Origin of the sequence: Vallitalea longa, from assembly GCF_027923465.1 — a bacterium.
GTDB classification, from domain to species: Bacteria; Bacillota; Clostridia; order Lachnospirales; family Vallitaleaceae; genus Vallitalea; species Vallitalea longa.
In genome coordinates, this window is the sequence record NZ_BRLB01000018.1 from 1 (window position 1) to 57671 (window position 57671).

Genomic DNA, 57671 nt, shown 5'->3' on the forward strand with positions numbered 1-57671 from the left:
ATTTGATTCATTTGAATGATTTTCTCCTATAGTTGTTTTTGTGGTGATTACACTATAACAGAAATCTTCAAATGAATCATTTCTTTTTTATTTTGTTTATTCGGACATTTCATTATACAACTTTGCAAAAAATAGTGATATTATTAAAGAAACTTTCCTAATGGACAAATACGCTATGGGGAACGAGGTGTAGACTCTTTTGTTCTATAAAAAGAAAAATTGAGGCAATAACAAATAATACTGTATACAATATGAACACCAAAAAATAATAAAAAATAAATATTAAATATATATGTATGGTAATTGAATGACAATATTAATTGGAATTTTTGTTTGAAATCATGAAATTTAGGAATAATATTACCAAAAATTATACAAAATATAAAATCATAAGTTTAACGTTTAACTTAAAATTAACTTAAAATTAGTATTTTGCTAGTTTTTATAAGGAAAATTTTTGAATCATTATGTACTTTTTTACATTAAAAAGTCATTTGACATAATAATACATTATTCGACATATTTCTACTTTTTAGCCCACTTGAAATTATTTTAAAATGGTATAGAATATTACATGAATCATTTGAAAACTATAAATATAAAGAAAGGATGAATGATTATGAAAAAAGTAACTAGCATTATGTTTTTGTCAGTCATATTATTACTATCGGGAAGTTTGTCAGCTAATACCTTCGCAAAAAGTCCTGATGAGAAAGTAACTTGTAAGATTGTATATGAAAGTTGGTATGAACCAAGTCTTTATACTGAAGCGGTTATACTCCATTACGGTGTAGACGGATGGGATGATGTGAAAGATGTGACAATGGCATGTAAATATGGATTTGATGAAAACCATAATTATAAAGTATGGTATGAAGCAGATGTTGAAGCAAATGAAAATGATACTATCGATTACTGTTTCCATATTAAATATAATAGAGGAGGAGGAGATTACTGGGATAACAACGAAGGAAAAGATTATCATATTGTGGCACAAAATAACTAGACTTAATATCCCAAACTCTTTTGGGGTTTTTTAGGAGGCATATAAAATGAAAAAATCTAAAATAATATCAAAAGCTATAGCTGTCCCTCTTGCTGTTAGCCTTATGGCTGGTACAGGATTAGCAGCTCCTAGAACTGATGAAAATGCTGCTTGGAATGTAAACTATAGTGAAGATGGAACTAATCCAGCAGGTTATTATGGTCAATGGGAAGGACATGATTATTTCCCTTCACCAGATGATTGGAGAAAGATTCCCATGTATCAGTTCATAACAGATAGATTCGCAGATGGAGATCCATCAAACAATGAAGATGAATATGGAGGATATGACCTATATAGAGTAGATGCCAGACATGGTGGCGATTTTAAAGGGATTGAAGATAAATTAGATTATATAAAATCTCTTGGATATAATGCTATATGGATATCACCAGTTTTCCAGAATAGAAACAATTCTTATCATGGATATGGAGAAATTGATTTCACATTAGTTGATGATAGATTTGGAACAATAGACGATTTTAGAGATATGGTAGATGCGGCGCATTCAAAAGGAATGTATGTAATTGTTGATATGATTGTTAACCATATGTCGGATTTGTATTATTTTGAAGGACATGAAAATGAAGGTGCGCCATTCCGTCTTCATGATGGCGAATACAAATTAATACCTAGAAGTCCTGATGAAACATACCAAGATTTTCCTGTAAATAATACATTTATTAATGAGGGACAATACTGTGATGTATATGATTCTCAAGGTAATAAAAAAGTAGATTCAGGTATGGGAACAGGTTCATTCTGGAATAGTGATTTTCATCATAATGGTGATCTTACAGATTATAATGATGCTTGGTGCAATCATCTAGGAAAGATATATGGTTCATTAGATGACCTAAGAACAACTCATCCAAGAGTTCAAGATAAGATTATCGCTATGACAAAATCATTGATTGGTTCAACAGATATAGATGGTATCCGTATGGATACTCCTATGCAAGTACCACTTTATTTCTTCAAGAGATGGGCGCCAGCAGTAAAAGATTATGCTGCAAGCCTTGGTAAAGATAACTTCTTTATTTTTGGAGAGTTCTACTGTGACCGTGGACGTGGAGCAACTATGGTAGGAAGAGGAAAAGAACCACATCAAGTGGGAGAACCTTATTCATTCATAGATGATACATATACAATGGATGGTGGTATTAATTATCAGATGTATTTTAATTTCTTTATGCCTGCTGTCAAAGACCAAGTTTATGGTAAGTTGAATGAGTGTAAAATTCAATATGACAAAGATAAAGAAGCTTATGATTTCTGGGATCCTAAGAAAAATGAATCAAGATATACAATGCTTAATTTCTTTGATAATCATGACCAATGGAGGTTAACTAGTGCAAACGATGGTTTCAAAAAAGCTAAGCTAGCAAGTTCAATAATCGCATTATGGCCTGGTGTACCTTTATTCTATTATGGAGATGAGCAAGGATTTTCTTCAAATGGTACTGCTTTAGATGGTATATCACGTGAAGACTTCATGAGCAGTGTTGCCTGGTATGACGTCGATTGTAAAACAGGTGATAATCCAGCTGTAAAAGATAACTTTGATATGTGTAATCCTTCATATCAATATATTCAAAAAATCATGAACATAAGAAGACAATATCCAGCACTTCAAAGTACAGATGAATTGTATGAGAGATGGTGTCAACCTGATGCAGGTAACGGTGTTTATGTATATAGCCGTGTATGGGGAGATAAGAAAGATTGGGCTATGGTTGCTTTCAATACATGGTCAGACAATATAGAAGCAAAGAATTTCCATACAGGTTGGAATGAAGGGGATGAAATTGTTAATGCAATGAATCCTGATGAGAGATATCGTCTTGGTAAAGATGGTATGATGAGTTCACTATGGGTAGGACCTTACGAAACAAAAGTATTCGTTAGGGCAGATAATGTACAAAGCCTTGATCCTGTTGTTACATCGGTAACACCTGAACATGATACTAGAGTAGAAAGTGATTCAGAAACTATTACTTTGAAATTCAGTAAAGAAATGGATGAAAACAGTGTTAAAGATGCATTCAGATATAATGGAAACTCAGTTGCAACAGCTGATTTGAATTATGATGATGAGAATAATACACTTACATATGAAACTAATATAGATGAAGGAATCAATATTGTAGAGATTCTTGAAAGTGCTAAAAGTGAAGATGGAAAATATCTATACGGAAAATTCGAATCCAGATTCAGAAAAGGAACAGATATTAATCCAATAGCTAATCCTTCTAAAATTTGGACTTTTGATGAAAACTTGATTCAAGATGTAGATAGTAACGATATAGTTTTACATCATTCAGCTGTAGGTTCTAAATACCTAAGAGTATCTAATGATGATGGAAAAACATGGAGTGAATGGGTTCCATATTCAGAAGAAACACAATGGACAATTAATGATGATACTGAAAAAGTTGCTGTACAGTATTGGGCTGATAATAGCGCAGCTTATTTTGTGCAAGATGAAGTCAAGTAAGATAGTATTTAATAATATACCAGTCTAATATAATACTCACGAAAAGTAATACTCCTCTTTGACAAAGTGTAGAATTTGTCAAAGAGGAGTATTCTTACTTTATGGAGAAGTGTTATTTTTCAAGCATATGAATAATCAGTAGAACTATGATAACTATAAAGTTTTTAAGTCGTTTTTGTAATAATGTAATCATTTATCTGTTTATATATGGATTTTAATTATATAAAATTAACCTTATGATGATGAGATTTTAGATGAATTGCATAGAATTATACCAAAAAAATTTATTTTAATGATAATTTATGGTACAATTATAAATGCGTTATTTATTCATATTGACTAAAATTAACATCAGGAGGATGACGATGAGAAGTAGAAAAGGCATGAAAAAAAAATCGTTGTATAGGTTAATAAGTACAAATATCATAATAGTAATGGTAGTACTGATACTAATGATTCCTATATATTTAGAGGCATATGATATATTGAAAAAAAATGTTGCCGATAGTTCAAAAAATACCCTAAAAATAGGATTGGAACGGTTAGTCAATGATTTGGATAACATAAATCATGTTGCATTTAATTTGCAAAGTGAAGAATTACTTAAATATATGGCAGATATTCAGGGGGATATTAGAAATACAGATTATATAGATATGATTGATTTGCAAAAAACAATCAATGATATGACATCACATATAAATATAGTATATGATAGTTTTGTGATGTTCAGAAATAATAACATCGTTGTAGGCGTAGATAAAGTGTATGATAGTGCAAATAGATTCTATCCTAATTTTTTTACTTATAATGATATGTCCTATATTGATTATAAAGAACATATGATGGATCTAGATAACAATAGCTATTTAATCAACAAATCAAATAATACTATTATGTATATAAATACAATGCCCTATAAGTATAAAAAATATGAGTCAGTACTGGTTTCATTAATACGTATAGAAGATGTAATAGATATGTTAGCGGATAGCAATATCATTAAAGATGGATTTCTTTCTATTTATAATAAAAATGGTGACTTGATACTATCGACTGAAGATGATAAATCTTATGATATAAAATATAATGATTTTGATACTAGCAAAGAAATGAAAATAATGAATAAGAAATATACACTTATAAAGGCACAAGAATTGAATTCAGGGTTAACGGTTGTCATGGGTATATCTAATTTAGTTTTTATTAAGGAAATACGTCCTATACTAATTATAATCAATACATATATCGTTATTACAATAATAGTTGGGTTGATTATATCATTGATATTCGCGTATAGAGAATATAGACCAATTAAAGGATTAATGCAAGTGGCAAGTCAATTTTCCAATGAGCAAGATAATACGAGTGGAGAGCTTCAATATCTCAAACAGGTCTTTTTAACTACATCAAAACAAACGAGAGAACTGTCTGATAGGTTGAATGTTATGAAAAAACAAGTAGAGGTTAGTGTATTTGAAAAGATATTAAACGGAAGTTTATTGGATTTAAGTGTTGATACTGAGATAAATAAGTATATGCCATGGTTAGCTAATGGGTTCATCATTATAACGATGAAAACTAAAGAGTATTCCTCAGAATTGACTGCAACAATGATAGAGAAATATTTTACGGAGTGTTCAGAGAAATATGAATATTATCTTCACCCGTCATTACATAATTATACAGTCATGGTATTTGCGTGTGACACTGAACAACAATTTCAAAGTATAATCAAACAATTTGAAAAAATAGTGTATAGCAACATAAACAATAGTAAAATGGTGTGTGGTATATCTAAACAACATAATGTGTATAAGGATATAAAGGTAGCTTATGAACAAGCAATGTATGCTATCAAATATTGTAATAGAAGTAAGAATAAATTAATCAATTCCTTTGAGAGTAAAAATACAGGTGAAATAATTTTTAATATAAGAGACAGTAGAATCCTTAATGAAAGATTATTAAATGGTGATGTGAAAGCTATTGATGATTATTTTGGAGAACTATATACAACTATAATGGATAGTGGAAATATATCAGAGGAACATCTTAAACAATTCTTCTATCAAGTAAAAGGTATAATAGTTTCTACATGTAAAGATCTATCTAGGATGGATTTGCTTGTGGAGAAAAAAGAGTATCTGGATTTTACAACGATCAAAGAAATGATAAACTATCTAACAGATAAGTGTAATGAAATCTGCAACATAATAAATGATAATAAAAAAAGTAAAAATAATCTTTTAAAAGATAAAATATATAATTATATAGAAACAAACTTCAATGATCCAAATTTATATGGAAAAGCACTGGCTGAAAAATTCAATATTTCTCAAAAATATTTATTTAATTTCATAAAAGAGCAAACTGGAAGAAGTTTAGGAGAAATTATAGAATCTAAGAGATTGAATTATGCTGTTGAGTTAATAAAAACAACTGATTTGACTTTCAGTAAAATTGCTTTGCAATGTGGATTTAATTCATCTAATACATTTTACAAAGCATTTAAACGTGTATATGGGGTAACACCTGGTAGTATGAGAAAAAGATAAAGGATATGTATGATTTTATTAAAGTTATATTGGGTAATAAAAAAAGTCAAAACCTTTAATAGTAAAGGTTTTGACTTTTTTCTATCTTAAAGTTCTTCTTTTTAAATATATGAAATAGGAGCGTTTTCATATGCGTCAAGGAAACTTTCCTAACGGACAAAAGCATTAAAAAAACTGATTGATTTATAATTTAATAGTGCAATATTACTTTGGTCAACTAAAAATACAAATATAAACAAGCAATTATTACTATAGTAATACAAAAAAAAGAAAATACAATTTACTAAAATGCATATAATAAGCTACAATAACAATCGGAAAAAACAAATGTGAAAATGGAGGGTTGGTTATGAAGAAAGAATTGATTAAAGTATTGTCGTGTTTATTGTTATTAGTTTTGCTAGTAACAGCATGTGCAACGAAAAAAGATAATGTAAGTAGTAAAGAGGGTATTACAGATAACAGCAATTCTAGTAACGATTTAACACCAGTGGGGGAATTCCCAATTACAAAAGAACCATTAACGTTATCAGTAGGTGTTTTACAAGATCCAAATGTAGAAGATTTTGATACTAATGCCTATACTAAATGGATTGAAGAAAATACAGGGATTGATATTCAGTTTGAATATTTTCCTAATAAAAATGCAACAGAAAAATTATCTATAATGCTTAATTCAAATGAGAAGTTACCTGAAGTCCTTATTGGATTCAGACTAAATACTATTGATGTAGCTAGATATGGAAAACAAGGATATTTTCTTCCGTTAAATGATTATTATGAAAATTACTCAGTAAATATTAATGAATTTTATAGTAAACATCCTGAGCTAGTTAAATATTTCAAATCACCAGATGGGAATATCTATACTGTGCCACAATATACAGAATCAACACCAAATATGTTTGCTTTAAGAGGATGGATCAATCAAGTATGGTTAGATGAATTAGGATTGGATATGCCATCTACAACAGATGAATTACAGAATGTTTTGCAACAATTCAAGGATAAAGATCCTAATGGAAATGGATTACCAGATGAATTACCTATGGTAGGTTCAGCAACAACTTGGTATGGTCAAGCAGATAGTTGGATCATGAATTCATTTATATATGATGATACAAAAAATAAGTTTATAGTAAATGATAATAAAGTTGATGTTATCTACAATAAAGAAGAATACAAACAAGGCTTAACATATATGAATGAACTATGTAATAGTGGATTGTTAAGTCCTTTGACTTTTACTCAGGATAAAGCCCAATATAAACAAATGATGGTTTCGGGTGGAAAGGATAATGTGGTTGGAGTATGGGTTGCTGGAGGTGTAATGTTCCCTGCTGGAGATGAAAAAATGAAAGAATATAATCCTCTACCCCCATTATCAGGACCAAATGGATTACAAATAACAACATATAATCCATCAATACCATTTCCAATGGCTTATATCACTAAGGATTGTAAAAATGTTGAAGCAGCATTTAGAATGCTGGATTTCATGTATAACGATGAAGCTACGATGAGAGCAAGATATGGTGTGCCAGGAATAGACTGGATAGAAAAAGAAGATGGAGAAATTGGTATGTTTGAGGAAGTATTGGGAATAGAAGGAAAATTTAAAAGCATTCAATTCCCATGGAGTGAACCAGTTCAGAACTCTCATTGGAAAAATACAGGATTACAATTTAGAACAAGTGATATTACAGATGCGATAATACCTAGTGGAGATCCATTAGAAAGCCAATATCTTGTTTCTAAAGGTACATTTGCTAATTATGACTATAAACCTGATGATAGTATGATTGTTCCGTTAGTTCTCTATAATAGTGAAGAACTAGATGAATTAGGAGATATTCAAACTACTCTTGTGGATTATGTGAAAGAATCAGCCGCAAGGTTTATAACAGGAGATATGGATATAGATAAACAATGGGATGACTATGTCAATAATTTAACTAAAATCGGACTTGAAAAATATTTACAGATAACTCAACAGGCTTGGGACAGAATGAATTTACAATAATCATAGAAATCTAATCAATAGTCTTATTGGAATATTAGGTATGGGTAAAAAGTAACAAAATAAATTAGCGTATTCACTGAAAAAAAGAAAATATTACTCTCGTCAACAAAAAAACACTATTTTAACATGCAAATATTACTATAGTAATATGAAAAAATCAATATCCAATTTACTAAAATGACTTTAGAAGTTATAGTTTTATCATAAGCAGAAAAATAAAAATACAAAATGGAGGGCATAAAATGAACAAAAAAAAGATTAAAGCATTATCGTTTGTATTAATATTGGTTCTACTATTAGCAGCATGCGGTACTAAAAAAGATAATACCAGTAATAATGGAGGCAGTGATTTAAGTAGCAATTTAACACCTACAGGCGAATTTCCAATTACAAATGAACCATTAACATTATCAGTAGGTGTTCTTCAAGATCCAAATGTAGAAGATTTTGATACTAATGCTTATACTAAATGGATTGAAGAAAGTACAGGAATCGATATTGAATTTGAATTTTTTCCTAATAAAAATGCACCAGAAAAATTATCTATAATGCTTAATTCAAATGAGAAATTACCAGATGTTTTAATTGGATTCAGATTAAATACTATTGATGTAGCTAGATATGGAAAACAAGGCTATTTTCTTCCATTGAATGATTCCATTGATAACAATTCAGTTTATATTAAAAAATTCTATGATGAACATTCGGATTTAGTAAAATATTTTGAATCTGCAGATGGTAATATATATACTATACCACAATGCACAGAACAATTAGGTAATATGTTTCCTTTAAGAACATGGATCAATCAAACATGGTTGGATAATCTAGGATTAGATATGCCATCAACTACAGAAGAGTTGCAAGATGTGCTACAAAAATTTAAAGATGAAGATCCAAATGGAAATGGAGCAGCTGATGAAATACCTATGGTAGGTTCCAGTTCTCAACAGATGTGGTATGGGGATGTACAAAGTTGGATTATGAATGCATTCATATACGATGATACAAAGGATAAATTTATAATAGATGATGGGAAAGTTGATGTTATTTATAACAAAGACGAGTATAAAAAAGGTTTAATATATATGAATAAATTATGTGAAGATGGATTATTGAGTCCATTGACATTTACACAAGATAAAGCTCAATACAAACAAATGCTTGTTTCAGGTGGAGATGATAATGTGGTAGGTGTATGGACTGCCGGAGGTATTCTATTCCCTATGAATGATGAAAAAATCTCAGAATATAAACCATTACCTCCATTATTAGGACCAGATGGATTACAATTAGCAACATATAGTCCAGCAATACCATTACCTAGAGCTTATATCACTAAGGATTGTAAAAATGTTGAAGCAGCATTTAGAATGCTAGATTTCATGTACTGTGAAGAAGCTACAATGAGATCAAGATATGGTATACCTGGAGAGGATTGGGTAGAAAAAGAAGATGGAGAAATAGGAATGTTTGAGGAGTCTATGGGAATAGAAGGAAAATTCAAGTCTATCAAGTTCCCTTGGAGTGAACCAGTTCAGAATGCACATTGGAAAAATACTGGTTTGCAATGTCGTACTAGTGATATTTCAGATGGTGGAATTCCTAATGGTAATCCATTAGACTCAGAGTACTTAATTTCAACTCATGTACCTGTAAACTATGCTTGTAAGCCAGATGAAAGTACTGTAGTTCCAGTAATTCTATATAATGAAGAAGAATTAGATGAATTAGGTGATCTTCATACCACTCTTAATGATTATGTAAAAGAATCAACTGCTAGGTTTATAGTTGGAGATTTGAATATAGAAAAACAATGGGACGAGTATGTGAATGAATTAAATAAAATCGGTCTTGAAAAATATATAGAATTATCACAACAAGCTTGGGAGCGTATGAACTTACAATAGTCATAAAAACAGTCAGTTTTTACGACTGACTGTTTTAATTAGACAAATTGATGTAGAAAGGATTGAATGTAGATGACTCATGGTAAGGTGTCAATGAAGAACCGTTTTCTGAAATATTGGCAATTATATGTTTTCTTGATTATACCTGTTTTATACATTATCATATTTGCGTATATTCCAATGGGAGGATTACAAATTGCATTTAAAGATTTTACTGGTCTAAAAGGAATTTGGGGAAGTGATTGGGTAGGATTGAAACATTTCAAAACATTTTTGAATTCCTATCAATTCAAAAGAGTTTTCATGAATACGATTGGTCTTTCATTCTATCAATTGATCGCTGGATTTCCAATACCTATTATATTAGCTTTGGGGTTAAATTCTGTGCGTTCTGAGAAATATAAGAAGTTGGTGCAGACAGTAACCTATATGCCACACTTTATTTCTGTCATTGTATTAGTAGGTATCATAAATACATTGTTCAATCCAATCACTGGGTTATATGGTACTATTAGCGAATTACTTTTTGGTGTACAACCAGCAGATATATTCGGCAATCCTGGTGCTTTCAAACATCTGTATGTATGGTCAGGTATATGGCAAAATTGTGGTTGGAGTTCAATCATCTATATTGCCGCATTATCTTCAGTAGATAAAGAGTTACATGAGGCAGCTAAAGTAGATGGTGCAAATCGTTTTCAGCGTGTAATACATATTGATTTTCAAGCTATCATTCCTACGGCTATTATTCTTTTAATTATGAATACAGGTAAAATTATGACCATAGGTTTTGAAAAAGTATTTTTAATGCAAAATAGTTTGAATCTAAGTTCTAGTGAAATCATATCTACCTATGTTTACAAAGTAGGACTTGTAACAGGTGGAGGAGATTTTTCTTATGCGACGGCAATAGGATTATTTAATTCGGTTATTAATCTGATTTTAATTATCTTAGTAAATAAAATATCTAAAAAAGTAAGCAATACAAGTCTATGGTAAAGGGGATAAAAATGAAGAGATTAAATAAACATCCTAAAACTACAATGTCTTTTGATGATAAGATTTATTTTGGAGGAGTGAATATAGTTTTATTCATAATATTCATATTGGTTCTATATCCTGTTGTTTATATTGTATCCTCATCATTTTCATCAGCAACAGCCGTTATGACAGGAAAGGTTGTTTTATGGCCGGTGGATTTCAGCTTAGAAGGATATAAAGCAGTAATGAGGTATGATAAGGTATTTATAGGTTTTAGAAATACAGTATTTTATACTGTCGTAGGGACAAGTTTTAATATTATGTTAACTATGATAGGTGCATATCCATTAGCTAGAAAAGGATTACCAGGTAAAGGTATATTAATGTTCATATTTTCCTTTACAATGATTTTTACTGGTGGAATGATTCCTACGTATATGTTAGTACGCAGTTTGGGCATCATGAATACACCACTAGCCATGATATTACCTGGAGCATTATCTGTATATAACCTAATTATAGCTCGTACATTTATACAAAATAGTATTCCCAATGAATTATTAGAAGCAGCACAATTAGATGGGTGTAACGATTTTAAATATTTCTTTAAAATAGTCTTACCACTTTCTAAAGCAATTATAGCAGTATTAGTATTATTCTATGCTGTAGGACACTGGAATCAATATTTTAAAGCTTTCTTATATTTAAGGGATCCAGATATACAACCACTACAAATTGTATTGAGAGATATACTTATTGCAAATACTACAGATCCAAGTATGTTAGGTGGTTCTGATGCTGATGCAGAAGCTTTAGAAGGACTTTCCAACTTACTCAGATACTCATTGATTGTTATTTCTAGTGCACCAATCATATGTGTATATCCGTTTATTCAAAAATATTTTGATAAGGGAATTATGATTGGATCACTTAAAGGATAAATTTGAAATATTAAGTATTAAGGTAGGGGGAATTACATGAATAAACCAGACATATTAATTTTTTGCAGTGACCAACATGCTCCAATGCATTCTGGCTTTGGAGGCAGTAGTATCGTAGAGACACCTAATTTAGATGAGTTAGCTTCAGAGGGTACTACTTTTGATGCAGCATATACATCATGTCCTTTATGTGTTCCTGCAAGAGCATCATTATTAACTAGTCAATTACCATCTAGAACAGGGATATTTACTAATATGTGTGCGATTCCTGAAGATAAGGTAACGTTTTTACATTCGATAGCTTTAGAAGGATATGAAACGGTTCTTTGTGGAAGAATGCATTTTATGGGCAAAGATCAAAGACATGGATTTACTAAACGTATAATGACAGATATAACCTGTGATTATTGGGGTGCAAAAAATCAAATGCAAAGTGAACTGAAAGATTATAATAAGACACTTTCCATGTATGGATGTCTAGGTATCATTGGAGGAGGAACGTCACCTGTTTTAGAATATGATAAAGCGGTTATAGAAGCTGCACTTAAATATTTAGATGAAGAACATGATAAGCCTCAATGTATTGTAATAGGTACGTATGCACCTCATTTTTCGTATGTTGCTCCTTCTGATGTGTATACCTATTATAAAGATAAAGTACAATTACCTGTAACATTGCAAAATAAACCTAATTATTCTCATCCAGGAGTAGAACATAAAAGACAAATCACTGATAAGCAAAATATCAAGAATTTAAGAGCAGCTTATTTCGGTATGATTACAAATATGGATAAGCAGATTGGAGATATACGTAAATCATGGAAAAAATATCTGGATAAAAGTAATAGAGACGGTATATTTGTTTATATGTCAGACCATGGAGATCAAATCGGAGAGAGAAATCTATATGGTAAACAAACATTTTATGAAAGTTCAGCACGAATCCCTTTAATTATTGAAGGGAATGGCATTAAGAGAAATCATAGAGTTAAAGGAGCAATAAGCATAATGGATATAGGACCTACATTATGTGATATCGTAGGTGCAATGGCTCCGCCTAATATAAATGGAATAAGTTTACATAACCAACTTAGAGGTCTTGAAGATAATACCGAAAGAAGTGTCTTAAGTGAATTTGTGGAAACTATTAATAATAAGCCAGTACCTTGTCGTATGTTGAGAAAAGGAAAATATAAATTGATTACTTACTCTTCTTATGATGAGTTCGATTTGCTTTTTGATCTGGAAGATGACCCTCATGAATTAGAAGATATTTCAAAGGATCATCAGGATATAGTTAAAGAAATGAAGAATATAATTTGTTCCAATTGGAATATAGAAGAAGTTAAAAATATGTATAGTGAAAAGAAACGAAATCATGCAATTCTCAATAAGTGGGGAGAAAAAACGGGAGCTATTGATAGTGAAAGATGGAATATCCCGAAAGAAGCAGTGTTATTACCTGACGAAATGTAAAATAAGTAAAGGAGATATAAAAGATGATACAAGCTATTGATGATAATCTTCAATCAAAAATTGATACTTTGTTTGATAATATGAGTTTAGAAGAAAAAGTTAGTCAAGTGCAATGTGTTAATGTAGGACATCTTTCAGACGACAAAATAATTGATTTAATTAGAAATGAAAAAATAGGTTCTATGTTTGTTGGAAATATAACTCTAGAAAGATCTAAAAGAATATTAGACCTAACTATACAATATAATACAGGTATTCCTGTTATCATCAATGCTGATTTAGTTAATGGTGCAGGTTCAAGATTACATGGAGGTGTAACATTTCCACATCAAATGGGATGTGCAGCCACAGATTCTGAAGATCTAATGGAAAGTATGGGAGAAATAACAGCAAGAGAAGGTCGTGCTAATGGTGTACATTGGACATTTGCACCAGTTATGGACCCATGTATCAATCTTAATAATCCAATGATGCATATAAGAACATCTGGAGATAAACCGGAGCATATCATGAAGATGAATAGTGCTTTCATAAAAGGAGTACAAAAATCAGGTATGATGGCAGCGACTGCAAAACATTTTCCTGGAGATGGTCTTGATGGAAGAGATACACATATAACAACTTTGATCAATGATTTGAGTAGAGAAGAATGGGAAAAGACTTATGGTAAAATATGGAGAAATATTATTGATTCAGGTGTTTTAACAGTTATGTGTGGACATATTGCGTTACCGTTTATTGATCCTGAATATGAAGATGAATCAAAACGTTACAAGGGACCAAGACCAGCAACATTAAGTAAGAAGATACAGTTGGATTTCTTACGTGGGGAGTTAGGATTTGATGGAGCTATTGTTTCAGATGCCATCAATATGATAGGATTCGGTGCACATATTCCAAGAGAAGAATATGGATGGAGATTGATTGATGAAGGTTCGGATATGTTATTATGGACTATACCAGATTTCGATAGTCCTAGAATTATAGAAGCCATTAATGATGGAAGGTTATCAAAAGAACGTCTAGATGATGCTGTGAGACGTATTCTTGAGCTTAAGGCTAGAGTCGGATTATTAAATGAAAAACAAGAATATCCAATAATAACAGAAAAAGATAGAGAAGAATATGAGAAAGTCTCTCAAAAGATGGCTGATCATAGTATTACCATTGTAAGAGATACATATGAATCCATACCAATGAAAAATTTGAAAGATGGTGCTAAAGTCTTAACTATAACTGCTCATTATATTGAAGGGCAAAGGAAAAAATCAGATAAAGATGATTTAGAATATATAGATCAAGAACTTGAAAAAAGAGGATTTAAGGTAGATCATTTAATCAATCCTAATGGAATAGCTGAAATACAAAAAATAGTAGATGATTACGATGCTATATTTGTCAATATTAAGTATCCACCACGATATGGTAGTATAAGATTATACGGAAATTCTATTGAACTTTTCAAAGGTTCATGGTGGGTGGATAATAAAAAAGTTGTTTTTACATCCTTTGGAGATCCATATAAATTATATGATCTGCCATCTCTACATAACTACATAAATGTTTACAGTAATTATGAAGTATCACAAAGAGCAGCTGTAAAAGTATGGTTAGGAGAGATAGAGGCAGTCGGAAAATCACCGATAGAACTTGAAGGACTTATAAAAAGGGAGGTATAGAGATGAATTTTGTATTTTTCTTTCCAGATGAAATGAGAGCTGAAAGTCTCTCATGTTATGGGAATCAATCTATAAAGACACCAAATTATGATAGGTTCGCAAAAGAAGGTGTGAAATTCGATAATTGTTTTGTTCAGAATCCTGTATGTTCACCTTCTAGATGTTGTCTTATGACAGGACGATATGTACATAATAATGGACATCGTTCCTTATGGCATCTATTAAGACCGCACGAACCAAGTTTATTCAGGTATTTGCATAATGAAGGGTATAAAATTGGCTGGTTCGGTAAAAATGATTTATATTCAGAAGATTATATAAGAGAATTCAACTTTACTAGTAGTCCGGAATGTAAGGGTGGAACAGGTAAACCTGTAAAAAATATATATGAACCTTCAAATGAAAAGTATCATAGTTTTGTATATGAAGCTTGTGATGAAGGCGATGGTTTGGCAGGGAAGTCCAAATTACAAGTAGAAAAAGCTATTGAATTTCTAGAAAATCATAAAGATAGCGATGAACCATTTTTCTTATATATTCCAATTGGTCTTCCTCATCCACCATATTATGCGCCTGAAAAATATTATGATATGTATAATGTCGATGATATATCTCAGTTGAAGATGGATGTTGATAAAGACAGACCTTTATATTATGATCTTATAAGAAAATACAGAAATTTGGATAAATTATCAGAAGATGAGTTGAAAAAAATTCAAGCTATTTATTATGGGATGATCAGTTATACTGATATGTTATTCGGAAAGTTATTAGATGCAATTGATGCATGTGGTATGAATGAAACTACTACAGTTATAGCATCTAGTGATCATGGAGATTTCGCTGGAGATTACGGACTTGTAGAAAAATGGCCAAATGCTTTTACAGATAATATCACTAGAGTACCATTAATAATCAGTACACCAGATAATAAAAAAGGACATAAGGTTAATGAACAAGTTGAACTATTTGATATCATGTCGACAGTGCTTGAATTAGCCGATATAAAAGCTGAACATACTAATTTCTCCCAATCCTTAGTACCTCAATTAGCGGGTTCATGTGGAGATAAAGATAGGATTGTATATTGTGAAGGAGGGTATGATAAGCAAGAACCCCATGCTTTTGAGTCATTTGTTAGTCCTTGTAGAAATAAAAATTTAACAAATGAAAATCATCCATACTATCCGAAAATTATGCAACAAGCAAATGAACCAAAAAGTGTATGCAGAAGTGTCATGATGAGAACACTAGATTATAAACTCATAAGACGTACTGAAGATATCAATGAGTTATATGATCTTAACAAAGATCCTAATGAGATATATAATGTATATGAGGACGATAGATATAGGAGTATCAGAAGTGACATGGAAAATAAACTCATTGATTGGTATTTGAAAACTAGTGATACTATTCCATTCAATGATGATATAAGAGGATTTGCTATAGATTAATTAAACACACAGGAGGTAACATAATGGGATTCAAAAAAGATTTTGTCTGGGGCATAGCTACAGCAGCATATCAAGTAGAAGGTGGATATAATCAAGATGGGAGAGGATTATCAGTTTGGGATAATTTTTCGCATACACCTGAAATAGTTGTTGATATGCATAATGGTGATACAGCATGTGATTCTTATAATAGGTATAAAGAAGATGTGGCACTTATGAAAAAAATTGGTGTAAAAGCTTATAGGTTTTCAATAAGTTGGTCTAGAGTACTACCTTGTGGGACTGGAAAAGTTAACGAAAAAGGTTTAGAGTATTATGATAAATTAGTTGATGAGCTTATAGCTAATGGTATTGAACCATATATAACTTTATTTCATTGGGATTTTCCTTATGCTCTTTATAAGCAAGGTGGTTGGTTGAATGATAAGAGTCCAGAGTGGTTTGCTGAGTATACTAAAGTAGTGATAGAACGTTTATCTGACAGAGTCAAATTTTGGATAACTCAAAATGAACCTCAATGTTATATTGATTTAGGACATAGTAAAGGGCAGCATGCACCAGGACTTCAATTACCATGGAATGAAGTTCTATTGGCTGGTCGTAATTCTATGTTGGCACATGGTCGAGCTGTTATGACAATCAGAAAATATGCGAAACAATCTCCGATTATAGGGTATGCACCATGTGGTAGTGTAGCGATACCTAATACGAATTCAGATGAAGATATTGAAGCGGCTGTAATAGATATGTTTCGACCAAGTCAAAAATCCTTATTTACAATATCTATGTTAGTTGATCCAGTTATATTAGGCAGATATCCTGAGGGAGCAGAAGAAATCTATGGAGAAGATTTACCAATATTGACTGATAAGCAAAAAGAAATAATGTGTCAACCATTAGACTTCTTAGGATTCAATAATTATTCTGGACATAAAGTATATATGAACAGCGAAGGAGAAGTATGTAGAGTAAAAAAACAAGTCGGAAGAGCTCAAACAGCTATGGAGTGGGATGTAATGCCTGAGGGTATATATTGGGGTCCTAGGCTTATGAGCGAAAGATATAATCTTCCTTTTTATATTACTGAAAATGGAATGGCTAATCTTGATTGGAAAGCACAAGATGGTAAAATATATGATTATCAAAGAATAGATTTTACTTCTAGATATTTGGCCAATTACAGAAAATTAGCTAGTGAAGGTGTTGATTTAAGAGGATATTTTCATTGGTCGTTATTAGATAATTTTGAGTGGAAACTTGGTTATTCAAGAAGATTCGGAATGGTATATGTTGATTTTGAAACAGGTGAAAGAACATTAAAAGAATCAGCATATTGGTATAATAAAGTAATTTCATCTAACGGCGAAGATTTATCGTTATAACAAATCATTGAAGGGGTGATAGATTATGAAAACGATATTAATATTAATTGATAGTTTGAACAGACATTTTTTGAAAACATACAATGAAGATAGTTGGATAAAAACTCCTAACATAGACAGATTAGCAAAAAAATCTGTTGTGTTTGATAATCATTGGATGGGATCAGCACCATGTATGCCAGCAAGAAGAGATATATTCACAGGTAGATTGAATTTTCTAGAAAGGAATTGGGGACCCATTGAACCTTTTGATATCACATTACCCGAGAAATTAAGAGAAAATGATATTTTTACACATATGGTCACAGATCATTATCATTATTTTGAAATAGGGGGAGAAAATTATTGTCAATTATTCAATACTTGGGATCTGATAAGAGGACAAGAGTCAGATCCATGGGTATCAAAGATTGAACAACCTAGTATGTGTGAAGAACATATTGGAAGAATACGTTTACAATATGAATTGAATCGTATGAAATTTAAAAAAGAAGAAGATTACCCTAGTCCAAAAACCTTCGCTTCTGCGTGTAGCTGGTTGGAAGAAAACAAGAATGCTAAGGATTTCTTCCTAATGGTAGAAGCTTTCGACCCACATGAACCTTTTGATTGTCCGAAAGAGTATTTAGATATGTATGATGATGATTATGAGGGACCAAGGTATGACTGGCCTGATTATAAACCGGTAGAAGAATCACCAGAAGCTCTTAAGCATATTAGAAATAGGTATGCGGGAACTATGACAATGATGGATAAATGGTTAGGAAAATTATTCAATAAAATGGATGAAGACAATATGTGGGAAGATACTATGGTCATATTGACAGCAGATCATGGTCATATGTTAGGGGAACATGGATATATGGCCAAGAATTATATGCAAGTATATAATGAATTGGCACATCTCCCTTTTATAGTTCATCTACCAGGTGATTCAAAAGCTGGTACAAGGATAAATGAGCTTACACAAAATATTGATATAATGCCTACTGTTTTGGATTATCATAAAATTGATATACCAGAGTCGGTTAAAGGATGTTCATTAACTAATCTATTAAGTGGTGAAGACCAAACATTACGTGATGTAGTATTATATGGTTATCATGGTAAGGCAGTCAATATGACCGATGGTAGATATACCTATTTTAGAGCTCCTATAAAAGAGGATAATTATCCCTTATATATCTATACAGCAATGCCAACGGGATTTCGTAAATATATTGGGAAAGAGAGAGCTGATGAGATTGATATGGGCAGATTCTTGAAGTATACTGATTATCCTGTGTATAAAATCCCAATAAATTATGAGAATCAGAAAGATGGAAGTATTAAGTACATAAAAGAATCTTTGATATTTGATATAGAAGAAGATTACCAACAGAAGAAGCCAATCAATAATAAAGCAATTGAAAAAGAATTGATAGATAAAATTATAAAAGCCATGAAAGATTCACAAGCACCTGGGGAACAATATGAGCGACTTGGGTTATTATAAGAAATAAAAATAATGATCTGATAAGAAAGTTATACTTTGTTATCAGATCATTATTTTATTTAGAGCTATTTTATTGACTAATTAATAAAATATTGTCTCTTTATTTTTTTATACTTTTATATATTTTATATTTAATCATATAAGTGCATTCTATGTGTGTATTTAAAATCAATATTCATTTTTAATAAAAAGATACGATTTAACTATTGAAATTTTTACAAATAAATGATATAATATTTTTTGCATTAACATATGAACAATTATAAATATATTAATATGTAAAGGAGCGTATAAAAATGCGTACAGAAGAAGAGAAAAATAAGTGTTGTAAGGACGATAATTTTATATCAGATGTCAAAACATTCATAGCCGATGAAGAGACAATGTATCAATTAGCAGATTTCTTTAAGAATTTTGGTGATAGTACCAGAGTGAGAATCATGGGAGCATTGTTTAATGGAGAAATGTGTGTAAGTACAATAGCCAATGTATTAAATATGACCCAGTCAGCAGTTTCACACCAATTGAGAGTATTGAAAGGTAGTCGTCTAGTGAAATCAAGAAAAGAAGGAAAATTGGTTTACTATTCGCTTAATGACACACATATAGAGATGATATATAAAATGGGAATGGAACATATATTGGAATAATCAAAATATAGATTGTATGTTTCCAAATTAGAGGCAGAAAGGGTGGTATTGATGGCAGAAAGATTAACAGATAATATTAGTACATGTGGCTGTGGTTGTAAAACTTGTTCAAGCAATAACCATAATAGTGAACATAATCATAATGATGGAAACAATCATGAACATACCCATGAACGTTTTTCCAGAAGAGATGTTATAGAATTTATAGTTGCTTTTATTTTATTTCTAGCAGCGATAATTATTAATACTAATAGTTCATTGAAAACAGGATTATTTATAGCTGCATACATAATAGTAGGAAGAGAAATTGTTATTAGTGCAGTAAAAGGTTTGTTTACAGGTAAATTCTTAGATGAAAACTTTTTGATGACAATTGCATCTATAACTGCATTTGCGATAGGGGAACATCCAGAAGCTGTAGCGGTTATGCTGTTTTATAGGGTTGGAGAATTGTTCGAAGGTCTAGCAGTAAATAAATCAAAAAATTCAATAGAGCAACTATTAAACATAAAACCTGATGTAGCCAATTTGAAAATAGGGGAGACTTATAAGATTGTGGATCCAGAAAAAGTTAAGATAAATGATATTATAAGAGTCAAACCTGGTGAAAAAATACCACTTGATGGAATTGTAATAGATGGAATATCAACTGCAGATACTTCAGTCATTACAGGTGAATCACTGCCTAGAGAAATTGAAAAGGATTCAGAAGTGTATAGTGGATCTATAAACATATCAGGAGTAGTCTTAATAAAAGTAACAAAAGAATTTAGCGAATCTACAGTTGCCAAGATTTTAAAATTAGTTAAAGAAGCTAATGAACAAAAAGCAGATACAGAAAAATTTATTACGAAGTTTGCAAGATATTATACGCCTATAGTTGTTGGAGTAGCTGTTTTATTAGCTTTTATACCACCTTTGTTTTTTGGAGAAGACTTAGGTTCTTGGGTTTATAGAGCAGCAATATTTTTAGTAGTATCTTGTCCTTGTGCATTAGTAATCTCTATACCACTTGGCTATTTCGGAGGAATAGGAGCTGCTTCAAGTAAAGGGATTTTGGTTAAAGGTGGCAACTATCTTGAGGAACTAAGAAATCTAAGAAGTGTTGTCCTTGATAAAACAGGAACGCTGACAAAAGGTGTATTTAAAGTTACACAGATTATTAATGTAGATGAAGCCAATAGTACAGAGAAAGTTCTAGAAACAGCTGCATATATTGAAAACTTCTCTAATCATCCAATAGCTATATCTATTATTAACGAATATGGTAAAGAGATAGATGAAAATCGCGTGAAAGATATAACTGAAATAGCTGGAAAAGGATTAAAAGCAAAATTAGATGGCAATGAAGTATCTGTAGGAAATGCCAAACTCATGAAACAAGAAAATATTCCTATAGCAATTCAAGATAATAGTATAGGTACTAAAGTTTATGTAGCTGTCAATAATGAGCTTATAGGAATTATCAATATAGCAGATGAACTCAAAAAAGATACTATTGATGCTATAGAAAACATAAAAAAATATGGTGTGAAAGATATAGTTATGTTAACCGGAGATCATAAGGATGTAGCAGAAGATATTGCCAAGAAAGTCGGTATAACTAAATATTATAGTGATTTACTTCCTCATGAAAAAGTTAATAAACTTGAAGAGATAATGAATAATGTTGATAAAAACGAAAAGGTAGCTTTTGTTGGGGATGGTATCAATGATGCTCCTGTTCTTGCAAGAGCTAATGTAGGAATAGCGATGGGTGGAGTAGGTTCAGATGCTGCCATTGAAGCTGCTGATGTTGTACTGATGTCAGATGAATTATCAAGTATTCCCACTGCAATAAAGATTTCGAAGCATACTAATAAGATAGTATGGCAAAATATAATATTTTCACTAGGCATAAAAATACTAATAATGATATTGGCGGCATTCAATTTAGCAAACATGTGGATGGCTATATTTGCAGATGTAGGTGTGGCAGTTATTGCTATATTGAATTCTGTAAGAGCTCTAAGAGTCAAATAGAAGAGGAAATAATATATAAAGTAGATCCTATTATAAAAATAGGGTCTATTTTTTCTTTCACGTTATGTAAAATTCTTATATGCATTTGGTAATAATCTTAGAAATTAATATAAATAACTAAAAAAAACGGGAATATACTATAAAATTTATAAGAAATGCATAATCTTTATCCATTGTTATAAATATAACATTTTACTATAATGTATGTGTAATTATAAAAATATAACTTATAAGAAAGGATTTGTAATTATGAGAAAAAAAGTAGCATTATTTATTGCGTTGGTAATGATTATGACAACTTTTGTAGGGTGTGGTTCTAAGACAGATAAAAAAGAGGACAATCAAAAAGTTGAAGCTGAAACATCTAAGGAGAAAGAGACTTCATCTGACGATGAGCAAGCAAAAGTAGAAAACAAAACACTTAAAGTTGCTGTATTCCAAGGAGGATTTGGACGTGAATATTGGGACGAAGTAGCAGCAGCATTCGAAAAAGCTAATGAAGGGGTAAAAGTAGAAGTAATAGCTGACCCTAATATTGGTGATAGAATAAGAAATGATATATTAGGAAATGAATCACCTGATTTCGTTTATCTTTCATCAAGAGATAAATCAGGTGCAACTCAAGCACTTATCAAAGATAAAGCAATAGCTGATATAACTGATGTAATGGAAAAAGTTCAAGATAAGCTAATTGATGGAACTTTGGATAACTTTTTACTTAGACCTTATGAAGATAAGAAAGTCTATCTTGCACCTTTCAACTTCTCTTCATTAGGTTTATGGTATAACAAAAATTATTTTGATACAAATAGTATTAAAGCACCTGTAACATGGGATGATTTTTTTGCATTACAAGATAAGATAACAGACAGATCACTTATTACATATGCAGGTATTTATCCAGGATATCTAGAAGGACTAGTATTCCCAGCACTTGCTTCAGGAGCAGGAGCAGAAACATTTGATAAATTTATTCAATATGATGTTGAAGTACTGAAATCAGAAGAATTAAAAAGTATTATCAAGCAATTTGAGAATATAGCATCATCAAAAGCTATTATGAATGGAACAGCAGGAATCGATCATACAACTTCACAAGCAGATTTCCTTATGGGAAAAGCTGCAATGATTCCAAATGGTTCATGGATCGCTAATGAAATGAAAGATGCACCTCGTGAAGAAGGTTTTACATGGGGATTCGGTGCAGCTCCTGTATTAAGTGAAGATGATGAAAAATACTTAGTGGCTTCTATTGATGAAATGTACATTCCAAAGGCTGCCAAAAATCAAGAATTAGCTAAAAAATTCTTAGAATTCTTATATTCAGATGAAGCAGTTCAGTTACAAGCAGAAAAAGCACAATCAGTACCACCACTAAAAGGTGTTGCAGACATAATCAAACCTTATGTTGATGAAGCGACAGCACAATCATATACACTATTTGATAAAGGATATAAACCTCTTATCAATAACTTTGCATCTGTTAATAATATGACTCTTATACCAAGAGATGAGTTCTACAATGTAATGGGTCAGGTAATAACAGGTTCAAAAACAACTGAAGAAGCAATCGAGTATCTAGTACCAATGTTTGAAGAAGCAGCAGCAAATATAGTTAAATAGAGTAGAATTAAAAAGGTTGTCTTATAATACAGTTTTATGACTGAAGTAGATACACAATAAAATCAGGTATTATAGGACAGCCTATTATTCAATAATAGGAGGTAACCATGATTAAAACAAAAAGTATAGCAAAAAAAAGCAAAATAACTTCTACTAAAGGTTTCTTTCTTACAGTTTGTGTTGCTCCTGCATTCATTTTATATTTAATATTAGGTGTATATCCTGCAATCAATGTTTTCTTCAATTCATTTTTCAAATGGAGTGGATTATCACCAGTAAAAACATTCATTGGTATTGATAATTTCCGTACATTATTTCATGATAAAAAATTCGGTATGGCCTTTCAGAATACAATATTCATAATGGTGGTCACTACTGTTTTTACGATGGTACTTGCTTTGTTTTTTGCTTCTGTATTATCAAGAAGCAGATTAAAAGAAAAGAATGTATATAGAGTAATATTTTTCTTCCCTAATGTATTATCAATTGTTGTAATAGGTGTTTTATTTACATACATTTATGAACCAAACAGAGGGATATTAAATGCTGCACTTAAGTTAATAGGGCTTAACGGTCCAACATGGCTTGGAGATTCTCAAACAGTACTATGGGCAATTGCCGGTGCAATGATCTGGCAGGCTGTGGGTTATTATATGGTAATGTACATGGCTGGAATGGATTCCATATCACCATCATTATATGAAGTAGCGGATTTAGAAGGTGCAACTAAGTTACAACAATTCTTTAAGATTACAGTACCTATGTTATGGGAAATAATTAGAGTAACTATGGTGTTTTTCATTATTTCCTCTCTTAATATGAGTTTCCTTTTTGTTACTGTTATGACAAATGGAGGACCTAGTGGTTCGTCAGAAGTATTGCTGTCATATATGTATAGACAGGCTTTTACTAATTCTAATTTTGGATATGCAATGGCAGTTGCAGTAGTAGTATTTTTATTTGCTTTTACTTTAGCAATAATCAGCAATAAACTTACTGAAAAAGAAAATGATAATTATTGATAGGGGGCAGTAATATGAAAAACAAAAAAAGAAAATTAACGACCAGTGATATTATTATAAGAATTATACTTATCATTTCATCTGTGCTTGTAGTATATCCGATATTTTGGGCTTTTGCTACATCATTTAAGACTAATAAAGAATTTTTGACAAGTCCATGGACTTTACCTTCAGGCTTGAATCTGCAGAATTATGTTAATGCAATAATAAAAGGACATATGGGTTCTTATTTCATTAATTCCATATTGATTACAGCTGTGTCAATAGTATTACTATTTGCACTTACTGTACCAGCATCATATGCACTTTCAAGACATAAATTTCGTTTTAATAGAATAATAACTTTAGTATTTATGGGGGGATTATTTGTTTCTGGGTCTTACACAGTTGTTCCTTTATTTCTTATGATGAATAAAGCACACTTATTAAATAATAGATTGATAGTTGCCTTATTATACTCAGTAACAACGTTGCCTTTTAATATCTATCTTTTAAGCGGTTATTTCAAAGGACTATCATATGAATATGAAGCGGCAGCGGCAATCGATGGTTGCGGTTACTTCAGGACTTTATATAGTGTAATGGCTCCCTTAGCTAAACCTGGAATGGTTACAGTTTTGATGTTTGCTTTTATGAGTTATTGGAACGAATATATCTTAGCATTTACAATGATTAGAGATGATACCAAAAAGACTCTATCAGTAGGACTCAAAAATCTTATGGAAGTGCAGAAGTATGCTACTGATTGGGGTGCTATGTTTGCAGGATTGGTATTAGTAATGTTACCCACAATGATATTTTATATAATTTTACAGAAGAAACTAACACAAGGACTATCATTAGGTGGATTAAAAGGTTAATATAGGTAGTGTTTATTATTGATAATTTAATGAAAACAAGGTAGTATATTATAATAGATCCTTAGGATGTGATGAAATGGGGAAAAAAATACTACCAAGTCTTAAAGTACAATTTACGGTAATTGTTTTTGTAATAATGATTGTGTTTATTATACTCAATATTATAACAGGAAATTTAATAAGTAACTTAGTATCAAAAAAGAATATTCAATATAGTACAGCGATATCACAGAAATTGGTACGTGAGTTAAAATATACTTATAGACAAATAGATGCAGCATCTAACATTTTACAATTCGAAAGCAGATTACAGAAATATTTTCAAGAAGATATGGATATAGAGACCATAGAAAATGTAGAAAAACAGATATCTGATATAAAACTATTCTATAATAATATTTTTGATATTGCTTTGGTTGGAGAAAAATATGTCAATAGTATCTGTCTTCAAAAGGATACTCTTAATGAAATAATTACACAGGGAAAAGATGAGGCGCAGTTCAAATGTGCTGGACTATATGTACATAACTATTTAGATAAAGATGTTACTACACTAGCGTTTAACAGTAAAGTTTTTGAGATGAACATAGGGGAAAACTATGGTGAAAAGCTGGGAGATATAGTGATATCTGTTAATGTAGATACTTTATTCGATAATTTTAAAGAACAATCAGAAGGTATTAGTTTTGTAATTTTTGATGAACAAGGTAAATACTATCCCATAAATTGTTCAGAGAACCAGGGAAAAGATATTATCGATACTATAGGTGAAGTTAATGATACAGAATATAAAATAGAAGATAATAAAAATATTATAGTTATAGAACCTATCACTAATATGAATTTATATGTAGTCAGCAGTATCGATAAGAGTTTTTCACGAAAAGATATTACATATATACTATCGATACTAATTATTATCTACAGTTTGTTTATAATTCTATTATGTATAGTGTTTACTATAATATATAAAAATACAATTAAACCAATAAGAGTTATTGGCGATTATTTGAGAACTATAAAAAGCGGGAATTATAAAAAACTTAAAGAAAGAGTAGTAGTAGGAGGAAATAAAGAAGTAGTTGAACTGGCTGACGATCTTAACAATATGACTGAGGAGATTAATCAATTAACACATAAATTAATAAATACGACTGAACATTTATATGAAGCAGAGATTGAGAAGAAAAGAGCTGAGATTTCTTATTTGCGTAGTCAAATTAATCCACACTTCTTATATAATGCATTGGAAGCGATTAAGGGTATTGCAATGTCGAATGATCTACCTCAAATATCTAGTATGGCTCAATGTCTAGGTAATATTTTTCGATATTGTATAAAAGGCTCTAGTGAAGTTATATTAGCAGAAGAATTAAAAATGATAAAAGCTTATATTGAGATACAGAAGATTAAATTCTGTAACAAAGTCAATATTTTCTATAATATAAATGATGATACTCTTAATGCATTGATACCTAAAATGATTCTACAACCAATTGTGGAAAATGCGTTTATTCATGCAATTGAAAAGAATACTAATTGTACTATTCTATATATTGGTACTAAAGTAGAAGCTGAAGTATTGACAATAACAATTCAAGATGATGGTATTGGTATTGACAGAGATACATTAGATAAAATTATAGAGAGCCTTGATAGTGATAACAATTTTAATTCCAATCACGTAGGTATAGCTAATGTACACAAGAGAATAAAAATGATATATGGTAAAGAATATGGAGTGAAGATAGACAGTACCAATGGTGAAGGTACCAAAATAGATTTGATACTTCCATATAAAATATTATCTAAAAATAAATGAGAGGTTTTTTTATGTTGAATGTAATGATAATTGATGATGAACCAATGATAATTCAGTCAATTAAATCAGGTATTGACTGGGGAAAACTTAACTTACAAGTAGTATTTACTGCTACTGATAGTCGTTCAGCACTTAGTTATGCAAAGGATAATTCTGTAGATATTGTTATATCTGATATAAGTATGCCCCCATTCAATGGGCTTACATTATGTAATGAAATACTTAAAATAAATAAGAAAATTCAACTTATAATAATCAGCGGCTATGCGGATTTTTCATATGCACAAAAAGCTATTCAAATAGGAGTTGTAGGATACTGCCTTAAACCAATTGATTATAATGAATTGACATCCATATTAAAAACATCAATAAGCAGAATATCCCCTAGTAAGGATTTTGCTGACTATGACTTCATAGAATACGTATATGAAAATAATATATATGAGATTAGAAGCTATCTGAATGAAAATAATATAAGAGATAAATTTTATTTGGCTATTTCTATAGGGAAGAAGAATCTTTCAGACTATATTAAGTCTCATCATTTAGTATTTAATCTAGGAATCAATAAGTTCCTATATATACTTAATGATGATCCCAGGTATCTGCTAAACAATAAATTTATTAATGAGGATAATTTGATTGAAGGTATAGGATTAGCCAATGACAAAATAAGTTATACTGATATGTTAACGGAGATAGATGAGATCAGGGTTAAGAGTTATAATTTCTTTTTTAATCATGATAATAAAATTTTTGATGATAGTTACAATGTAACAGATGAGTATTATCTAGATATATGTGATAATATTGATAATCTCCATGAATTAAAAGATAAACTGCAAAGTCTATCTTGTGATTCCATTGAAAAAATTAATATCAAACAAGCTATGAAAATCCATAACATGATTTTAAATAAATATAAAAGATATGATAATGGAGAAGATTTGAATATCTATAGTTTCGATGAATTAATTAGGAATTATGATAGTTTTGAAAAAATGATAGAGAGCTTATTGAATACAATAGAGAATAACTTTGATAATAACAATCTGGAGTATGAAAGCAATAATAAGAATTTCTTGAAGATAATTAAATACATAAATGCTAATTTTACTAATAATATTTCAATAAAAGATATGGCGGATGAACTTTTTCTTAATGCCAATTATATAAGCCAATTGTTCAAAAAAGAAACAGGAACCACATATGTAAAATATCTAACTAAGCTTAGAGTAGACAAAGCTAAGAATTTACTAAAAGAAACAGACATGTCTATTAATGATGTGTGTATAAACAGCGGTTTTAATGATTACTTTTATTTTATGAAAATATTTAAGAAACACACGACTATGGCACCATCTTATTATAGAAAAAAGTGTGTTAATTAAAATAAAAGGAGTTCAATATTATGAAAAAATTATTAGAAGAAATTGTATTAATTATTTTAATTATCGCATTGGTAGGTTGCAGTACTAATGATAAAGAAATCTCTCATGATAAAAGAGAAGAACCAATTAAGATATCAATTGCTTTTTGGAATATTGATAATGCTCTTAGTGGTGGGGATAACGATAAGATGCTTAAACAGATCAAAGAAGACCTTAATATTGAAATCGTTCCCTATGAAATGACTTTTGATGATTATAAAAGGAAAATTCAATTGTGGGCGAGTTCATCAAGATATCCGGATATTATGGCTATTGATGCTATAGGTACGCCTCTATATTATACATGGATCAATAAGAAAATAATTAAGCCGTTACCAGAAGATCTGTCTTTATGGCCTAATCTTAATAGTTATATGAATTCTTCTGGAATGGAAACCTTCAAAAATTGTGATGGAAAATTCTATTTGATTCCAAGAAAAACTTATGATAGTACTCATAGTGTTAAATTAAGCGGAATGGACCGTAAGATATATTATCGATACGATTTGGCAGAAAAAGCAGGAATTATTAAAGAACCAGAGAATTATGATGAATTTCGAAATATGATTAAAGCTATTATGAAAGCTAATTTTGAAAATAAGAATATTGAAGGTATGACCGTAAAAGTCCCATATATTCTTGACAGCTTCTTCATGTGTTATAGTGTGCCTCTAGGAATGAGTGATGGAAGCGGTAATGATTACAAGTGGGTAAAAAAAGACGGAAAGTATATACCTGCCTATTTCGCAGGAGATATTAAGGCTGCATTGCAATTGGCAAGAGATATGTTTGAAGAAAAAACTTTAGCAAGAGATGTAACTTTGGCAAAAGAGCAACAATCAATAGGAAGATTTGTAAACGGTTCATGTGCAGCTTTCTTAGCAAACATGCCAACAGTGGAGCTAGCAGAAAAATGGAATGAATATTATGATGACAAGAAATTTGAAGACTGCGTGAAGATATTGTCACCATTAGAATCTATTGATGGTAATGTGTACGGTAACGTATACAAAAAATTCTGGTCAGAATCTTATATAACAACTAGTGACCCTGTTAAGTATAAAGCGATACTTGACTTGTATGAGTATTTTTTAAAGAATGAAAATATGTTAAGAATGGGCTATGAAGGTGAAGATTATATTGCTAAAAATGGTGTCCAATTTTTGAAACCTAATGAAAAGATTAATGAAAAATATCCTATTACATTATTAGCTAATCTTGTACAATGGAATAATATCAGCAGATATCTCACTTTAACAGGTGACCCAGAAAAAGATAAATATTTTAAAATGGATGTAGAGTATAGTTATAAATTATTAAATACCGAATTACCTGAATATAAAGAAATAAATATTTCAGAAGAAGCCCAGTCCATGTGTGATTTTTCCATTAAGCCTGCGGATGATATGATTAAAGTTATGGTAGGAAAAGAAAGTGTTGATAAGATGTATGATGACTTGATGAAGTATTATGAGAATCAAGGACTATCAAAAGTAATTGAAGAGTTTAATACATGGGTTGATGAAGAAGATAAGGAGAAATAGAATGGATAAAGGAAGAGTAACATTACCAACTGATTTAGATATAATTCCACAAACTTTAGAAGTAATGGAAAGATTAGGGGTAGATGCCCTTCGTGATTGTGATGGAACAGAATTTCCAGAAGAACTATTGAACAAAGGAGCAAAAGTATATGCTACATATTTTACTACTAGAAAAGATAATAAGTGGGCAGAAGAAAACCCAGATGAAGTTCAACAGATGTATTTAGTGACTAACCCAGAAACAGCCATAGAGGATATATTGGAAATTGAGTTGATGAAAGATTTCTATAAACCTCAATTCAAGGTAAATACAATGCATGACATTACAAAATGGTGGGAAGTCATAGACAGGACTACAGGAGGCATAGTACCTGTTAGTGAATGGAATTACAATGAAAATACTGGAAAAGTTATAATAAATGCTAAAAAGTTTCATGAATATACTGTAAGTTTTTTGGCTTTTATTATGTGGGACCCTGTTCATATGTATAATTATTTAACTAATGATTGGAAAGATGTGGAACATCAATTGACTTATGATGTGAGGCAGCCTAAAACCAAAAAATACGTAAAAGAAAAACTTGCAAAATGGTGTGAAGACAATCCTAATGTTGATGTAGTAAGATTTACTACATTTTTCCATCAGTTTACACTTAATTTTAATGATGAAGGTAAAGAAAAGTTTGTGGATTGGTTTGGATATTCTGCTAGTGTCAGTCCATATGTATTAGAACAATTTGAAGAAGAAGTGGGATATAAATTCCGTCCGGAATATATAATAGATGAAGGTTATCAGAATAACACCTTCCGTATACCAAAAAAAGAATATAAGGATTTTATGGATTTCCAACAGCGTGAAGTTGCGAAACTTGCAAAAGAATTAGTTGATATAGTACATAGTCATAAAAAAGAAGCCATGATGTTTCTAGGAGATCATTGGATCGGTACAGAACCATTTGGAAAATACTTCAACGATATAGGATTAGATAGCGTTGTAGGTTCTGTGGGCAATGGAACAACTCTAAGACTTATTTCTGATATAGAAGGAGTAAAATATACGGAAGGAAGATTCTTACCATACTTCTTTCCAGACACATTCTATGAAGGGGGAGACCCTAAGAAAGAGGCAGTTGAAAACTGGATAACTGCAAGACGTGCGATTCTAAGAAGTCCTGTAGACCGTATCGGTTATGGAGGTTATCTGAAACTTGCCCTTAACTTCCCAGATTTTATGAGTTACATTGAAGATGTATGTAATGAATTTCGAACTCTCTACAGTAATATCGGTGATGGTAAACCATATGCAGCTCCTTTTAAAGTTGCAGTACTTAACTCATGGGGTAAAATACGTTCATGGGGAACATATATGGTAGCTCATGCATTGTGGAATAAAAAGTGCTACTCTTACGGAGGTATACTAGAAGCTCTATCAGGCATGCCATTTGATGTTAAGTTCATAAGTTTTGATGATATCAGAGAAGATAAATCAATATTAGATGATGTAGGTGTAATCATTAATGCAGGTAGTGCTTATACTGCTAACAGTGGTGGAGAGAATTGGTTGGACGTTGATATATTAACTGCTATCAAGGAATTTGTTGCAGAAGGTGGAGGATTTATAGGGGTAGGAGAACCTACTGCTTATGAGAAAAATGGGCGTTATTTTCAATTAGCTTCTGTACTTGGTGTAGATAAAGAACTTGGATTCAGCTTGTCTACTGATAGATATAATTGGAAGGAGAGACCTCATTTCATAACAGAAGAATGTAATGGTGAAATAGACTTCGGTGAGGGTATGAAAGATATATATGCGTTGAAAAATGCGAATGTCATAGTGAATAGAAATGAGAATATTCAACTTGCAACTAATGATTATTATAAAGGGCGTGGAGTATATATAAGCGGTATTCCATACAGTTTCCAAAATTCACGTTTACTGTATAGAGCAATATTTTTTGCAGCAGGTAAAGAAAACGAAATGAAAAAATGGTATAGTGATAATATTAATGTAGAGGTTCATGCATATCCTAATACCAATAAATACTGTGTTGTCAATAATACATACGAGCCTCAGAAAACAGTTGTATATAAAGGCGATAATACTAAATACAATCTTGATTTAGAGGCTAATGAGATCATGTGGTTTGATATTTAGAGTATATTAGTATATTTTATTTGACTCCTTTTCCAGAATCATTAACATCCAATAGAGCTTTGGGAAAGGGGTCAAAAAAACTTTGATTATTGAGATATTCTATATTAAACCTGATAACGTAACCTTTAATAACATTAAGAGGTACACTAAAAGGTACTTTATGATTCTTATATTCATTGATGAGTTCTAATATGAAATTGAATTCATCATCATTTATATTTTTTTTGAAATAGTCTACACATCTAAGTAGAACTGTTATATTTGATGTGTATCTAGGTGATATACGAAATATCAGACCTAACATTTTTTCATAGGAATCCAGTAATTGATCAATGGGTATAGAATCAACTTGATTCATGAGTTTATTAAGTTCTTTCAACTTGGATTGATTATATGCTATCATTAAAAGAGTATTTGATTTATGAAAATTGATTAAAGTATCTAAGGATTTAGTTCTTTTAATTTTTCTTAATGTAGACATTACGTATAATTTGGTTAGAAAGTGTTCTCTTATTTTAAAGTTCCTAAGCCGTCCATCATCTTCTATGGGTAAGTGGCTGTACATTTCTGTGATTCTACCGCCCACCATTCCTTTGCCTTTTCTGCTGTTAGCACCTTTTTTATCACTATCATATATTTTGACTTCTTTAATTCCACATGATGGAGATCTTGTTTTCATTATAAATCCGTCCACGTTCTGTAATCTAGTCATCAGCATATTAGTATAATCAAGCATTTTATCAGTTAAATCTATTTTCGTAAATGGCTGGATAAGATGTATCATGTTGTTTATTTCCACTAGACGAATAGGTTTTCTTGGTGTTTCCATACCGATTTCTACTTCTGGACAGAAAGGTACAAAAGTCACATAATCTTTCAACGTATTTATGAATTCATTGTTATCACCATCACCATTATAACGGCATTTATCAAAATTGATACATCTGCTTATAGCTATAGTTGGAGTTATATCTATGTTATTCATCACTTATCCCTCTTTGACTTAAGTTATTGTTATAGTTGTTATTGTGTGTGAAGGGTAATGATTATATACTAATTATTTTTTAGAGATTTACTATATATTATTGGACTTATTTCATATTTCTTCTTGAACTGCTTAGAGAAATAATGTATAGAATTGAAACCTAGTATTTCAGCAATCTGTGTCAAGCTGAGTTCTGTGGATTTTATATATTCCTTACTTTTTTCTAAACGGTAGTTATTGATATACTCGATAATAGTTACTCCCACGACATATTTGAAAATTCTGGATAGATATGATGGGCTTATGGATATTTTATGGGCTATTTCATTTATTGTTATTTTTTTGTTGAAGTTCTGATATATATAATCTAGAGCGGAGTTTACATATATGTTATTAGTATTGATCTGCATTGAGGTATGGAGTTTTTTTAAATTGTTTTGGTTAGAGAATTCTCTTAACAATTCTATGATGAATTCTTTTAAATAGCATATGATTAAATCAGGGCTGTACAAACCGTTGTAATCTTTTTCGGATAATATTTTTTCAAGAATGGTTTTCAAGGTATGACTGCAATGGAATATTTTATTTATGAACAAGTCTTCTTGTTCAAAGTCCATCTCAAAACTTATCGTAAGAAAAGAAATAGGCTCTTTTGCGTTATTTTTTTGAGTATGGTATTGGTTAGGAGCATAAAAAATAAAGTTTCCCTGTGTCAATATGAATTCTTTGTCAGCTATACGAGTTAATAACTCACCTTGATCCACATAAGTTATTTCCCAAAAATCATGTTTTTCTCCTTTGAAAGCAAAATACTCATCAAATTCCTGATAGAAAAGGGTATATATTTTATCTATTTTCAGTAGTCCCTTAATATCTGGTGAGAAATCAAGACTAAGATTATTCATCTGTAAAATTGTAGTTTCTGTATTGAACTTTACTTTAATTACGCATTCATTATATAGAGGAATTATCTTATAAAATACATCAGGGTGTAAGATAACACACTTATCTAAAAAAAATGTATTTGATTCTGTACCTGAAGTATAGACATATAAAAGTGCAGTTCCTTCTTCTATATCTATTATAGTATGATTAGTCTCATCGACAAAAAATGAATTGAGGTTGAAGGTAGTAATCAAATTAGTAGATTGAGTATCTATATCTTTGATATGTATATTATCAAACAAGTCTTTAGCTATTGTTCCATAAGATGCGAAGGATATTTTAGTTATATTTTTAATCATTTTTTCCCCTCCATATTATTATAATGATGAATGATAGATTACTACTTACTATTTTACCCTAAAAAGTAGAATATGACAAATTTAGTTCAGTATTGTAAAAATACTTTTTAATCATTATGTAATACAATATTATTATAAACAGTATATGGTAGTCTACTACTTTTTAAAGTGTTTAATTGCTAGCAGAAATAAGAAAAATTTTAAAGGAGAATATGTTAATGAAAATATCTGTATCAACGCCAAGTAGAATATGCTTATTTGGAGAACATCAGGATTACTTGAATCTAGAGGTAATATCATCTGCAATCAATCTAAGATTCAAAGCGGAAGGAAGTAGAAGAGATGATCGTATAATCCATGTACGTCTTAGCGGTGAAAATATAAACAGAGAAGAGATTATTGATCTAGATGAAAGAATAGTGTACGAAAACAACAGGGATTACATTAAAAGTGCCATTAATGTGCTTATGAGAAATGGATATAAATTGGAAACAGGATTTGACATATTTATGGATTCTGATATTCCAATCGGAAAAGGAATGTGTTCATCAACAACTATGGTAGTAGTATTCATTAAAGTTTTACTAGAGCTGATTGATCATGAAGATAAAGATAATCCAGAAAAAATCGCATTGTTAGGATTCGAAGCTGAAGTTACTGAGTTCAATGAGCCAGGTGGACTTATGGATCACTACTCATCTGCTTATGGTGGTTTGTTACATTTAATATTCAATAAAGAAAAAACAGTCGTTGAGCCATTGAAGACAGAAATACCTGGTTGCTTCATATTATTTGACTCACTTGAAGATAAACAAACTACTAAAGTATTGGCTAGTGCTAAATATCCTGTTCTTGAGGCACTTGAGGAATTGAAAGAATACGGAATAAATAGTATAAGAGATTTTATTGATAATGAAGATAATCTTATATGCCTTGAAAAGTTATCACAAGATAAGTTGGTTAAGGTGAAAGCAAATATTGATAATTATAAAATTCTAAAAGAAGCAGAAAAAATGTTTAATACGGAAGTAGACTCGGTTAAATTAGGTGAACTTCTTAGGAGACATCATAGAAATCTAAGAGACGGTCTTGAAATATCTACACCTAAGATAGAAGAGATTCTCATGACAGCTTATGAAAACGGAGCTCTAGGAGGTAAAATCAATGGTTCTGGAGGCGGAGGATGTTGTTATGTATATGCATATGAAAAAGATAGCAAAAAAATATTAGATAAAGTATGTGCAAAAGGTTATTGGGGAGTGATTCTCAAGCAGGATTCAGGAGTAAGAGTTGATAAGTAACCTATCATAGATATTGACATGATTAAGACGAAAGGATGATGATTATGAAAGCAATCGTACTTGGAGCAGGAAAAGGAACAAGATTATTATCAGAAAAATACAACATGCCAAAAGTTCTCAGAAAAGCAAATGGCAAGCCATTGATTGGATATGTTCTTGATGCGCTATCTTTTTTAGAACAAGAGGATATAACAGTTGTTGTAGGGTATAAAAAAGAAATGGTGTATGAAAATATTAAAGGAAATTATAAGTTAATAAGTCAAGATGAGCAGCTGGGAACAGGTCATGCTGTAATGGTGACAGAAGAAGAGTTCAAAGAATATGATGGACCTATTTTAGTGGCTTACGGAGATATGCCTCTCTACAAAAGAAGCACTTATGAAAAGATGTTCGAAAAACATGAAAAGGAAAATGCAACATGTACGGTTCTTACTGCTGTCATTGATGATCCACCAGCTTATGGAAGAATCATAAGAAATGATGATAATGAGATGATAGGTGTAGTTGAAGCAAAAGATTGTACAGCCGAGCAATTAGCAGTTAAAGAACTTAATGTAGGTGTATATGTGTTTGACAGTAAATTTCTATTTGATAATCTAAAATTGTTAAAGAATAATAATGTTCAGAAAGAATACTATTTGACTGATATACCAAAGCTAGTTATGGAGAAAAACAAGAAATTGATAACTCATACTATTTATAATTCTAATGAAGTCTATGGTGTTAATACACTAGAGGAATTAGAATTCTGTGAGAAAATTTTGAGTGAGGAAACTAAATAATGTATTAATAAATGTATAGCTTGAAAAAGCTATCATATTGGTAATACGGTATAGATTAAATATTTGACAAAATGAAAGGAATGAGCAGATGATTAAATTCGGTACAGGTGGTTGGAGAGCAATTATAGGTGAAGATTTTACTAAGAGTAATTTACAACTTTTGGCACAAGGATTAGCAAACAAAATGATAAAAGAAGATGCTAATGAATTTGTTCTTGGCTATGATAGAAGATTTCTTTCTGAAAAAAGTGCTAAATGGATTGCTGAAGTTATGGCTGGAAATGGAATAAAAGTATATTTTATCAATAGAATTGCGCCTACTCCAATGATTATGTTCAGTGTTAAAGAAATGAACTTACTATATGGAGCTGCTATTACTGCAAGTCATAACCCCGCTGATTACAATGGAGTTAAAGTATTTACTGAAGGTGGACGTGATGCTTCAGCAGAAATTACTGATGAAATTGAAGCAGAAGTCAATAAGATCAGTCTAGAAGATGTAAAAGAAATGAATTTTGATAAAGCAATTAAAGAAGAGAAAGTTGTAATATATAATCCTTTTAATGATTATATAGATACAATTATCAATCTTGTGGATTTGGAGGCTATCAAGAATAAACAACTACGAATATTATTAGATCCTATGTATGGTGTATCCAAGACTTCTCTTCAAACAATTCTAATGACTGCAAGATGTGAAGTGGAATTGATACATGATAGACATGATACTCTATTCGGAGGTAGACTACCATCTCCAAGTGCAGAAACTTTAGGAAGACTTAAAAATGATGTAGTGGAAAAAGGATTTGACCTTGGTATTGGAACAGATGGGGATGCAGACCGTCTAGGGATTATTGATGAAACAGGTAACTTTATTCATCCTAATGAGATCATGGCACTTCTATATTACTATTTAATGAAATATAAAGGTTGGTCAGGTCCAGTCGTGAGAAATCTAGCTACTACGCATTTGCTTGATAAAATAGCAGAAGGATTCGGTCAAGAATGTTATGAAGTTCCAGTAGGATTCAAGCATATTAGTTCTAAGATGGAAGAGACTGATGCATTAATCGGTGGAGAAAGCAGCGGAGGATTAACTATAAGAGGTCATATAAAAGGTAAGGATGGAGTATTTGCTGCATCACTACTAGTAGAGATGATAAGTGTCACTAATAAACATCTCTCCAAATTATTAGAAGAGATTCATGAACAGTTTGGTATGTTTGAAATGGCTGAACATGGTTTCGGTTTTGATGCTAATGAAAAAGAAAGATTATTGAAGATTCTATATACAGATAAGAAAATTCCAGAATTCAGTTTTGAAGTAGATAGAGTAAGTTATATGGATGGTGTAAAAGTATTTTTCAAGAATGGTGGATGGATAATTGCCAGGTTCTCTGGTACAGAGCCTTTACTCCGTGTTTTTGCAGAAATGGATTGTATTGAAAAGGCAGAAAAAGTATGTACTGAGATGAAGGATTTTTTGAATATATAAGTATGTAGTGTATTTGATGAATATATACGAGAACAGCTGATGTTGAATATTTATAGAATAATTGTTACAATTAATATTAATGTTCATAATTGTAGTAAGATAACCTATCAGCCAAGGAACAAAAGAAATAGTATTACATAGGCAAACTAGGATATGTAAATAATATTTGACAAATGGAGGGAAACAATGAATATATTAGTAACTGGAGGAGCAGGATATATTGGTAGTCATACTGTTGTTCAGCTTCTAGAAAATGGATATGAAGTAATTATTGTAGATAATTTTTCAAATAGTAAGCCTGAATCTCTAAAAAGAGTTAAAGAAATTACAGGTAAAGAGTTCAAATTCTATGAAGTGGATTTACTTGATAGAGAAGCTCTTGATAAAGTTTTTGATGAAAACAAAATAGATTCAGTAATTCATTTCGCAGGTTTAAAAGCCGTTGGTGAATCTGTTTCCATACCACTCAATTATTATCATAATAATATTACAGGTACACTCATATTATGTGAGCTTATGAAGAAGCATAATGTCAAAAATATGGTATTCAGTTCATCAGCAACTGTATATGGTATGAATAATATTTCACCTTTGACAGAGGATTTGCCTCTTAGTACGACTAATCCATATGGAAGTACAAAGCTTATGATTGAGCAGATTCTAAGTGACTTATATGTCTCAGATAACGAATGGAGTATAGCGCTTCTTAGATATTTTAATCCTATAGGAGCACATATCAGTGGAAGGATCGGGGAAGACCCTAATGGTATTCCTAATAATCTAATGCCTTACATTACCCAAGTGGCAATTGGTAAACGTAAAGAATTAAGTGTATTCGGAGATGATTATGATACACATGACGGTACTGGAGTAAGGGATTATATTCACGTAGTTGATTTAGCTAATGGACATCTTAAGGCTGTTGAAAAAGTTATGAGTATGAAAGGTGTTGAAGCTTATAACTTGGGAACAGGTTCAGGCTACAGCGTACTTGATGTAATCAGTAATTTCGAAAAAGCAACTGAAGCAAAAGTACCTTATAAGATTGTTGATAGAAGACCTGGTGATATAGCTACATGTTATGCTGATGCTTCCAAGGCTTATAAGGAGCTAGGTTGGAAAGCGAAGAAGAGTCTTGAGGATATGTGTAGAGATTCTTGGCGTTGGCAGAGCAATAATCCCAACGGGTATGAAGAGTAGTAACGAAATTCTAGAGAAATATTATTATTTGAAATGCACATTGAATGTATAAGAAAGTTTAGCATATGTCATAGGACATCATGCTAAACTTTCCTTTTATTTATGACATTGTGTATGAAGATAATGAGGCATAGAAACTAACTTACATATCCTTTTATCAAACCTAAAGGAAGAGGTTTGGGTTGATTACAAGTTGTGGTCAATTCAACATATTGTAATGTATCAAAGCTTTGTTGAAAAGCATGCATGATTTCTAGAACATGATTAGCAAGTTCACCAGATGCTCTAGGAGTATCTTCTGTATATATGCAGTTTGCCATATCTGAAACTCCTATACCTCTGCTATTTTCAGCATAAATATGTGTTAATGGAATTTCTTTGAATTCATCTCCATTGGCTGTCCTTAACAGTACAGGACCTCCAAAGGTATTTGGATCTGGTACGATAAGTGTACCAAGAGAACCATATATTTCTATTCTTGGTAATGTACTGCTCCATATGTCAAAACTTGTTATCATGGTAGCAATTACATCATTCTGAAATAAAATATTACCTGCAACATGTGTTGGAACTTCAACATCTATGGTTTTACCAAATTTCTTGGAACTTGTTATTGTTCTTTGAGGAAAGGATATTTTGGTCATACCACATACTGTTTTTGCTCCACCTAAAAGGAAAACTAGAGCAGTAAGATAGTAAGGTCCCATATCAAACATTGGTCCTCCACCTAGTTCATAATAGAATTCTGGGTCTGGATGCCAATTTTCATGTCCATGGCAGGTCATAAAAGCAGTGGCAGCTATTGGTGTTCCAATAAATCCATCGTCAATCAATTTTCTACATGTTTGTATGCCACCACCAAGAAAGGTATCAGGAGCACAACCTATCATTAGATTTTTATCTTTTGCAAGAGTCAAAAGTTCTTTACCTTGTTCTACTGTTAATGACAAAGGTTTTTCCACATATACATGTTTATCAGCTAGAAGAGCCTTTTTACATATTTCATAATGGGTTTTTGGTGTAGTGAGATTCAAGACAATCTGGATATCTTTGCATTCAAGCAATTCTTCTGTTGATAAGATATTATTGATACCATATTTCTCAGCAGCTGATTTCGCTTTTTCTTCATCTAGATCTGAACATGCATAGACTTCAACATTAGTAAATAAATTGGTCAGATTTTCAAGATAGATTCCGCTTATGTTGCCGCACCCGACAATACCTACTTTAACTTTATTCATATATAATCCGCCTTCCTTATACAACATATTGTTTTGTATTCAACTACTTAGCAGCCCATAAGAAACCTCTTCTCATTAGTTCTTTCGCTTCACGGATATTAAATATATCAGCATGATGTCCTAATGAATTATAGAAGACTTTTCCTTTTCCCCAATATTTAGTATAGACAACTGGAACAGAAACTCTACCGTTCGTGCTGTGAGGTCCTTCAGCTATAGGGAAAGTTGTAGTTGCAAGTACATTTATTGAAGGATCGATATGTAGGTAGTATTGTTCACTGTTTACCATGAAATCTGAAATACCTTCTACAATTGGACTTGAAGAAGATTTTACTATATTGACTTCATAATCGGTATTATCATTACCAGGATGTGCTACCCATTGGGAACCAGTCATAAATTGCCACTCAACTGAATTCCTAAAAGCATCACACATACCACCGTGACAACCTGCAAGACCAACACCTGAATCTACAGCTTCAACTACTGAGTTCAATTGTTCTTGGGTGATTTCACCCATAGTCCATACTGGTATGATAAGATTTAGCTCTTTAAGTTTTTCTGAATCCATGAAGCTATCTAAGGTATCTGAAACCTCAACTCCAAAACCTTCTTCGATTAAGATATTTTTGAAGACATCTGATATCTGTTTTGGTTCATGTCCTGCCCATCCACCTTGAACGATTAATGCTTTTTTATTCATTTGAATCACTCCCAAATACTATTTTTTTAATTAACTTATAAATATATAGTATAAAAAAATATATTAATTATCTAGCGATATCTTAATATAATATAGACAAATATTGCTATAAATGTTAGATTCTTTATAGGGCACTATAATTGAAATGAGGTATAATCCATGTATCCTTTCTATGAAATAAGAGAATCAGATAATAATTATTTCTATACTATAGGAAGTAGTGTTAATATTACTTTTCCTGCACATTTGCACTCATATATTGAGTTGATTTATATTGTAGAGGGTAGTATTAAGGTTAATATTAATGAGAGCATCAAAGATTTAGATGAGGGAGACATCGCAATAAGTTTCCAAAATGATATTCATAGTTACTATACTAAGGATTTTTCCAAAAGCATAATATTGCTTTTTTCACCAGATATAATAGGGGAATTTTTTAATAATATTAAGGAAAAAAGTCTAGCTATTTATTTTTTCCCCAAGAATACATATGATGATAGAGTAATGGATTTAATTGAGATGCTGCGTTATGAGAAGGAAAATGGTGATGATGAAAATATAGTAAGAGGATTTTTGTATTCAATAATGGGATGTATGTCCAGTAACTTCATATATGATGATAGCAAACAGATTTATGATAATACCATTCAGAGTATATTAAAATATACGGAAAAACATTATAGAGAGAATATCAGTTTAGATAGTATATCAAAGGACTTGGGTTTTAGTAAATTCTATATATCAAGGATATTCAATAGCAAGATAGGTTATAAGTTCAATAAATATATTAATAGACTAAGAATTAATAGTGCACAGAGACTTCTTACTAATACGGATATGAAAATTCTTAATATTGGGTTGGAATGTGGATTTGAGAGTCTTAGAAATTTTAATAGGGTATTCAAAGAACTAGTGGGGTGTACACCATCTGAATATAGATCAGCTTAATTAAGGGATAATACTTTTCTGTTATAAAAAAATTATAATAGCTATTAAATATATGACCTAATTCTAAAATTATAGATTGTTACTGAATAGAAAACCAACCTAGCCTATATAGCTAGATTGGTTTTACAAAGGTCATGATATATTAACAATATACTAAGTATCCCTTATATATAGAATAATTTTTGAGGGTTTAGTATAATATTAATATTCAGTTTTATATTTAATTAAAATTGGTTGATTATACTTTATTAAGAAAAAATATATTTTTATATTATTAGATATTTAAAATTTTTAATGATCCTCCAGTGATAAAATTGCCCACAATTGGTCACGGTAATTACAATTTTCATATTGTTGTACATTAGAACCTTCCGCTCCGTATGGTGCAGCGACTGATAATAATTTACCGCTATTTTTATTTTCAATATGATAGTATGCTGCAAAATCTTTTGTTTCACAATAATCTATAAACCATAACTGGTTATCGCAACCAGTATAACATTCTTGTTGAACATTAGCATATCTTGCAGTACTGCTATTTTCAACGCCCATTACTTTTCCACTTGCATAATTTTCAATAGTATAATATTTTCTATTATCACAAGTAGTACCTTTTTCAACAATATGCCATGTTTGGTTATTATTTAAAACTAAATCATTCTGTTGTATGTTATCACAATTAGTTGTTAGACCTTTACCGCTGTCATAATTTACAAGAATATACTTATCTCCTGTTGAAGCTGATGCTGTAGTTGCACCTACACCAAATAATACTGTCATTAATGAACAAATAACTAAAACTGATAATAATTTTTTCATATTTATCTCTCCTTCGAATTATTTTTTTGGATACACAAATCTTCTTAATACATGCAGTATAAAAAACCTCTATATAATATATGAAGAATTTTATTGTGTATTACTAATTATTATTAAATTATGAAAATTAATATACTTTAATTAATTGTGTATAAATATAAGCATGATAAAATAATAAAGATATATAACAAATATATATAATGTTATTATAGTGAATAATATACCAATTATAGCATATTATTTAAGAACAAATGTAATATAATTCTAAAAATAAAATAATACAATGTTATTATTATCATGTTTAATATAATTAATTATCCGGTTATGATTACCTGATTAAATTACTCTATGTTAAAATAGTATTTATTTAATAGACTTAATTAAAATATTAATATAATGTTTACTCACTTATAAAAAATAGTGTATATAAATACTATATTTACTATATTCAAAAAAGTAAAAAAATATTTACTAAATTTAATAATTTGTGGTATTATTAAGTAAAAATATAAGAGGTGATAATCTACCATGTTGAATAATACAGCTAAGATTAAGGTAGCAAGGTATAGTATTTTTTCTGAAAAAAACAGTAACTATATCATTATCTTTCCTGATATACCTTTTTGGATTGCAACCACGTATCAAGGATTAGATTTTCTTAAAAATATTGATGGTAAAAAAACAGTTGAAGAAATATCAAGAATAGTATTTAAGGATTTTAATGAACAAATTCAGAATATGGTTCAGGAATTCATGAAACCACTAATCGAAAGTCAAGTTATCTATACTTCTAAGAAACCAAGAAAAGTCACTCAATTACCTAAAAAACCTAATAAAATAACTTTTCTACAGACTATGAATTGTAATTTAAGATGTAAACATTGTTCTGTAGCTGATTATGAGAGTAAAGATTTACCTAGTATGAACATAGATCAAGCTAAATTAGCTCTTGATCGTGTTGGAGCTATAATGGATAAAGGACAGAAAAAATTATCATTCCTAGGCGGAGAGCCTCTTCTAGGAGATAAGTTTATTGAGTTGATAAAATATGCGAATGAATTGGATTTTCAGATAGGGTTATCAACAAATGGTTTGCTAATAGACGAGCATTTCGCAGAGATTTCAAAGAAATATAATATTAATGTTCAAGTTTCTCTTGATGGTCCTAACAAGGAATCCCATGAAGCCATAAGAGGGAAGAATACATATGATAGAACAATCAATAAGATAAAGTTATTAAAAAAATATGATGTGGATACACAGACCAACATGGTTTATCACAGTGGCAATATCCATTTGATTGAAGATTATATTAATCTTTGTAGATCATTAGGAGTCAAAAAAATAAGGATGGTTCCATTGATGAATCTTGGACGAGCAGTAAATAACTTGAAGGCGGTTTCAGTAAATAGGTATTTAGATGAAATCATTAAACTTATATATAAAGATCCTAGTTTTATGGACGATCTTGATGATACTTCATTCATGGGACTTGTGATGGCAACCAAATTCTCACATAGAATGATTGCTTGTGGTGCAGGAGTAATAACAGTGATGATTTCTCCTACAGGAGATGTTTATCCATGTCTAAACATATTTGATGAAGAACATAAGATATGTAATCTATTTGATGAAGATTATATTGAACAATTTGAACAGTCTAGAGTGAGAGACTTCTTCCTTAATCTACGTATTGATCAATTAAATGAAAAATGCATGAATTGTGATATGAAATATTATTGCGGTGGTAGATGCAGAGGAGAAACATTACGGACTCAGCATGATATTACAGCACCTTATCCAGAATGTAAAGAATGGAAGAAAGCTATGGAGAAGATTTTTTGGCTTGTTACTGAGTTCCCTGAATTAGGAGAAGAAAAATATAGAAAAGTCATTGAAAAGACAGGTACATATGTTGATATATGCTAAGATTGAATAGTTCTTCTAAATTTAAATGAAACAATTTCATGATATTATTTTTCATTGACACATACATATTATTTGATGTTAATGAGAGATTATATTTTATTAATGAAATTATTTCAAATATAAGAATTCAAGGGAGGTGAAAAAATGTTATTAGCAAGCGCTAAATGGGGAGAGAAGAAAGATATCTTTACAGAAATAATTGATTCTCAACATTATAAAGAGTACTAGAATCTGTATAATAGGATTAAATTTTATTTTAATCCTATTATCTATTAATAGCTTTAAGGAGAGAAATTATGGGAAATTCTAATTATAGAGAGAAAAAAGATTTAGTTTTGATTATGATATCCACTGTAATTTCGTCGTTCGGAGATTATATTTTTGATATAGGTGTACTTATTTATTTATATAAATTGACTAACTCTCCCATGGTAATAGGTGGTTTTTTATTGTCTCAATTATTACCATCTGTGGTTTATCTATTTGTCAGTGGATTGATTATTGATTCTTTTGACAGGAAGAAAGTCATTATATGTATTAATATATGTAGATTTTTTATTCTACTTTTGTTACTTTTTAACCAGTCGATTTATTTTATTTATCTGATCACTTTTATCTTAGGTGTTTTAGATGATTTTGCTAGAACTCTTAATCATACACTTATACCAAGTTTATTTGATAAAGAATATTTGTTGAAAGTTAATTCGAGTCTTTCACTTCTAGATTCTATTTCCATAATGGTCAGCCCTGTTTTAGTTACTTTAATAGTCGGTAAAACGGGTTTTGCGGGAATTGTTATTATTAATGCTTTTACTTTTTTGATAATTTCATTTATATATCTCTTTATTAAATATAGAGAAGACTCTACTTTTCGACCAACGGGTAGAAAGAATTTAATTAAAACTGTTAAATTGGGAATTAAAGAAATAAGTCATAATACATTTATACAGAAAACTCTAGTTTCATGGAGCTTTTTTATGTTAGGTATCGGATTATCATCCACTCTATTGATTTTTGTCATTACAGAAAAGATTGGACTGGCTGAAGAATTCTATGGTTATGTGACTATGGCGGAAGGCGTAGGGATGTTTATAGGTTCTTTTCTGGTACTTAAGAAAAATAGGAAAATACAAACTAAGTTATTGGTTACAACGGGACTTATAATTTCATGTGTCAGCTATCTATTGATTGGATATTCGACAATTGTTTTGACGATTATGGTAGGGTCAATACTTGTTGGATTAGCGGCATCTTTTTGTCCCCTTGGATTCAGGACCTCAATTCAGACTGAAATAGAAGAGAAATTTCTTGGACAAACATTCATTATCATAAGATTTGTGGTAATAATGCTAAGATCTCTTGGTGTATATTTATCAGGAATGTTAGTTCAGTTTATGGACATACCGTATGTTTATCTTTTGGCAAGTATAGTAACTTTGGTTTCTGTATTGTTATATGTAAGAGGGAAAAAACAAATAGATGTTGTATAGAATATAAACTCAAAAATGTTTGGTACTAAAGAAAGTAATTTTCAATATCTATATTACATAGAATTTTATGATAAAACCCAATTCAGATGTATAGTTGAATTGGGTTTGTACTTAAATTATAAATAACTAGTATCATATTATTTTACCAACAATACTAATCCTATGATTCGGATTTTAATAATCCAAACACCTGTAATATCTTCTAATAGCGAGAGGATGTCTTCTCTTATGCTCAAGATGAACAGAGATTCTCTGGCAGATCGCTCTCATGATAAAAGGAGATATTAATTCTCTATATTTTTCATCTATATTATCAAAAGAGTAATCTTTAGTATCAAAAACAGTAACATTGGCACTGATTTTTTGAACGAAATCATCAACACGGTCCATTATAACACGTGAGTTATCTTCACCTTTAAAAAGTATTACGCTAGTATCTCTATCAATAACCTCCAGTGTTCCATGGAAGAAGTTGGAACCAGATACGAATTTAGTACGCATCCATTGCATTTCTTCTAATATGCACATAGCATAACAATAAGCCCATCCCTCTAGATTACCAGAACCAATGAAATATTGTATTGGAGCATCTTTATATTTTTCTGCATAGATTTCACACTTCTTATCTGCATCTTTCTGCACTTGACAAAGTATAGCAGGAAGGTTCTGTATGTTCTCGATAAAATCTGCATATTCAGTATATTCGCCATTATTATACATAAACCTAAGTGATGTACTAAACCAAAAATAATAAGGTCCGCTATTGCCATTAATAACATAATCTACTTTCTCAGATAATATTGAATTTTCGTTTCCAATGTATCCAAGTACTTTTGCTCCAATTTTATGTACATAATCTACAGCCTCTACGATTTCTTTTGTATCACCTGATTTTGATTCGATAACAACTATACTGTTTTTGTTAAGATGAAAATTTCCTAAAGCAACTAGATTTGCAGCATTTTCAACATGAAGATTTAATGTGGAGTGAGATTTTACAATACTTTCAGTTTGTTTTGCATAAGCAATTGTACCTCCTATACCAACAAAGAATATATTGCTATAGCCTTCATTACATATTTTATCCACCGTAGTTTCTACGTCTTTGATGATATCTAAACCACTTTGTTCTGTTTGCAAAAATTCTTTTTCATTGAAATTAAACACTAAGATTACCTCCTTATGATAAATAGACTTGTATTGTAACATAGTATATTGTATCATAATGTTATAATACAATCAAGATATAATTATTTACTATATGTCACCATTTAGCTTTAGTCGACATAATGTGATATAATTTATGGGTTGATAAATATTAATAACAGAATTGACAATAGGATAAAAATTATAATTTTATCTAGAAGGAGTTATTCATGATTATGAAAAGAATTTATCAAGATTATCATATGCATAGCAGTATTTCACCTGATGGGAATTCATCTATGGAAGATATGTGCAGATCAGCTATAGACAAAGGATTCAAGGAAATCGCAATTACAGATCATTATGAATTTTACATAGATGGAGTAGCTAGCTATAGATTCAATGAAGCATATTTGGATGAATATTTTATAGCTATCAATAAGTGTAAAGACAAATTCAGTGATAGAATAATAATCAAAAAAGCTATTGAATTAGGACAGCAGCATTTACAACACGAGAAAGCAAACAGGATATTGGAATCATACAAATTTGATTTTGTGCTTGCCTCCGTACATAAAATAAGGAATCTGGATCTTAGTCAGATCAATTATAATCATAGTATAATAGACATTTATAGTAAAAGATATTTAGAAGAAGTATATGAGTTGGCTGACAATGAAGATTTTGATTGCCTTGCACATTTGGATTTGATTAAGAGATATGCTTCGAAAAATAATATAAAAGTTAATTTAGCTAAATATAAAGATGAATTATCTCAAATATTCAAAAGATTGATTGATAAGAATAAAGGTATAGAAATAAATACTTCTGGTTTGAGACAAGGATTGAATGAGCCAATGCCTTCTTTAGAAATATTAAAACTATATAGAGCTGCAGGCGGTGAAATTATTACTCTAGGTTCAGATTCTCACAATATTCAAGATATCGGAAGAGATTTTGAAAAAGCTTATGATATAATTAAGGCAGCAGGATTTGATAGTATCTATACTTTTGATAATAGAGAAAGTAAACGTATACAGTTGTAATGAATTGTTATAACATGTCTTTGTTTTTTTTATGGATTATGATATACTAACAATGAAGAGGTAAAGAATATATAATAAAAAGGAGAAAGCCATGGATAGAACACCACTTGATAAAAATTCGAGTGTGCCCTTATACCGACAATTAATTGAAGCTATCAAGGATGATATTACTAATAATATTTTGAAACCAGGGGATCAGATACTTACGGAAATTGAACTGAGTGAAAAATATCAGGTTAGTAGAATCACTGTAAGAAAAGCTATTGGTGAGTTGGTAGAAGAAGGTTACCTAGTTAAACAACAAGGAGTAGGAACTTTTGTAGCGGAAGTCAAACTCGTAAGAAATATGAATAAATTTATGGGATTTAGTATGTCTTGTGAAATATTAGGGAAAGTACCATCTGCTACTTTATTGTTTGCAGGATTAATTAATGCTACTGATAGAGATAAAAGAGAATTAGGCTTGGATGACAGTGTCGCTAATGTTTTATCAATTAAACGTATACGTTATTGTGACGATGAACCTGTTATGGTAGAAGATACTCGTTTTTCAACAGAATATTCATTTCTCTTGACTGATAATTTAGAGGGTTCCCTTTATAAGTTATTGAATAAACATGAGACCGTCCCATTGGAAGGTAGGACAGAATTAGATGTATGTTATGCAACCGACGAAGAAGCCCAGTTATTAAATATAGAAAGTAATACTCCATTGCTATTACTCAGATGTGTCTGTTATGATAAAATGGGAAATCCTATACATAATAGTAGACAAGTAGTCAATCCTAAAAAATTCAAAATGATAATATAATTGCTGATTTGCTAATGTGAATCAGTTTTTATTATTATATGGATATCATTTATCTTATTTTTACATATCTATTCAACTAAATGCTTAAAGTGATTATTAATCCATATTTCCATAAACGTTATGATACATTTTAATACATAAAAAATTAATATAATTAATTGAAAGATAAATTGTATATTATTCTAATTATATATTAGACTAATTAATAATATTATATATATAAGTATTTAATAATAACTTGTTAAGTGATTAATTATATTAGTTGTAAAATAATAATATTGCGTATTAATTAATGCACAATAAATACTAAAAGTTAACCATAATATTTTTTGTATAATATGTATAAAAAATCTACAAAATAATATATAAAACCAACAAATTATACAATATATTATTTTTTTTGTTGCAATTGGTATTATAACGTAATATAATAAATGTATAGATAAAACATAATACTTTTAAGGGGGCATCAATATGCTACTAGTGCTTGGATTGGGAGATAATGTTGTAGATAGATACATTAATACAAAAACAATGTATCCTGGAGGCAATGCTTTGAATTTCGCAGTTTATGCAAATATACTTGGTATAAAAGCTTCTTATCTTGGTGTATTTGGTGATGATGAGGCAGGGAAACATGTATATCAGACTTCAAAATCATTAGGTATAGAAATGAATCATTGTAGATTTTTTCAGGGGGAAAATGGGTATTCAGAGGTAAAATTAGTGGAGGGTGACAGAGTATTTGTAGGTTCTAACAAAGGTGGTGTATCTGCAAAGCATCCATTAGGTCTTAGTAAAATAGATTTTTCTTATATTAATGATTTTGATATTGTACATACAAGCTGTTTCAGTTTTATAGAAAATGACTTAGTTGATGTAAGAAAATACGGTAAGTTCATTTCTATGGATTTTTCTAATCGTTATACTGAAGATTATCTAGAACGATGCTGTAAGTATCTCGACTGTGCAAGTATTTCATGTAGTGAGATGAAAGATGAAGATATCACTCAATTGATGAAAAATATCATTTCATATGGTTGTAAACATATAGTTATTGCAACTAGAGGATCAAGAGGAGCATTACTATTAGTAGATGGTAAGTTCTATGAACAGTCTCCTTGTTTAGTTGATGCAGTTGATACAATGGGAGCAGGTGATTCATTTATTACAGCTTTCTTGACTGGCTATATCAATGATATGAAATACGCAGTTGATTTTTCTGATGAATCAGGAAATAAGGGTATTACGAAAATAGAAGAATATAAAGATTTAATAGTTAGAGCTAATCTATATAGAGCAGCAATTTTTTCATCTAGTATTTGTAGCTGTGATGGGGCATTTGGTTTTGGTAAGAGTTATAGGAAATAAAAGCTTCAATTAAGATATAATGAATGCTATTTCTCTTTTATCAATGAAGGGTTTTCTACTTAAAAGAGAATTTAGATAAATTATATATTTAGTTTTTAGATGTATCCAAAACTTTATTATTACTATTATGGGAGGACAATAATATGAGAAGAAGATTAGGTAGAATTTTTGGAGTGTTACTAATAGTTGTTATGTTGTTTTCGTTAACAGCATGTAGTAAATCCAATGATGTAAGTAATGGGGAAGATAAAGAAAAAAAAGTAATCAAATTATTTCACAGATTTCCTGATGAACCTTTCAATTCATTTATTGAAAAAATAGTAGCAGAATATGAAGCAGATCATCCTGATATTGATATAGTTGTATCGAGTGCTCAGAATCAGCCGTATAAGGAAAAAATAAAAGTAGTAGTAGGAAGTAAAGATTGTCCAGATGTCTTTTTCAGTTGGTCAGGAGAATTTTCAGAACGTTTTTTAAGAGAAGGATTGATCATGGATCTTACAGAATCTTTTAATAATGATCAGGAGTGGAAGAATTCACTTCTTGAATCACAAGTCAATGAGTACAGAAGTGGTGATATCCTATATGGAATACCATTTAGATTAGATGCTAAGATGATGTTCTATAACATTGATATTTTTAAGGAGAACAACTTGGAAATTCCAAAAACTTGGGACAAGTTTATTGAAGTATGTGAGGCTTTAGAAGCTAAGGACATCACACCTATATCATACGGTAACCAAGATCAATGGCCATCATCTCACTACATAGGAAGTCTTAATCAGATGTTAGTCGATAATGATACCAGATTAAAAGACCTAGAACCTGCGACAGGAGAATTTACTGATCCTAATTATTTAAAGGCATTGGAGTATTATCAGCAATTAATTCCATATTTTAATGATTCTGTAAATGGTTTACCACATGATATGGCTCGTAATAATTTCGCTCAAGAAAAAGCTGCTATGTTTTTTGCAGAATTAGTTGAAATTACATATCTAGCTGAGGAAAATCCAGACTTGAATTATGGAATGTTTAGTTTCCCACTTATTGAAGGGGAAGGAGACCCAACATTATTAACTGGTTCACCAGAAGGTTTTGTTGTTTCTGCTAATACTAAATATCCAGAAGAAAGTATAGAATTTCTAAAATACTTTACAGGACCTGAAGTGGGTAAAAAAGAAGTCCAAGAGGTTGGATGGTTCAATGCAGGAATTGGAATTGTAGAAGGACTTGAAGACCAGAAATTGCTTGAGGCTTATGAAGTAATAAAAAGCGCTAAGACAATGTCTGGATGGTTTGATGCTTCATTGTATTCAACTATTGCCAATGAATATTTGACATCAATTTCTGATCTTACTAATGGGGATATAACTCCAGAAGAAGTCATGGAAAAGATTCAAAAGGTAGCAGAGGAAGCTAGAAATACATCCAGTACAGAAGTTGAATAATTAAAATGTTAGGTGCTCTATTATCTTCATAGGTGCACCTTTCTTATCAGAAAGGTGGTGGATATTATGATGAAAAGGAAAAAACTAGTTCCTTACTATTATATAATACCGGGATTATTCATGGTTCTATTCTTTGTTTATATACCAGTTATATGTAACTTCATTTATAGTTTTTTTCACTTATCATCGTATTCTTCAACAAAAGTATTTGCAGGTTTTGATAATTATATAAAACTATTTACAAATGATACTTTCCCAATAATGATGAAAAATAATATTATGTATGCAGTTATTTCATTAATTGTACAAGTAGGCTTTGGTACTGTAATTGCATTACTATTGGAAAGTAAACTAACAGGAAGATTAAGGAATGTTTATAGAAATATATATTTTTTACCAGCACTGATCTCTTTAACTGCAGTTGGTCTATTATTTACATTTATCTATTCACCAGATGTCGGACTTCTTAATTCTGCACTGCGTGCAATGGGATTAGAGAATTTAACTCAGTCGTGGTTGGGAAATTCTAAAACAGCTATTTACTGTATTATTGCTATGAGTCAATGGCAGTTTACAGGATATATAACTCTGCTTATGGTTGTTGCTATACAAAATATACCGAGAGATTATTTGGAAGCAGCTGCTATTGATGGGGCAGGACCATTCAGAAGAGCTGTTAATATAATGATTCCCCTTGTAAAAGAACAATTATTGGTATGTTCAATAATTACTATCATTGGTGCGTTTAAACTATTTACAGAAGTATACTCAACAACTAGTGGAGGTCCTGGCAACAGTTCTCAGGTTCTGGGAGTATATCTATATCAGAACGCATTCCTACATGACAAAATGGGTCTGGCAGCGGCAACAGGAGTATTGATTTTCATAATAACCGTTACTATTTCAATCATACAGATAGTTGTAACTAAATCAGGTAAAGTATAGGAGGGTAGCCATGTTAGCTAACGAGAGCGTACAGATAAATAATACAAAAAAGAATAAAATATTATCTGTTTTATTGAACATATTCTTTATTATCTTGGTAATAAGTATTTTTCTCCCATTAATATGGTTACTGATAAACTCATTGAAAAGCAATAATGAACTTTTCAATAATTCATTAGCATTACCTAGTAAATGGCTGTTCAGCAATTATGCTGAAGCATGGGGAAAAGGATTATTTTCTTATTTTAAGAATTCACTTATAGTAAGTTCGGCTTCATTGATATTAATCATTACAATCAGTGCATTATTAGCTTATGGACTTACAAGATTTCATGTAAAAGGAGGTAACATTATCTTCTTTATAATTCTTGGCGGAATGGCTCTATCGGAACAAGTTGCTTTAGTGCCTCTTTACAAGATGTTACAGGCAATGAATTTATATAATACGTATTTTGCTGTGATTCTACCATATATAGCATTTCGTATACCGTTTACAGTATTTTTGATGAGAGCATATTTCATTACAATACCAAAAGAACTAGAGGAAGCAGCTTACATAGATGGATATAACAGTTTTCAGATATTTTACAAGATTATTGTACCTATAAGTAAACCTGTTTTTGCTTCTTGTGCAATTGTTAATCTTAATTTTGTATGGAATGAATTCCTATTTGCTAACGTTTTTCTTGAGAGTAAAGAGATAATGACAATACCTATAGGATTAATGACATTTCAAGGAGATATGAAAGCTAATTATACAGTTATGTTAGCTGGAATTGTTATTGCATCAATACCTATGATACTGATTTTCTTATCAATGCAAAAGCAATTCATTAGAGGTCTGACAGCAGGATCGGTTAAAGGTTAGTTATGATAATTCTTTATTTCATGTACAAGCATAAAATAAAGAATAATCTACTCAAAAACATAACGTTATATAATGTTATATATTAAATGTATATAATTTATAAAATAATAATAAAAAATATAAAGGAGAGTAATTAATCATGAAGAGAGAACATATGGAACAAATTAACACAGCTACAAAGGCAGTACAAGTGAAGAAAAACATCAATCATTTTTATTTTGTTGCTTGTGGAGGTTCTATGGCTTTGATGATGCCAGCTAGATACATATTGGATTGTGAATGTGAGATACCAGCTACAGTATATACAGCTAATGAATTTGTTCACAGAATTCCAAAAGCATTAGGAACAGATTCTGTAGTAATAACATGTTCTATGCGAGGTAAAACTCCGGAGACAGTTGAGGCTACTAGATTAGCTAAGGAAAAAGGGGCTTTGACAATTTCCTTATCACATAATATAGGCTCACCACTATGGGAAACTACAGAATATCCTATTCACTATGATTGGTTGGATGAACCAGATATGACTAATCATAATCACACTATTCTACATTGTCTAATATTCAAAATTCTTAATGCAATCCAGCCTAATGAAAAGTATGAGAGAGCTTGTAGATGTATTGATAAAATGGATGGAATCTTTAAAGCTAATATTGAAAAATATTCATCCAAGGCTATTGAGTTCGGTGCGAATTATAAAAGAGAGAAAGTCATATATACTATGGCAAGTGGAGGAAATTATGGACCAGCATATTCATTTGCTATATGTTTGTTGATGGAAATGCAGTGGATTAATTCTAATGCTATCCATTCAGGTGAATATTTCCATGGACCATTTGAAATCACTGATGCAGATGTACCTTTTATCATTATTAAGGGTATCGATAAGTCAAGATACCTTGATGAAAGAGCTTATTCTTTCTGTAAAAAATATACAAATAAAATCGTATTGATAGATGCAGCAGATTTTGATATGAAGGATATTGATGAAGATCTAAAAGGTTATTTTGCATCAATAGTCACAGGAGTAGTTCTTAGAGGATATGCAGATGCTCTTGCCGATCATAGAGGACATCCATTAACTGTAAGAAGATATATGTGGAGAATGGAATATTAATTCTTTGGTTTAAATAAATTAAAGATTTTGATTAGTTAGTATACATTTTTGATTTGATATGCTGATATGGTATTATTAATAACTTAACTTTTCCACTTTTGATATAGTGCAGGCAAATAAAGGGGCAAAGGTCTGGTTTTGGAATAAAAAGAAGAAATACTTATATTTTTATTTTATAAAACTTTCTAATTAGCTTGTCTACATAGAATATTGAAGTGGAAAAGTTGAGTAAATACTACTATGTCAGTTTTCATTATCTGCAATTAATTCTCTTAATAGGAGGAAGTAATATGGGCATCAAATTAAATAAAAGCAGATTGGAAAGTTATCTTTTTACAATAATAAGTTGTATTTTTTATGCATTGGCAATAAATCTTTTTATCAAACCTAATAATATTGTTGGAGGTGGAGTTACTGGAATTGCACTTCTTATTAATAGATTTTTTCCATGGGGTGTTGGGTTGATTGCTTATGTACTTAATATACCTATAATGATAATGTCATTTAGAATAAAAGATTTTTCTTATACATTAAGATGTTTGATAGTTACTACTATATTGAATTTTTTAATTGATGCATTAGTTTTTTTGCCGCCTATGACTGATAATCCTCTCATAGGTGCAGGTTATGGAGGAGTTTTTCTTGGTATATCGGTGGGTATTAATTATAGATATAATGTATCAAGTGGAGGAACAGAACTCTTAGGGCAGTTATTAATTACTAGATTCAAGAATATGACTATAGGTAAAATCTTAATTATTATTGATGGAAGTATAGTACTTTTCGGAAGTTTAATATTACATAATCCAGAAAATGTACTTCTGGCATTGATTATGATATTTGTCAGTGGGAAAGTAAGTGATCTTGTTGTTAATGGGTTTGATTGTATTAGAATGTGCTATATTATTACTGCTCATGAAGAAAAAGTTGCTTCGGAGTTAATGAAAAAGTCTAGCCGTGGTATAACTAAGATTAATGGAATAGGAATGTATAGTAGAAAAGATTATAGTGTTCTTATGACTGCAGTTACTAAACAGCAGTTTACTAAACTGAAAGAGAGTGTTATAAAAGCTGATAAAAATGCTTTGGTTATAATAATTAATACGAGTGAAGTGTTGGGTAAGGGGTTTAAGTAATCATTTAAAAAGATTTAATTGACATAATTGTATATAGTGTTGAATAATAGTAAATGTAATGTAGCATAAAAGCAACTTATAAAAATAAGTTTGCTTTAATTATTATTAAAATTTATTAAACATATTGACAAAAACAAAAAATAATTGTATACTTTTAATAAAGTTAGACGGTCTAACAAAGAAAGGTATAGTAATATGGTGTCAAATAAAAGAAGAGATTCAATAGAAGTAAAACTTCATAATAGAATGTTGGTTATTCTTACTACTTTGAAATATGGACCTATTTCAAGAACCGAATTAGCAAAAAAATTAGGGATGACAAAAGGCGGTATATCTCCTATAGTTACTTCTCTAATAGCTGAAGGAGCATTACAAGAAGTAGGTATAGAACAAACTTCAGCAGGAAGAAAGCCAACTTTGCTGAGTTTGAATGGAAACTATATGAATGCAATAGTTGTCCATTGGGGAAGACCATTTTATGAAGTTGCAGTAATAAATATTAGAGGAGATATTGAGGACTCTATTAATGGAAATATCGAAAAAGGTGAAACATTAAATGATGTTTTGTCTAATTTAAATAAATCTATAGAAAAAATAGTACAGAGAAATAGTAGAAAAAAAATAGTAGGAATTGGTGTTGCTGCACCAGGACCAATAGATCTAAGTACAAAAACAATTTTAAAACCACCATATTTTAATAATTTTTCTAATATAAAGGTTGATGAGATGCTAGGAAAGAATCTTAATTATCCTATATTTTTGGAAAATGATGCAGATGCAAGAGCAATTGCTGAAAAATATTTTGGAGTAGGAAAAAATTACAGCGATTTTGTATATATTAGTGTTATGGAAGGTATAGGTGCAGGTATTATTATTAATGGAGTACAGTATCGTAATGATAATTCCTATGCAGGTGAATTCGGACATTTAACAATTAATTATAAAGGCAAACTTTGTGATTGTGGTAATAGAGGATGTTTAGAAGTATATAGTTCAATAAGAGCAATAAAGGAAAAGATTTATGAATTAGAAGGTAAAAAAGTTAAATGGGAAGACATAGTTAGTAAAACA

At 30.6% G+C, this 57671-nt stretch carries 43 protein-coding genes (1 of these 43 running past the window's edge); 37 read left to right on the forward strand and 6 right to left on the reverse strand.

The genetic code is table 11. From position 1 onward, the window contains the following. Positions 1-619: 619 nt before the first annotated feature. The 21 genes from QMG30_RS20080 to gnpA all read left to right on the forward strand — a co-directional run bounded on the left by QMG30_RS20080 (position 620) and on the right by gnpA (position 32572). Entirely contained in the window at positions 620-1006 is a 387-nt protein-coding gene (locus QMG30_RS20080; RefSeq protein ID WP_281818587.1) for a carbohydrate-binding protein, read from the forward strand. A 46-nt stretch (positions 1007-1052) separates the two neighbouring features. Beyond that, positions 1053-3542, forward strand: a complete 2490-nt coding sequence (locus QMG30_RS20085; RefSeq protein WP_281818589.1) for an alpha-amylase family glycosyl hydrolase — start codon at positions 1053-1055, stop codon at positions 3540-3542. 365 nt (positions 3543-3907) lie between these two features. Further along, positions 3908-6100, forward strand: coding sequence for an AraC family transcriptional regulator (locus QMG30_RS20090; RefSeq protein ID WP_281818592.1), 2193 nt, complete (start codon positions 3908-3910; stop codon positions 6098-6100). A gap of 349 nt (positions 6101-6449) precedes the next feature. Then, entirely contained in the window at positions 6450-8123 is a 1674-nt protein-coding gene (locus QMG30_RS20095) for an extracellular solute-binding protein (RefSeq protein WP_281818594.1), read from the forward strand. A 242-nt stretch (positions 8124-8365) separates the two neighbouring features. Continuing rightward, positions 8366-10033, forward strand: a complete 1668-nt coding sequence (locus QMG30_RS20100; protein WP_281818596.1) for an extracellular solute-binding protein — start codon at positions 8366-8368, stop codon at positions 10031-10033. A 72-nt stretch (positions 10034-10105) separates the two neighbouring features. Continuing rightward, positions 10106-11032, forward strand: a complete 927-nt coding sequence (locus QMG30_RS20105; RefSeq protein WP_281818597.1) for an ABC transporter permease — start codon at positions 10106-10108, stop codon at positions 11030-11032. 11 nt (positions 11033-11043) lie between these two features. Then, positions 11044-11955 carry a carbohydrate ABC transporter permease gene (locus QMG30_RS20110; protein ID WP_281818600.1) on the forward strand — a complete coding sequence of 304 codons (912 nt, stop codon included), beginning with the start codon at positions 11044-11046 and terminating at the stop codon, positions 11953-11955. 36 nt (positions 11956-11991) lie between these two features. Next, positions 11992-13431: a sulfatase-like hydrolase/transferase gene (locus tag QMG30_RS20115; protein ID WP_281818602.1), complete on the forward strand. Its 1440-nt coding sequence runs from the start codon at positions 11992-11994 to the stop codon at positions 13429-13431. Positions 13432-13454: 23 nt separating this feature from the next. After that, the gene (locus QMG30_RS20120; protein WP_281818603.1) at positions 13455-15110 is read left to right on the forward strand and encodes a glycoside hydrolase family 3 protein; all 1656 of its coding nucleotides are present in this window, start codon (positions 13455-13457) and stop codon (positions 15108-15110) included. A gap of 2 nt (positions 15111-15112) precedes the next feature. Continuing rightward, positions 15113-16567: a sulfatase family protein gene (locus tag QMG30_RS20125; protein WP_281818606.1), complete on the forward strand. Its 1455-nt coding sequence runs from the start codon at positions 15113-15115 to the stop codon at positions 16565-16567. A gap of 23 nt (positions 16568-16590) precedes the next feature. Continuing rightward, the gene (locus QMG30_RS20130; RefSeq protein WP_281818608.1) at positions 16591-17949 is read left to right on the forward strand and encodes a GH1 family beta-glucosidase; all 1359 of its coding nucleotides are present in this window, start codon (positions 16591-16593) and stop codon (positions 17947-17949) included. A gap of 25 nt (positions 17950-17974) precedes the next feature. Continuing rightward, positions 17975-19444, forward strand: a complete 1470-nt coding sequence (locus QMG30_RS20135) for a sulfatase (protein ID WP_281818609.1) — start codon at positions 17975-17977, stop codon at positions 19442-19444. Positions 19445-19740: 296 nt separating this feature from the next. Beyond that, positions 19741-20094 (forward strand): ArsR/SmtB family transcription factor, encoded by a 354-nt coding sequence (locus tag QMG30_RS20140; RefSeq protein ID WP_281818611.1) that lies wholly within the window; start codon positions 19741-19743, stop codon positions 20092-20094. 51 nt (positions 20095-20145) lie between these two features. Further along, entirely contained in the window at positions 20146-22116 is a 1971-nt protein-coding gene (locus QMG30_RS20145) for a heavy metal translocating P-type ATPase (RefSeq protein ID WP_281818613.1), read from the forward strand. A gap of 249 nt (positions 22117-22365) precedes the next feature. Continuing rightward, complete coding sequence (locus QMG30_RS20150; RefSeq protein ID WP_281818615.1) at positions 22366-23739, forward strand: carbohydrate ABC transporter substrate-binding protein; 1374 nt, start codon at positions 22366-22368, stop codon at positions 23737-23739. Positions 23740-23846: 107 nt separating this feature from the next. After that, positions 23847-24761: a carbohydrate ABC transporter permease gene (locus QMG30_RS20155; protein ID WP_281818617.1), complete on the forward strand. Its 915-nt coding sequence runs from the start codon at positions 23847-23849 to the stop codon at positions 24759-24761. A gap of 14 nt (positions 24762-24775) precedes the next feature. Next, complete coding sequence (locus QMG30_RS20160) at positions 24776-25621, forward strand: carbohydrate ABC transporter permease (RefSeq protein ID WP_281818618.1); 846 nt, start codon at positions 24776-24778, stop codon at positions 25619-25621. A 76-nt stretch (positions 25622-25697) separates the two neighbouring features. Continuing rightward, on the forward strand, positions 25698-27443 hold the full coding sequence (locus QMG30_RS20165) for a sensor histidine kinase (RefSeq protein ID WP_281818620.1): 1746 nt from the start codon (positions 25698-25700) through the stop codon (positions 27441-27443). Between the two features lie 11 nt (positions 27444-27454). Further along, positions 27455-28834 (forward strand): response regulator transcription factor, encoded by a 1380-nt coding sequence (locus QMG30_RS20170; RefSeq protein ID WP_281818621.1) that lies wholly within the window; start codon positions 27455-27457, stop codon positions 28832-28834. 20 nt (positions 28835-28854) lie between these two features. Continuing rightward, positions 28855-30417, forward strand: a complete 1563-nt coding sequence (locus QMG30_RS20175) for a type 2 periplasmic-binding domain-containing protein (protein ID WP_281818622.1) — start codon at positions 28855-28857, stop codon at positions 30415-30417. 1 nt (position 30418) lies between these two features. After that, entirely contained in the window at positions 30419-32572 is a 2154-nt protein-coding gene (gnpA, locus tag QMG30_RS20180; RefSeq protein WP_281818623.1) for a 1,3-beta-galactosyl-N-acetylhexosamine phosphorylase, read from the forward strand. 16 nt (positions 32573-32588) lie between these two features. Here gnpA and QMG30_RS20185 read toward each other — a convergent pair whose 3' ends face one another. Together QMG30_RS20185 and QMG30_RS20190 are read right to left on the reverse strand one after the other, a co-directional pair. Continuing rightward, the gene (locus tag QMG30_RS20185) at positions 32589-33557 is read right to left on the reverse strand and encodes a YbgA family protein (RefSeq protein ID WP_281818625.1); all 969 of its coding nucleotides are present in this window, start codon (positions 33555-33557) and stop codon (positions 32589-32591) included. 68 nt (positions 33558-33625) lie between these two features. After that, on the reverse strand, positions 33626-34801 hold the full coding sequence (locus QMG30_RS20190) for a helix-turn-helix domain-containing protein (protein WP_281818627.1): 1176 nt from the start codon (positions 34799-34801) through the stop codon (positions 33626-33628). A 218-nt stretch (positions 34802-35019) separates the two neighbouring features. Between QMG30_RS20190 and QMG30_RS20195 the strand changes: the two genes are divergently transcribed. The 4 genes from QMG30_RS20195 to galE all read left to right on the forward strand — a co-directional run bounded on the left by QMG30_RS20195 (position 35020) and on the right by galE (position 39579). Next, positions 35020-36102: a GHMP family kinase ATP-binding protein gene (locus QMG30_RS20195; protein ID WP_281818630.1), complete on the forward strand. Its 1083-nt coding sequence runs from the start codon at positions 35020-35022 to the stop codon at positions 36100-36102. Positions 36103-36146: 44 nt separating this feature from the next. Next, entirely contained in the window at positions 36147-36884 is a 738-nt protein-coding gene (locus QMG30_RS20200; RefSeq protein ID WP_281818633.1) for a sugar phosphate nucleotidyltransferase, read from the forward strand. An 88-nt stretch (positions 36885-36972) separates the two neighbouring features. Next, positions 36973-38379 carry a phosphoglucomutase/phosphomannomutase family protein gene (locus QMG30_RS20205; RefSeq protein ID WP_281818634.1) on the forward strand — a complete coding sequence of 469 codons (1407 nt, stop codon included), beginning with the start codon at positions 36973-36975 and terminating at the stop codon, positions 38377-38379. Positions 38380-38565: 186 nt separating this feature from the next. Next, positions 38566-39579: a UDP-glucose 4-epimerase GalE gene (gene galE / locus QMG30_RS20210; RefSeq protein ID WP_281818635.1), complete on the forward strand. Its 1014-nt coding sequence runs from the start codon at positions 38566-38568 to the stop codon at positions 39577-39579. 137 nt (positions 39580-39716) lie between these two features. Here the strand turns inward: galE and QMG30_RS20215 are convergent, their stop codons facing one another. After that, on the reverse strand, positions 39717-40820 hold the full coding sequence (locus tag QMG30_RS20215) for a Gfo/Idh/MocA family protein (RefSeq protein ID WP_281818636.1): 1104 nt from the start codon (positions 40818-40820) through the stop codon (positions 39717-39719). A 43-nt stretch (positions 40821-40863) separates the two neighbouring features. Then, positions 40864-41523 carry a ThuA domain-containing protein gene (locus QMG30_RS20220; RefSeq protein WP_281818637.1) on the reverse strand — a complete coding sequence of 220 codons (660 nt, stop codon included), beginning with the start codon at positions 41521-41523 and terminating at the stop codon, positions 40864-40866. A gap of 159 nt (positions 41524-41682) precedes the next feature. Here QMG30_RS20220 and QMG30_RS20225 point away from each other — a divergent pair, with 159 nt between their 5' ends. Then, positions 41683-42471 (forward strand): AraC family transcriptional regulator, encoded by a 789-nt coding sequence (locus tag QMG30_RS20225; RefSeq protein ID WP_281818638.1) that lies wholly within the window; start codon positions 41683-41685, stop codon positions 42469-42471. A gap of 291 nt (positions 42472-42762) precedes the next feature. Here QMG30_RS20225 and QMG30_RS20230 read toward each other — a convergent pair whose 3' ends face one another. After that, a complete protein-coding gene (locus QMG30_RS20230; RefSeq protein WP_281818639.1) occupies positions 42763-43290 on the reverse strand; it encodes an RICIN domain-containing protein in 528 nt (175 codons plus the stop codon). A 528-nt stretch (positions 43291-43818) separates the two neighbouring features. Here QMG30_RS20230 and QMG30_RS20235 point away from each other — a divergent pair. Together QMG30_RS20235 and QMG30_RS20240 are read left to right on the forward strand one after the other, a co-directional pair. After that, a complete protein-coding gene (locus tag QMG30_RS20235) occupies positions 43819-45219 on the forward strand; it encodes a radical SAM/SPASM domain-containing protein (protein WP_281818641.1) in 1401 nt (466 codons plus the stop codon). 296 nt (positions 45220-45515) lie between these two features. Further along, a complete protein-coding gene (locus tag QMG30_RS20240; RefSeq protein WP_281818643.1) occupies positions 45516-46709 on the forward strand; it encodes an MFS transporter in 1194 nt (397 codons plus the stop codon). Positions 46710-46883: 174 nt separating this feature from the next. Here the strand turns inward: QMG30_RS20240 and QMG30_RS20245 are convergent, their stop codons facing one another. Further along, entirely contained in the window at positions 46884-47876 is a 993-nt protein-coding gene (locus QMG30_RS20245; protein ID WP_281818646.1) for an SIS domain-containing protein, read from the reverse strand. 215 nt (positions 47877-48091) lie between these two features. Here QMG30_RS20245 and QMG30_RS20250 point away from each other — a divergent pair, with 215 nt between their 5' ends. The 9 genes from QMG30_RS20250 to QMG30_RS20290 form a co-directional block, all read left to right on the forward strand. Further along, positions 48092-48901: a histidinol-phosphatase HisJ family protein gene (locus QMG30_RS20250; RefSeq protein ID WP_281818647.1), complete on the forward strand. Its 810-nt coding sequence runs from the start codon at positions 48092-48094 to the stop codon at positions 48899-48901. Positions 48902-48992: 91 nt separating this feature from the next. Beyond that, entirely contained in the window at positions 48993-49712 is a 720-nt protein-coding gene (locus QMG30_RS20255; RefSeq protein WP_281818650.1) for a GntR family transcriptional regulator, read from the forward strand. A 474-nt stretch (positions 49713-50186) separates the two neighbouring features. After that, positions 50187-51083: a PfkB family carbohydrate kinase gene (locus tag QMG30_RS20260; protein ID WP_281818651.1), complete on the forward strand. Its 897-nt coding sequence runs from the start codon at positions 50187-50189 to the stop codon at positions 51081-51083. 143 nt (positions 51084-51226) lie between these two features. Beyond that, positions 51227-52534: an ABC transporter substrate-binding protein gene (locus QMG30_RS20265; RefSeq protein ID WP_281818652.1), complete on the forward strand. Its 1308-nt coding sequence runs from the start codon at positions 51227-51229 to the stop codon at positions 52532-52534. Positions 52535-52600: 66 nt separating this feature from the next. Next, positions 52601-53479, forward strand: a complete 879-nt coding sequence (locus QMG30_RS20270; RefSeq protein ID WP_281818653.1) for a carbohydrate ABC transporter permease — start codon at positions 52601-52603, stop codon at positions 53477-53479. 10 nt (positions 53480-53489) lie between these two features. Next, positions 53490-54347 carry a carbohydrate ABC transporter permease gene (locus QMG30_RS20275; protein ID WP_281818654.1) on the forward strand — a complete coding sequence of 286 codons (858 nt, stop codon included), beginning with the start codon at positions 53490-53492 and terminating at the stop codon, positions 54345-54347. A 139-nt stretch (positions 54348-54486) separates the two neighbouring features. Next, positions 54487-55464, forward strand: coding sequence for an SIS domain-containing protein (locus tag QMG30_RS20280; RefSeq protein ID WP_281818656.1), 978 nt, complete (start codon positions 54487-54489; stop codon positions 55462-55464). A gap of 290 nt (positions 55465-55754) precedes the next feature. Beyond that, a complete protein-coding gene (locus tag QMG30_RS20285) occupies positions 55755-56600 on the forward strand; it encodes a YitT family protein (RefSeq protein WP_281818657.1) in 846 nt (281 codons plus the stop codon). Between the two features lie 195 nt (positions 56601-56795). Beyond that, on the forward strand, positions 56796-57671 hold the 5' portion of the coding sequence (locus QMG30_RS20290) for an ROK family transcriptional regulator (RefSeq protein WP_281818659.1). 300 nt of this gene lie beyond the right edge of the window; 876 of the gene's 1176 nt are visible here — the first part of the coding sequence; its start codon is at positions 56796-56798; its stop codon lies beyond the right edge, outside the window.

What these genes read in the sequence shown, in the direction of transcription:
- QMG30_RS20080 (WP_281818587.1), top strand. Translation starts at nt 620, where the DNA reads ATGAAAAAAGTAACTAGCATTATGTTTTTGTCAGTCATATTATTACTA.
- QMG30_RS20085 (WP_281818589.1), top strand. Translation starts at nt 1,053, where the DNA reads ATGAAAAAATCTAAAATAATATCAAAAGCTATAGCTGTCCCTCTTGCT.
- QMG30_RS20090 (WP_281818592.1), top strand. Translation starts at nt 3,908, where the DNA reads ATGAGAAGTAGAAAAGGCATGAAAAAAAAATCGTTGTATAGGTTAATA.
- QMG30_RS20095 (WP_281818594.1), top strand. Translation starts at nt 6,450, where the DNA reads ATGAAGAAAGAATTGATTAAAGTATTGTCGTGTTTATTGTTATTAGTT.
- QMG30_RS20100 (WP_281818596.1), top strand. Translation starts at nt 8,366, where the DNA reads ATGAACAAAAAAAAGATTAAAGCATTATCGTTTGTATTAATATTGGTT.
- QMG30_RS20105 (WP_281818597.1), top strand. Translation starts at nt 10,106, where the DNA reads ATGACTCATGGTAAGGTGTCAATGAAGAACCGTTTTCTGAAATATTGG.
- QMG30_RS20110 (WP_281818600.1), top strand. Translation starts at nt 11,044, where the DNA reads ATGAAGAGATTAAATAAACATCCTAAAACTACAATGTCTTTTGATGAT.
- QMG30_RS20115 (WP_281818602.1), top strand. Translation starts at nt 11,992, where the DNA reads ATGAATAAACCAGACATATTAATTTTTTGCAGTGACCAACATGCTCCA.
- QMG30_RS20120 (WP_281818603.1), top strand. Translation starts at nt 13,455, where the DNA reads ATGATACAAGCTATTGATGATAATCTTCAATCAAAAATTGATACTTTG.
- QMG30_RS20125 (WP_281818606.1), top strand. Translation starts at nt 15,113, where the DNA reads ATGAATTTTGTATTTTTCTTTCCAGATGAAATGAGAGCTGAAAGTCTC.
- QMG30_RS20130 (WP_281818608.1), top strand. Translation starts at nt 16,591, where the DNA reads ATGGGATTCAAAAAAGATTTTGTCTGGGGCATAGCTACAGCAGCATAT.
- QMG30_RS20135 (WP_281818609.1), top strand. Translation starts at nt 17,975, where the DNA reads ATGAAAACGATATTAATATTAATTGATAGTTTGAACAGACATTTTTTG.
- QMG30_RS20140 (WP_281818611.1), top strand. Translation starts at nt 19,741, where the DNA reads ATGCGTACAGAAGAAGAGAAAAATAAGTGTTGTAAGGACGATAATTTT.
- QMG30_RS20145 (WP_281818613.1), top strand. Translation starts at nt 20,146, where the DNA reads ATGGCAGAAAGATTAACAGATAATATTAGTACATGTGGCTGTGGTTGT.
- QMG30_RS20150 (WP_281818615.1), top strand. Translation starts at nt 22,366, where the DNA reads ATGAGAAAAAAAGTAGCATTATTTATTGCGTTGGTAATGATTATGACA.
- QMG30_RS20155 (WP_281818617.1), top strand. Translation starts at nt 23,847, where the DNA reads ATGATTAAAACAAAAAGTATAGCAAAAAAAAGCAAAATAACTTCTACT.
- QMG30_RS20160 (WP_281818618.1), top strand. Translation starts at nt 24,776, where the DNA reads ATGAAAAACAAAAAAAGAAAATTAACGACCAGTGATATTATTATAAGA.
- QMG30_RS20165 (WP_281818620.1), top strand. Translation starts at nt 25,698, where the DNA reads ATGGGGAAAAAAATACTACCAAGTCTTAAAGTACAATTTACGGTAATT.
- QMG30_RS20170 (WP_281818621.1), top strand. Translation starts at nt 27,455, where the DNA reads ATGTTGAATGTAATGATAATTGATGATGAACCAATGATAATTCAGTCA.
- QMG30_RS20175 (WP_281818622.1), top strand. Translation starts at nt 28,855, where the DNA reads ATGAAAAAATTATTAGAAGAAATTGTATTAATTATTTTAATTATCGCA.
- gnpA (WP_281818623.1), top strand. Translation starts at nt 30,419, where the DNA reads ATGGATAAAGGAAGAGTAACATTACCAACTGATTTAGATATAATTCCA.
- QMG30_RS20185 (WP_281818625.1), bottom strand. Translation starts at nt 33,557, where the DNA reads ATGAATAACATAGATATAACTCCAACTATAGCTATAAGCAGATGTATC.
- QMG30_RS20190 (WP_281818627.1), bottom strand. Translation starts at nt 34,801, where the DNA reads ATGATTAAAAATATAACTAAAATATCCTTCGCATCTTATGGAACAATA.
- QMG30_RS20195 (WP_281818630.1), top strand. Translation starts at nt 35,020, where the DNA reads ATGAAAATATCTGTATCAACGCCAAGTAGAATATGCTTATTTGGAGAA.
- QMG30_RS20200 (WP_281818633.1), top strand. Translation starts at nt 36,147, where the DNA reads ATGAAAGCAATCGTACTTGGAGCAGGAAAAGGAACAAGATTATTATCA.
- QMG30_RS20205 (WP_281818634.1), top strand. Translation starts at nt 36,973, where the DNA reads ATGATTAAATTCGGTACAGGTGGTTGGAGAGCAATTATAGGTGAAGAT.
- galE (WP_281818635.1), top strand. Translation starts at nt 38,566, where the DNA reads ATGAATATATTAGTAACTGGAGGAGCAGGATATATTGGTAGTCATACT.
- QMG30_RS20215 (WP_281818636.1), bottom strand. Translation starts at nt 40,820, where the DNA reads ATGAATAAAGTTAAAGTAGGTATTGTCGGGTGCGGCAACATAAGCGGA.
- QMG30_RS20220 (WP_281818637.1), bottom strand. Translation starts at nt 41,523, where the DNA reads ATGAATAAAAAAGCATTAATCGTTCAAGGTGGATGGGCAGGACATGAA.
- QMG30_RS20225 (WP_281818638.1), top strand. Translation starts at nt 41,683, where the DNA reads ATGTATCCTTTCTATGAAATAAGAGAATCAGATAATAATTATTTCTAT.
- QMG30_RS20230 (WP_281818639.1), bottom strand. Translation starts at nt 43,290, where the DNA reads ATGAAAAAATTATTATCAGTTTTAGTTATTTGTTCATTAATGACAGTA.
- QMG30_RS20235 (WP_281818641.1), top strand. Translation starts at nt 43,819, where the DNA reads ATGTTGAATAATACAGCTAAGATTAAGGTAGCAAGGTATAGTATTTTT.
- QMG30_RS20240 (WP_281818643.1), top strand. Translation starts at nt 45,516, where the DNA reads ATGGGAAATTCTAATTATAGAGAGAAAAAAGATTTAGTTTTGATTATG.
- QMG30_RS20250 (WP_281818647.1), top strand. Translation starts at nt 48,092, where the DNA reads ATGAAAAGAATTTATCAAGATTATCATATGCATAGCAGTATTTCACCT.
- QMG30_RS20255 (WP_281818650.1), top strand. Translation starts at nt 48,993, where the DNA reads ATGGATAGAACACCACTTGATAAAAATTCGAGTGTGCCCTTATACCGA.
- QMG30_RS20260 (WP_281818651.1), top strand. Translation starts at nt 50,187, where the DNA reads ATGCTACTAGTGCTTGGATTGGGAGATAATGTTGTAGATAGATACATT.
- QMG30_RS20265 (WP_281818652.1), top strand. Translation starts at nt 51,227, where the DNA reads ATGAGAAGAAGATTAGGTAGAATTTTTGGAGTGTTACTAATAGTTGTT.
- QMG30_RS20270 (WP_281818653.1), top strand. Translation starts at nt 52,601, where the DNA reads ATGATGAAAAGGAAAAAACTAGTTCCTTACTATTATATAATACCGGGA.
- QMG30_RS20275 (WP_281818654.1), top strand. Translation starts at nt 53,490, where the DNA reads ATGTTAGCTAACGAGAGCGTACAGATAAATAATACAAAAAAGAATAAA.
- QMG30_RS20280 (WP_281818656.1), top strand. Translation starts at nt 54,487, where the DNA reads ATGAAGAGAGAACATATGGAACAAATTAACACAGCTACAAAGGCAGTA.
- QMG30_RS20285 (WP_281818657.1), top strand. Translation starts at nt 55,755, where the DNA reads ATGGGCATCAAATTAAATAAAAGCAGATTGGAAAGTTATCTTTTTACA.